The sequence below is a fragment of the Mesorhizobium sp. B2-8-9 genome, assembly GCF_006439475.1.
Lineage (GTDB): Bacteria > Pseudomonadota > Alphaproteobacteria > Rhizobiales > Rhizobiaceae > Mesorhizobium.
Window position 1 is genome coordinate 111,263 of the sequence record NZ_VFTQ01000007.1, and the last position, 54,341, is coordinate 165,603.

The following is a 54,341-nucleotide window of genomic DNA, read 5'->3' on the forward strand; positions in this document are numbered from 1 at the left end:
AGCTTGAAATACTGGTCCGCGACTGCCCAGATTAGGCGTTGCAGGATCATTCATGAACGACGCGCATCCAGGTACAAAGCTTGAGATCCCCTTTGTCGGGCGCTGGCACTATTCGCGCGCCGAAATGATCGCCGACGGCATCGTTCACGCGGTGGGCATCGTGCTGGCGATCGCCGCCGGCTCGACTCTCCTGGCCCTGGCCGCCTTCCGCTCCGGCCCGGGCGAATATGTCGCCGCGGTGTTCTACGTGGTGTCGCTGCTCACCGTGCTCTCGGTTTCGCTGGCCTATAATCTGTGGCCGGTTTCGTGGCCGGCGAAATGGATCCTGCGCCGCTTCGACCATGCCGCGATCTATCTGCTGATCGCCGCGACCTACACGCCCTTCCTCGCCCAGCTCGACAACTCGCCGTTGGCGCTACCCATGATCGTCATCGTGTGGAGCGCCGCAGCGGCCGGCATCGCCATCAAGATGTTCCTGCCCGGCCGCTACGACCGGCTGGCGATCGTCTTCTATCTCGCCATCGGCTGGAGCGGCGTCGTGCTGGCCGGACCGCTGGTCGAGACGCTGCCGACGACCTCGGTCGCGCTGCTTGTCGCCGGCGGCATCGTCTATTCCTGCGGCGTCGTCTTCTTCGCCTGGAAGGGCCTGCGCTTTCACAATGCCGTCTGGCACGGCTTCGTCGTCACCGGCGCCGGCCTCCATCTGGCCGCCATGGTAGACTGCCTGGTCGTCAACCGGTTCTAGGCCTGTAGCGCGGGCCTATCGGGCCATATTGCCAAGCACCATTCAATTTGGTCACAATTCCGTTTAGAGTCGCGGCAATTCTGCGGCGGTGGCATCGGAAACGGGGCACGGATGGCTTTTCTCAGATCCTTCGGCAGGCGATCGGACGTCCTGGTCTATGATCCGCATAAGCTGTCGAGCCCGCAGGTCTTCCTGCTCACCATGGTGATCTTCCTGATCATCGTCGCTTTCATCGCCGCTATCCTCACCCGCCAGATCTCGACCGCCTTCTCCAGCAATCCGGGCCTCAACGGACTGATCGTCGGCGTGCTCGCGGTCGGCATCCTGCTTGCCTTCGCCCAGGTCGGGCGGCTGTTTCGCGAGGTGCGCTGGGTCAATTCCTTCCGCGCCGGCTCCGAAACCACCGAGCCAGTACTTTTGGCGCCGATGAAGGCGATGATCGGCCGCTCGTCGACGATTGCGTTTTCGACCTCGTCGATGCGCACGATGCTGGATTCCATCGCCACCCGGCTCGACGAGAGCCGCGACACCTCGCGCTATCTGGTCGGCCTGCTTGTGTTCCTCGGCCTGCTCGGCACCTTCTGGGGCCTGCTCAACACCATAGCCTCGATCCGCGAGACGATCGAGGCGCTGGACCCGGGCACCGGCGATGCTGCCGCCGTGCTCGACGCGCTCAAGCAAGGCCTGTCGGCGCCGCTCGCCGGCATGGGCACCGCGTTCTCGTCCTCGCTGTTCGGCCTTTCCGGCTCGCTGGTGCTCGGCTTCCTCGACCTGCAGGCCGGCCGCGCCCAGACCCGCTTCTACACCGAGCTTGAGAACTGGCTGTCTTCGGTCACCGATCTGTCGTCGGACATAGTTGTGTCCGAGACGTCGAAAGCAGCCGAGTCCTCCGAGGACATCCGGCTCTTGTCGGAGCGGCTGCGCAGCCTGCAGGAGAATGGCGGCGGCTCCAATCCGCGCGTCGCCACCGCCATGGCCAATCTTGCCGACGGCATCTCGGGGCTGGTGAAGAACATGCGCTCCGAGCAGCAGATCATGCGCGACTGGGTCGAAGCCCAGTCCGACGAGCAGAAGGCCATGCGCAACACGCTGGAAAAGATCGCCGACGCGCTGAAGAAGCAAGGGGTCCACTGACGTGGCGCTGGCAAGACGGCGCGCCGACCGCCGCATCGACTATTGGCCGGGCTTTGTCGACGCACTGTCGACGCTGCTGCTGGCGATCATGTTCCTGCTTACCGTCTTCGTGCTGGCGCAGTTCCTGCTCAGCCGCGAGATCTCCGGCAAGGACGCGGTGCTGAACCGCCTCAACTCGCAGATCAACGAGCTGACCCAGCTGCTCGCTCTGGAACGCACGAACAGCCAGGACAAGGAGGATTCGCTCGCCAACCTGCAGGCGTCGCTGTCGGCGGCGCAAGCCGAAAAGAGCCGCCTCGAACAACTGCTGGCGCAGGGCGCCGGCGCCGGCGACGCGGCCAACAAACGAGCGGACCAGCTTTCGGGCGAGCTCAGCAACCAGCGCCAGATCAGCCAGCAGGCGTTGAGCCAGGTCGAGATCCTCAACCAGCAGATCGCGGCGCTGCGCAAGCAGATCGGCGCGCTGGAAGACGCGCTCAACGTGTCCGAGCAGCGCGACCGCGACTCCAACACCAAGATCGCCGATCTCGGCCGGCGCCTGAACGTCGCGCTGGCGCAGCGCGTGCAAGAGCTCAACCGCTACCGCTCCGACTTCTTCGGCCGGCTGCGCGAGATCCTCGCCGACCGCGAGAACATCCGTATCGTCGGCGACCGCTTCGTCTTCCAGTCGGAGGTGCTGTTCCCGACCGGCTCCGACGTGATCAACGACGCCGGCAAGGTCGAGATGAAGAAGCTCGCCGACGCCATCATCGAATTGCAGAAGGAAATCCCGCCCGAGATCAGCTGGGTGCTGCGCGTCGACGGCCATACCGACAACAAGCCGCTGTCCGGCACCGGCCGCTATCGCGACAATTGGGAGCTGTCGACCGCCCGCGCCACCTCGGTGGTGAAGTTCCTGATCGAGAACGGCGTGCCGGCCAACCGGCTGGTGGCCGCCGGCTTCGGCGAGTTCCAGCCGCTAGATCCCGCCGACACCGACGAGGCGCGCAGCAAGAACCGCCGCATTGAACTGAAGCTCACCGAACGGTGAGCTATTATCACGCCAAGTCACAGGAAGTTGTTCGTCGGCTGAATACTTAGATCGCCAAGTCGCCGCGACAAGCGCCGAAAACATTATCTTTTTTTAATTACACATCGCAAATCGACGCACCTAACTTGCCGCAGGGCCGGGGTCCGCCGGCGATGCCTCGCATCGCGACGCGACGGAACCGGACGGCCCGTAAGGTCGGAAGACGAAGCGGCGCGGCCGCTCTCTTCCTGGTAGGAGGATGCGCCGCCATGCGCGTTTCAACATCTCTCAAGACTGCAACCCTCGCTGCAGTTCTGATCGCGGCTCCGCTCGCCGGCGCCTATGCGGCCGAACATCACAGGGGCGGCGCCCTGGACACACCCGATCCGACCGTTATGACCGGACCACGCGTGACGAGCCTGATCGAGCAGATCCAGGGCGTGAACCAGGGCATCACCGACGCCCGCGAAGCGAACAGCATCTCGGCCTCGGAAGCGCAGCACCTGCATATGCGCGCCGCGCATATCAGCCAGGCCGCGGAACATGTCGCGGCTTCGGATCACGGCAGGATACCATCCGCGCAATACCATGAGCTGCTGCGCAGGCTCGACAATGTCGACCAGAGACTGATGAACGACACCGGCAGCGGCATCATGATGGGCGACGGTTCCGACGGCGGGAATTACCCGAACGGCTAGAGCATTTGCTCCGATCGCAGAGGAAGGGACGACCTGGCGCCCGCGGGACCTGGCCCCGAGGGCGCCCTTTTTCGATCGCGCCCTGCTTCGATTACAGACCGAGCCAAAGCGCGATGATGGCGAGCGCCGCCGGCGCTGTCTGGATGAACAGGATCTTGCGGCTGACGGTCGCCGCGCCGTAGAGGCCGGCGATGGCGACGCAGAACAGGAAGAACATCTTGATCTGGAGCCCGCCGGCGCCGAGATAGAGACCCCAGATCAGGCCCGCGGCGAGAAAGCCGTTATAGAGTCCCTGATTTGCGGCAAGCACCTTCGAGGCGCTGGCGAATTCCGGCGTCAGCTTGAACGCCTTGCGGCCGCGCGGCGTATCCCACAGCACCATCTCCAGATAGACGATATAGCAGTGGATCAGCGCCACCAGCCCGACCAGGATATCGCCGACCATTGTCCCCTCCGTCCTTCGGACAAGCATTGACCACACGTCGACGCCGCCGCGCAAGATAGGCTGACCCTGGATCGCCAACCAGGGTTGCCAAGCTTCGCGCCTTGGTATCTTTTCGCGCCAGCCCCTTTGCAGCCGGAACCCGCCATGTCATTCCAGAAACTCGACCAACTCGGCCACAAGCTCGAAGCGCTGGAGCATGCCTTGGCGATCCTCGGCGCCGACGAAGCAACGCATATGGCGGTCGGCGGTGGCGAGAAGCGCGCCGAGGCGATGTCCTCGCTTGCCGGCATGCTGCACCGCCAGGCCACCGCGCCCGAGATCGGCGACTGGATTTCAGCGGCCGAAGCCGAGCCGCTCGGCGAAGAGCAGCAGGCGGCGGTGCGGGAACTGCGCCGCCAATACACCAATCTCACCTGTCTGCCGGTCGAATTCGTCGAGCGCCAGACGGTGGCGCGCATGCGCTCCGAGCAGCTTTGGCGCGACCTGCGCGCCAAGAACGACTGGGCCGGCTTCCTGCCGGCGCTGGAAGGCGTCGTGACCTTGGTGCGCGAGGAAGCGGCGCTGCGCGCCGACGCCCTCGGCCTCGCCCCCTATGACGCGCTGATGGAACAGTACGATCCCGGCAACCGCGCCGCCGACATCACGCCGGTGTTTGCCGAGCTGAAGGCCTTCCTGCGCGACTTCCTGCCGCATGCGCTGGCCGTGCAGGATGCGCGGCTGGCAAAGCATCCGCGAAAGCCGCTCTCCGGCAGCTACGCCATTGACCGGCAGCGCGAGCTTGGCCTTGCCATGATGGCGGCCGTCGGCTTCGACCTCACCCACGGCTCGCTCTCGGTATCGCATCATCCCTTCTGCGGCGGCGTGCCGACCGACGTGCGCATCACCACCCGATACAAGACCTCCGACTTCCTGTCGGCGCTGATGGGCGTGCTGCACGAGACCGGCCACGCCCTCTACGAGCAGAACCTGCCGAAGGCCTGGTCGCACTGGCCGCTCGGCAAGGCGCGCGGCATGGCCGTGCATGAGAGCCAGAGCCTGTTTGTCGAAAAGCAGATCGGCCGCAACCCGGCCTTCTGGCGCTGGGCGCTGCCAGTGGTCGAGAAACATCTCGGCGAAGCCTGGTCGATCGACGACATCCTGCCGCATGTCCACCATGTCGAGCGCGGCCTGATCCGCGTCGACGCCGACGAAGTCACCTATCCGCTGCATGTCATCCTGCGCTATGAGCTGGAGCAGGAACTCGTGTCCGGCCAACTGGAGGTCGCCGACCTGCCCCAGGCCTGGGATGCCAAGATGCGCGATTATCTCGGGCTCTCGACCATCGATAATCCAGCTGACGGCCCGATGCAGGACGTGCATTGGCCGGGTGCCGCCTTCGGCTATTTCCCCTCCTATACGCTAGGCGCCATGATGGCCGCGCAGCAATGGGCGGCTCTGACAAGGGAGCATCCGTCCGCCGACCAGGATCTCGCCAAGGGCGATTTCACCGCCATCAACGAGTGGCGTCGCGCAAAGATCTGGTCGCAGGGCTCGCGCTGGTCGACGCCGGACCTGCTCGAGCGCGCCACCGGCGAGAAGCTCAACGCTGCTTACTTCACCGAGCACTTGAGCAGGCGCTACGGCAACTGACCCGCGGGTCGAAACCGGCTGGGTGCGGCGTGCCTACTCCGCCGCGCCCTTGAAGGCGCTGGCTCCGGTCTCGAACTGCAGCTTGGCGAGCCGCGTATAGATGCCGCCCTTGGCGACCAGGCTCTGATGCGTGCCTTCCTCAACGATGCGCCCGCCGTCCATGACGAGGATGCGGTCGGCCTTGAGCACCGTCGCCAGCCGGTGCGCGATGACGATGGTGGTGCGGCCGCGCATCAGCCGCTCCAGCGCTCTTTGCACCAGCGTCTCGCTCTCGGCGTCGAGCGCCGAGGTCGCTTCGTCGAGCAGAAGGATTGGCGCGTCGCGCAGGATGGCGCGGGCGATCGCGATGCGCTGGCGCTGCCCGCCGGACAGCGTCACGCCGCGCTCGCCGACCTGGCTGTCATAGCCCTTGTCGAGCCTGGCGATGAATTCGTCGGCAAGCGCTGCCTTGGCCGCGGCCTCGATCTCGGCACCGCTGGCGCCCTGCCTGCCGAAGCCGATATTGTCGCGGACGCTCGCCGCGAAGATGGTCACGTCCTGTGGCACGATCGCGGTGCGTTGGCGGATCGCGGCCGGATCGGCCTCGCGCACATTGACGCCGTCGATGACGACGCGGCCGCTCTCTGGATCGTAGAAGCGCAGGATCAGCGAAAAGACGGTACTTTTTCCCGCGCCCGAGGGCCCGACGATCGCCACTGTCTCGCCTGGCTTCACCTGGAAGCTCAATCCATGCACCGCAGCGCGGTCCGGCCGCGCCGGATAAGAGAAGGACACGTCGTCGAAGCTGATCGCGCCCTTGGCCGTTGCCGGCAAGGGAAGCGGATCGACCGGCGGCCGGATCGCCGGCGTCTCTGCCAGGATCTCCGTCAGCCGCTCGGCGGCACCCGCCGCCTGCGACAGCTCACTCCAGACCTCCGACAGCGCGCCGAGCGCGCCGGCGGCAAACACCGAATAGAGCAGGAACTGGCCGAGCGTGCCCGGCGACAGCGTGCCGGCAAGCACGTCGCGCGAGCCGAACCACAGCACCGCGACCACCGAGGAGAAGATCATGAAGATGGCGAAGAAGGTGAGGAATGAGCGCGCGAACACCGATGCGCGCGCCGCCTCGAAGGCGGCGTCGACTGCGTCCGCAAAACGGCCGGTGACGAGCTTTTCGTTGGTGAAGGCCTGCAGCGTGCGCACCGCGCCGATCTGCTCGCTGGCATAGGCGGTGGCCTCGGCGAGCGTGTCCTGCGCTTGCCGGGACTTGCGCCGCACCGAGCGGCCGAAGGCGACCAGCGGCAGCACGATCACCGGAATGGCTGCAATGACCAGGCCGGAAAGTTTCGGACTGGTGACCACCATCATCGCCACCGCGCCGAGGCCGAGGATGAGATTGCGCAACGCGACCGAGGCGGTTGCGCCGACCGCCGACTTCACCTGCGTGGTGTCGGCGGCAAGCCGCGACACGATCTCGCCCGAATGCGCGCGATCGAAAAACGCCGGCGACAGCGTGGTGACATGCGAAAAGACTTCGCGGCGAATGTCGGCCACGACCCGCTCGCCCAGCGTGATGACGAAATAGTAGCGGCTTGCCGAAGCGGCAGCCAGCAAAGCCGCCATCAGAACCAGCGCCGCGAAATATTCCGCGATGAAGGTGGAGCTAGCGGCCTGGAAACCATGGTCGATCATGCGCCGCACGGCCATCGGCAGGGCAAGCGTCGTCACTGCCGCCACGATCAGCGAGATGACGGCGCCTATTACCAGCTTCCGGTAGCGGGTAACGTACGGAAAGAGGCTGCGGAGCGGCCGGACCGAGCGTCTGCGCTCGCTTGCGCTGCCACCGATTTCCGCCATGAGCGTTTCCTCTGGCCGCTTGGCGGGACCGCGCTTCAATATGCGCCCGCCGCGGCCTTGTGATTCAATTCCGGCTGATGTATAGGCTCGCCGACCGTTTTAGAAGCCGTGGCTTTTCATTAGCTGCGGCTTCGAGTTTTAAAAAGGGGCGCATCGACGCAGGCCTTCAGGCCCGTTGCCAGCGCCGGCAGCCAGGAAACACGACAATGAAGGCCGATATCCATCCCGACTACCACACCATCAAGGTCGTCATGACCGATGGCACCGAATACCAGACCCGTTCGACCTGGGGCAAGGAAGGCGATACGATGAACCTCGACATCGACCCGACCACGCACCCGGCCTGGACCGGCGGCCAGCAGACCCTGCTCGACCGCGGCGGCCGCCTGTCGAAGTTCAAGAAGCGTTTCGAGGGTTTCGGCCTCTAAGCCGGATACATCGGCAGATTTCGAGAAACCCGCCTTCGAGGCGGGTTTTTTGTTGCCAGTTTCGTTCTTCTCCCCGTTCTACGGGGAGGTGCCCGAAGGGCGGATGAGGGGCAGCGCCGGCGCTTGAAAGTTCAAGGTTCCTCGCCCCACGAAGTGGGGAGAGGTGGCTCGGCGAAGCCGAGACGGAGAGGGGAGCGCCCTACGAAGGCCCCCGCTCCGTCCGCTTCGCGGACACCTCTCCCCCGCCCCCGGAGGGGGCGAGGAACCCAAGTCTTGCGACGCTGCGGAATCGTTCCTACTCGCCCACCAGCTCTCTCAGCGCCATGCGCTTGTAGGCCTCAACCAGCCTGTCGCCCTCGTCCCGCTCGACCGAGATAGCCAGCCGCACCGCGGCCTCGCCCATCTGCCAGACGAGAAACGCGGCCGTCTGTAATTCGATCGGATCGGCATCGGGGCGAATCCGCTTCAGCACCGCGAGCAGGAAATCGGCATTGGCGCGACTGTCGGCGAGCTCCAGTTCGCGCAGCGCCTTGTCGGCTTGCGTGCCCGACCAGATGTCGCGCATCACCGGCTCGGCCAGGAACAGCCGATAATAGATATCGACCAGTTCCGAAAACGACCTGCGCAGGCCTTCAGCATCGCTGACATCCTTCAGCGCCGCGGAAATGCAGGCCTGGCTCTCTGCCGTGTAGCGCTCGGCCAACGCCCAGACGATCGCCCGCTTGTCCGGGAAGAACTGGTAGAGCGAGCCGATAGACACCCCGGCCCGTTCCGCCACCTCGCCCATGCGCATGGCGCCGCTGCCCTGCTCGGCAATTAGCGCCGAGGCGGCGGAGAGCATGCGTTCGACCCGCTCGCGGCTGCGTTGCTGGCTCGGCGACCGGCGCGGCGAAGCAATATCCGCCTGGTTTGGCCTCGCGGCGGTTTTCTCATCCATGGCTCTCTCCTTGGGCGATTTCTCGGAAACCGGCTTGACTCACAAAATACGAGGGTTTATCACGTTTTGCAAATGTGAGGGTTACTCGCATTTTAGAATCGAGCAAAACCCGGCATCGGAGCAACTGAGATGATGAAACTTCTTCCTACCCTCACCTTTGTCGCCGCGATCGGCTCCGGCGTCGTCGGCGGCGTCTTCTTTGCCTTCTCGAATTTCGTCATGGCAGCACTTGCCCGGCTGCCCGTCCCAAGCGGCATCGCGGCGATGAATTCGATCAACGTCACGGTGATCACGCCGACCTTCATGACGGCGCTGTTCGGCACCGGCCTCATCTGCCTCGTGCTGATTGCCGGCGTTTTCTTCGGCTGGAGCCAGTCCGGCTCCTACTGGCTGCTTGCCGGTGCCGTGATCTATTTCGTCGGCAATCCGATCGTGACCATGGTCTTCAACGTGCCGCTCAATGACGCCTTAGCCGCCGTCGATCCTGCCAGCGCCAACGGCGCCGCCGTGTGGGCAAACCACCTGAGCGAGTGGGTGATGTGGAATCACGTCCGCACCGTCACCGCGATAGTCGCGATGGCTTGCTTCATCATGGCATTGATCTGAAAAACGGCAGCCCGCGAATGCAACCCCCGAAGGCTGCGTCCAACTTTCGGGGAGTTCGTCAGGCGGGGTCTTTTTTGCGATCCTTGCGATCGGCGTGGCCGAGGTCGCGGTCGGGATCGATGACATCGCGAACCAGCTGCTTGAGCCTTGCCGCGTCCGGAAAACCGCCGTCGCGCTTGCGCTCCCAGATAAGCACGTCGTTGCAGGAAATGGTGAAGATGCCGCCGGTGCCCGGCACCAGCGTCACTTCGCCGAGATCCGTGCCGAAGGTCGAGAGCAGCTCCTGCGCCATCCAGCCGGCCCGCAACAGCCACTGGCACTGCGTGCAATAGGTGATGCGGATGACGGGCAGCGGCTTCTCGCTCATATCGTATCGCGTGGCTGGTCAGGCCGCGCTGAGCTTGGCCATCGTCTCGTCGTCGACCTCGAAATTGGCGTAGACGCTCTGCACGTCGTCATCGTCCTCGAGGGTAGCAACCAGCTTCATCAGCGACTGCGCCCGCTCTTCGTCAACCGGGACGTTGTTCTGCGGCTGCCAGATCGGCTTGACCGATTCCGCCTCGCCGAGCGCCGCCTCGAGCGACTTCGAAACCTCGCCGAGATTCTCGAAGGCGCAATAGATGGTGTGGCCTTCCTCGTCCGATTCCACGTCGTCGGCGCCGGCCTCGATCGCTGCTTCCATCACCTTGTCGGCGCTGCCGGCCGAGGCCGGATAATAGATCTCGCCGACACGGTTCCACATGAACGACACCGAGCCGGTTTCGCCGAGCGCCCCGCCGGCCTTGGTGAAGGCGGCGCGCACATTGGAGGCCGAGCGGTTGCGGTTGTCGGTCAGCACTTCCACGATCAGCGCCACGCCGCCGGGGCCGTAGCCCTCATAGCGCACGGCCTCGTAATTTTCGGCGTCGCCTGCGGAAGCCTTGTTGATGGCGCGCTGGATGTTGTCCTTCGGCATCGACACCGCCTTGGCGTTCTGCACGGCAAGCCGCAGCCTCGGGTTCATCGCCGGGTCCGGCGTGCCGGTCTTGGCGGCGACGGTTATTTCGCGCGCCAGCTTGGAAAACATTTTCGACCGCACCGCGTCCTGGCGGCCCTTGCGGTGCATGATGTTCTTAAACTGCGAATGGCCAGCCATGGCACCCCTGTCGTGTTCGGCTAGAGCATTTCGAAGCGAGGTGTCGTCACCGCGTCTTCGGCAAAATGCTCGAATTCAATCTTTTAGAACGCTCCAAGCATGCCTGCGAAGGCACGTGGCGCTCTTTGTCGGAATGGCCGGCTTATAGATAAATCGGCTCAATTCGTCCAGACGCGCCATCACGCCAAGGCCGAAGAGAGCCGTTCACCCCTCCAGATCGGACTTCAGCCGATCGAGAATGCTGATGGCGTGGCCGGCATACTGGCTGATCCAGCGGTCGTGGATCTGCTGGATCGGCAGCGCATTGAGATGGTTCCAGCGTTCGCGCCCCTCACGCTTCGCCACCACCAGATCGGCCTCCTTCAGCACTTTCAGGTGCATCATCACCGTGCAGCGGTCCATGTCCGGGAACGCCTCGCACAGCGCGCCGGTGGTCTGCGGCTGATCCTTCAGGCGATCCAGCAATTCGCGCCGGCGCGCATGCGCCAAGGCCTTGAAAACATGGTCGTCGGAGGTTTGGCTTGACATGTTATATTTCTATAACATATCGTTTCAAGCAGCAAGGAAGGAGCTGTGGATATGTCCCTTGGTTTCAGGATTTCCGGACGCATCGGCAGACCGGTCGGCGAGGTCTTCGATGCCGTCGTGAACCCGACAAAGCTCAGCGGCTATTTCACCACCATCGGCGGCGCTTCGGCGCCGCTTGTGTCGGGCACCACCGTCACCTGGTGGAAGTCTGTACCGGTCGAAGTCGACGAGGTGACGAAGGACAAGCGCATCGTGCTGCGCTGGGACGCCACCGATGACGATGGAAAGCCCGCCTACAAGACCCGCATCGAGATGAATTTCGAGCCGCTTGAGGACGGCGGCACCTTCGTCACCATCGCTGAAGAAGGTTGGCACGAAGGCGAGGCCGGCCTGAAGAAATCCTACCTCAATTGCGAGGGCTGGTCGCAGATGCTGGCCTGCATGAAGGCCTATCTCGAATATGGCATCAATCTGCGCGACGGCTATTACCGCAGCGAGCTGCGCGGCGAGCCGGCCAACGAGACCAACATCTGAGCCCGACATTCAGGTCCCGATATTCGGCAGGAGGAGGTCGCCCGATGACGAAAGCAACGCCATTCCTGATGTTCGAGGGAAAGGCCGAGGAGGCAATGACCCTCTATTGCGAGACCATTCCGGAGAGCCGTGTGCTCGACATCACGCGCTATGGCTCGGGCGAGGACGGGACGGAAGGAACGCTCAAGCTGGCGCGCGCATTGATCGGCGGCGTCGAGGTCAGGATATACAACAGCCCCGTCCACCACGCCTTTACCTTCACGCCGTCCTTTTCCTTCTTTGTCGACTGCTCGTCCGAAGAGGAGCTCGAGCGGATCGTCGGCGTTCTTTCCAAGGACGGCGGCTTCCTGATGCCGACCGGCAATTATGGTTTCAGCCAGCGTTTCGCCTGGCTCAACGACCGCTTCGGCGTCTCCTGGCAGATCAACCTGCCGTAACGACATCCAACGCAACCGAGAGGATCGGCAATGGACACCGAGATCACAGGCGGCATCAACATCGCCATGAAGGTGCCGTCGCACCAATACGAGGCAACGATCGCCTTCTATCGCGATGTTGTGGGGTTGAAGCCGTTTACGGCGAAGGCGCCGGCGATCGGTTTCGAACTTGGTCCCAATCGCCTCTGGATCGACGAGGCGCCGATGATGAGCCAGGCTGAAATCTGGCTGGAGCTTTTCACACCGGACTTCAAGAGCGCGGCCTCCCATCTTGCAAAGGCCGGTGTCGTGCGCTGCGACGCAATAGAACCTCTGGGTGAAGGCTTTCGTGGCGGCTGGATCACCAGCCCGGCCAACATCATTCACCTCGTGCGGGAGCCAGACGCCTGGTGAATCCCGCCGGAAAGGAGAACCGTATGGAGCTCGGAGAATCTCCCATCGCCGAAACCGCCATGCTGATCCGTCGGCCGGTCGCCGAGGTGTTCGAAGCGATCATCGATCCGACGGTCACCACGAAATTCTGGTTTACGCATTCCAGCGGTCGCCTGAATGAGGGCAAGCTGGTCGAATGGGAATGGAGCATGTATGGCGTCTCGACCAAGGTCGAGGTGAGCGAGATCGTCCCCAACGAGAAGATCGTCATGCAGTGGAGCGATCCGCCGACCACCGTCGTCTGGACATTCACCGAGATGCCGGATGAAGCGACCTTCCTCGAAATCCGCAATTTCGGCTTCGCCGGTTCCGCCGATGAGCAGGTGAAGCAGGCTGTCGAATCCACCGGCGGCTTCGCGCTGGTGCTTGCCGGCGCCAAGGCCTGGCTGGAACAGGGCCTGACGCTCGGCTTGATCGGCGACCGTCACCCGAAGGGTGTTTCGGCCTAGCGGCTCACCGGCGCGGTGGCGAGCCTCAGTGCCCCTCCCCCGACCCCTGCCTCTTACGCCGTCGCGCCAGCATGTTGAGGCCTTCGACCAGCGCGGAAAAGCCCATGGCGGCGTAGATGTATCCCTTGGGCACATGATACCCCATGCCGTCGGCGATCAGCGTCATGCCGATCATCAAAAGGAAGCCGAGCGCCAGAATAACGATAGAGGGGTTCCTGGCGATGAAATTGGCAAGCGGCGTCGCCGCCAGCATCATCGCGCTCACCGCCACGATTACCGCGATATACATGATGGCGATCTCGTCGGTCATGCCGACGGCAGTGATGATGGAATCGATCGAGAACACGAGGTCGAGCAGGAGGATCTGGAAGATCGCTCCGGCAAGGCTCATCTGCAGCGTGCCGCCGACCATCGTGTCCTGATGATCCTGCGGGTCGACCGTGTGATGGATTTCCTTGGTCGCCTTCCAGACCAGGAACAGGCCGCCGGCGATCAGGATCAGGTCGCGCCAGGAAAAGCCGTGGCCGAGGGCGGTGAACACCGGCGTCGTCAATTGCACGATGATCGAGATCGTGGCGAGCAGGATCAGTCGCATGATCAGCGCCGCCGAAATGCCCAGCCGGCGGGCGCGGACGCGCTGCGCCTCCGGCAGCTTGTTGGTCAGGATCGAGATGAAGATCAGATTGTCGATGCCGAGCACAATCTCGAGCACCACCAGGGTCAAAAGCGCGACCCATGCGGTCGGATCGGAAACAAAATGAAAGTGCGGCGCCAGAAATTCGACAAGCTGCATGAAGGTCGTCCCCTCTACGATCTAGAGCAGTTTTCGCGGGTTTCGTCGCCAGTTAGGTATTGATCTCGCTTATATCAATGTCACGACCAGAAGGACGGAGCCGTCTCTTCCAGCCGCGGCCCGCGACGAAACGGCGCGATTTTTTCGGCAAGCCCGGTGCGGTCCGAAATATCGACGCCGACGCCGCAGAGCGTCGCGGGCCCTGAGGACGCCTCGAAACGGCCCTTCGGCACCTTGGAAAGGAACCGGTTCAGCGGCTCTTCCTTGTCCATGCCGAGCGAGGAATCATAATCGCCGCACATGCCGGCGTCTGAAATATAGGCGGTGCCGCCATTGAGGATCTGATGGTCGGCGGTCGGCTGATGCGTATGCGTGCCGACCACCAGGCTGGCGCGACCATCAACGAAATGCGCGAAGCACATCTTCTCCGAGGTCGCCTCGGCGTGGAAATCGATGATGGCCGCATCGGCCTGCTCGCCGAGCGGGCAGGCGGCAAGCTCACGCTCGCCGGCCTGGAAAGGGTCGTCGAGCTCGGGATGCATGAAGACGCGGCCCATGATGTTGGCGACCAGCACGCGCGCGCCATTGCGGGCGATGTAGACGCCCGAGCCGCGGCCCGGCGTGCCCCTCGGGAAATTGGAGGGACGCAGGAAGCGCTCCTCGCGCGGCGCAAAGATCAGCGCATCGCGCTGATCCCAGACGTGGTTGCCGGTGGTGACGACATCCGCGCCCGCCGCGAGCGTCTCGCGAAAGATCTCTTCGGTGATGCCGAAGCCGCCGGCCGCGTTCTCGCCATTGACGATAACGAAGTCCAGCTTGAAGTCGGAAATCAGTCCCGGCAGCTGTTCCCAGACTGCCGTGCGCCCTGTTTTGCCAACCATGTCGCCGAGGAAGAGAAGTCTCATGCGGCGCTGCGCGTACCGAGCGCCCGCGACACCGTATCCGGCTCCTTGGCGATGACCTGCAAATAGGCCTGTGCCGCCTGGTCCGGCTCTGTTCTGCCCTGCTCCCAGTCCCTGAGCGTGCCGAGCGGAATGCGATAGCGGACGGAAAATTCCTCCTGGGTAAGATGCAAGGCCCGGCGGATCACTTTGACACGGGCAACAGATGCCACTCCCGGCCGATCCGTGCTGAGCGGTGGATTGTCCTTATCCGCCAGGGCGCCAGCCTCCGCCTCCGCGTCGCTCATGCTGCGCAGACGTTCCCAATCGGATTCAGTCCCTGCGTGCTTGGTCATATGCTTTTTGCTCATGGCGCGTCGCCTTTCTGGCGGAGATCAGTCTTATTTGGTCGCCGCGTTCGGTGTAAACCACCGTCGGCACCAATCCATTGACGATTCCGATGCCAATGAAGCGCTCCTCTTCGTAATCCATGGAGCGATCCGAATAATGCAGAGCACCGATGTCGTCGAACAGGCGTTTGGCATCCGCAAATGCCACATCGTGCTTGGCAAGATTGCTCGTCGCCTTCTGGTCGTCCCATTCGAATTAAAGCATGCCAGCCTACTGGAATTCAGTAGTATTTGCCAGGTGGGCGCCCGCGTCAAGTCGTGAACCGGCGCAACCCGCTCTCGGTCAGTATTTCCGGAATGATGACGTCATGGTTCTCATCAGGCACCCGGTCGACTTGCTGGCAATCGAAGGCGATGCCGATCAGCCTCGGCGTGATGCCCTTGTCGGCCAGCCTGGCAATGGCGCGGTCGTAATAGCCGGCGCCGTAGCCGATACGGTGGCCGCGGCCGTCGAAGGCGGCGAGCGGCACCAGCATGAGCGTCGGGTCGAGCACTTCCGCCTCTTCATGCGGCCCGACCGTGCCGAATCCCATCTCGACCATCGGCGCGCCGCGCACCAGCTCGCGAAAGACGATCGTGGTCTTGTCGAGGATCGCCGGCAGGCAGAGCCTTGCGCCCTTCTCGCGCAGCGCGAACATCAGCGGCCGCACATCGACCTCGGAGCGCATCGGCCAGAAGCCGGAGACGACCCGACCGGGTTCAAAGTCGATTTTTTCCTTCGCGGTCTCGGCCATTTCGAGCGCGATCTCGACGCGCCAGAACTCGTCGAGCGCATCGCGGCGCGCCAGCGCCTCCTTGCGAAGCTGTTTTTTCAGGTCTTTGGAAGGTGACATGCGCCGACGCTAGAAAGGGTCAGATTTGGATGGAGATTTAGGAGCGACGCTTTCTAGCGCAATTCCAGCAAAGTGCGCCGCGGTTTTCCTGGAATGCGTCAAACAGAGAGAAGACGCTTGTCTCCCGAAAACAGGAGAGCGACGATCCACGCAACCGGTGGAGAGGTCGATCCCGGGTGCCTACAAAGTAGGTGGGCGCCGTGTGAGAAAACCCACGGGTCTTCCCAGGGACAGCTCCCTAAGGATCGATAAGGCCCCGGGGATAAGTTTCTCCTGCCGGGAAGCGCAGACCGCCGTCGACAAATATAGGCCGATGATTAGCCGTGCGCCAGAGAAACGGGTCACCATTTGCGCATAATTCGTCTTGCGGACCGTCCCGATGGGAAGCTGTCCGGCAACCGCCCTTGCGCGGCCCGTCCAGCCTCCTTACGGTCCGCCGCACGGACAGGAGAAAAGATGCGTTTCGAAGGCACTGCGGCCTATGTCGCCGACAAGGATCTGATGGTTGCGGTCAATGCCGCGATCGCGCTGGAGCGGCCCTTGCTGGTCAAGGGCGAGCCCGGCACCGGCAAGACCGAGCTTGCCCGCCAGGTGGCTTCGGCGCTCGGGCTGGAGTTCATCGAATGGAACGTCAAATCGACCACCAAGGCGCAACAGGGCCTCTACGAATATGACGCCGTCTCGCGGCTGCGCGACAGCCAACTCGGCGACGAGCGCTTCAACGACATCGCCAATTACATCAAGCGCGGCAAGCTGTGGGATGCCTTCGCTGCGCAGAAAAAAGTCGTGCTTTTGATCGACGAAATCGACAAGGCCGACATCGAATTCCCCAACGACCTCCTGCAGGAGCTCGATCGGATGGAGTTCTTCGTCTACGAGACCGGCGAGACGATCCGCGCCGAGTTCCGGCCCATCGTCATCATCACCTCGAACAATGAGAAGGAACTGCCGGACGCCTTCCTGCGCCGCTGCTTCTTCCACTATATCCGCTTCCCCGACATCGACACGCTGCACCGGATCGTCGAGGTGCATTACCCCGGCATCAAGCAGAATTTGGTGCGGGCGGCACTGAGCCAGTTCTACGAGATCCGCGATGTGCCGGGCCTGAAGAAGAAGCCGTCGACCTCCGAAGCGCTCGACTGGATCCGCCTGCTGGTCGCCGACGACATCGCGCCCGAGGACCTGCGCGCCGATCCCAAGAACATGCTGCCGAAGCTGCACGGCGCGCTGCTCAAGAACGAGCAGGACGTGCACCTGTTCGAGCGGCTGGCCTTCATGGCCAGACGGCAGCAATAGCGCTTTCCCCGTCCGTGGACCGTTGCCGGCAATCGGTCGCTGCCGCAGCTTCAGACCAAAGCACTGGAGGAGAAAAGATGTCCGAGATCGCCATTCGCCCGTTCGTGCAGTCCGACCACGCCGACTGGCGGCGCTTGTGGACTGCCTACCTCACCTTCTACGAGACCAAGCTGCCGGACGAGGTCTACGACGTCACCTGGAAGCGTTTGTTCACGGCAGGCGAATTCGAGCCGAAAGGTTTCATCGCCACGTTCGACGGCAAAGCGGTTGGGCTGACCCACTACCTCTACCATCGCTCCTGCTGGTCACTGGTCAACAACTGCTACCTGCAGGATCTGTTCGCCGATCCGGAGGTGCGCGGCAAAGGCGTGGGCGCGGCGCTGATCAAAGCGGTGCGGGACGAGGCCGGCAAGATCGGCGTCAAGAATGTCTACTGGATGACGCATGAGACCAACGCCACGGCGCGCCGGCTCTACGACCATGTGGCAAGGCGGACCGGATTCATCGAGTACGATTTGCTATAAGGGACTGATGTTCATCCCCTTCTTCCTAGAACTGAAGGCCGCGCGGGTTCCTGTTTCGCTCAGGGAATATCTGTCGCTGCTGGAGGGACTGGAAGCGGGGCTGGTCGACTATGACGTCGAGGCTTTCTACTACCTCGCGCGCTCGGCCCTGGTGAAGGATGAGCGTCATATCGATCGTTTCGACCAGGTCTTCGCGCATGTCTTCAAGGGTGTCGAGGCACTCGGCAGCCCCGATGCCGTCGATGTCGCCAACATCCCCGAGGAATGGCTGCGTCGTTTGGCGGAAAAGCATCTGACCGAGGAGGAAAAGAAGCTGGTCGAAGCGCTTGGCGGTTTCGAGAAGCTGATGGAGACCTTGAAGCAGCGCCTCCAGGAGCAAAAGGGGCGCCACCAGGGCGGCTCGAAATGGATCGGCACCGGCGGCACCTCGCCCTTCGGCGCCTATGGCTACAACCCCGAAGGGGTTCGCATCGGCCAGCATGAAAGCCGCCATCGCCGCGCGGTGAAGGTCTGGGACAAGCGCGAATTCCGGAACTTCGACGACACCGTCGAGCTCGGCACCCGCAACATCAAGGTGGCGCTGAAGCGGCTGCGCCGCTGGGTACGCGAGGGCGCCGAGGAAGAGTTCGACCTGCCCGGCACCATCCACGCCACCGCGGAGCACGGCTATCTCGACGTCAAGACGCGGCCCGAGCGGCGCAATGCCGTGAAGCTTCTGATGTTCTTCGACGTCGGCGGCTCGATGGATGACCATATACGCGGCGTCGAGGAACTGTTCTCGGCCGCGCGCGCCGAGTTCCGCCAGCTCGAGTATTTCTACTTCCACAATTGCCTTTACGAGCGCGTCTGGAAGGACAATCGCCGGCGCCTGGCCGAGACGATCCCGACCTTCGACCTCATTCACAAATACGGGCCGGACTATAAGGTGATCGTTGTCGGCGACGCCTCGATGAGCCCTTACGAGATCGCTCACCCCGGCGGCTCGGTCGAGCACTGGAATCCCGAGGCCGGAAGTGTGTGGCTGGCCCGCCTGCTGCAGCAATGGCCGAACGCGATATGGCTCAATCCCGAAGCTGAGAAGAACTGGCGCTACACGCACTCGATCCAGTTGATCGGCAACATCTTCGGTGGCCGCATGTTCCCGCTGACATTGGCAGGGCTTGAGGCAGCGACCAGGCAGTTGTCGCGCAAGCATTAGCTCGCTTTCGCTGGAAGCACCTGTAACAAGGGCCTATGTTTGGGCGAATATCCGTTGCAAGCAACAACGAGCCGCCAAGGCCGAGGAGATTTCATGGACACCCACGCCTATCCCGTCACCCGCACCGATGCCGAGTGGCGCGCCCGGCTGACGCCGGAGCAGTATTCCGTCATGCGCAACCATGGCACTGAGCGCCCCGGCAGCTGCGCCCTGCTCTACGAGAAGCGCGCCGGCACCTTCTATTGCGTCGGCTGCGACCAGCCGCTGTTCGAATCCAAGCTGAAGTTCGAGAGCGGCACCGGCTGGCCGAGCTTCAACGATCCGGTCCCGGGCTCGATCGAGACCACCGTCGACCGCAGCTACGGCATGGTCCGCACCGAATGCCATTGCGCCCGCTGCGGCAGCCATCTCGGCCATGTCTTCGAGGACGGCCCGCCGCCGACCGGCCTGCGCTACTGCATCAATGGCGTGGCGCTGCGCTTCGAGCCTGCGGTCTGATCTGGGCTTCCAGTCTTCGCAAAGGGCGGCCTCGGCCGCCCTTTTTCATGCTCCATCCGGCTCTACACAACGACCGTTGTGATCAGCCAGAGCGCGGAACCGAGCATCATCAGCTGCGCCTTGAACCCCCCGGCCTTCTCCGCGGTCCGCCAGACAGCGACCGTCAGGAAGATGGTGTAGGGAACGGGGAGGAAATGCACCACCAGCACCAGCCAGAGCGGCAGCTTCAACCCGAGCAGGACCAGCGCCAGCGCCGAGGAGGCGATGCTCAGAATGGTACCGACCAGCAGCATATCGCGCCAGAACAGCCGGTCGAGCGGAACCTGGCCTCTCCAGCGCGAACGGAAAAAATCCCTCATCGCCCGCGACCTATCGCTGCCCGAGAATTTCGGTCACGGCTTCTTCGAAGCGTGAGCATTCCCGCACCAGCCAGTCGCTCATGGCCGGCCAATTGTCCTCGGCGTAGCAGTTCACCCGCCACATCGAATTGATGCCGAGACCTTCGCAGCTCTGCTCGGGCCTGAGCTTCAGTCTGGCCTCGATCGCCGGCTGGAACGGCTTCAGCCGCGACCAGGACTCCGTGGCGCCGAACTTCTCATTGCGTCCGAAGAAGACGCCGACATGGTTCTGCGCCGGCGCGACATACATCGAAAGAACCAAAGCGAAATCCGGCAGCCCGCGCTGCCAGAACCATGGCCCGCGCCGAGCGAGCCTTTGCCTTTCTTGCGGGTGCCGTTCGGCGAACAGCGCCCAGAAGCCGCGATGGCGGAACTCCGAGGCGCGACGGCCGCCGAAGTCGAATTCGTTCATGGCCGGTCTCCGGCCATGAGGCTTACGCCATGCCGAGAGCGGCCTTGTAGAGATCGAGGATGGACTCCTCTTCCTGTCGCTCGGCCTGGTCCTTCTTGCGCAACCGCACGATGGTGCGGATCGCCTTGGTGTCAAAGCCGGTGCCCTTGGCTTCGGCATAGACATCCTTGATGTCGTCGGAGATCGTCTTCTTCTCTTCCTCGAGCCGCTCGATGCGCTCGATGATGGTGCGCAGCTGGCCGGCGGCTACAGTCTGGCTGGTCTCGGTGATTTCGTCGGCCATTTTTTCTCCGCGTCTTCTGGAGCAGTGGCGATTCCCGCCACGGCAAATTGGAGCGGGTTCACTGCCCGAGCGGGCGCGGCGGGTCAAGACACTTGTCGAGCACCTGTGGACGGCTGGGCACATCTAAAGGTGTGCCGAGATTCAGGTCAGGCCGAGTCGAAAACGATGGATTCCGAGAACCGGGGCCGAGCGTACTTAAGGACGTGAGCACCGGAAGCGCAGGAAGCCGGCGTTTGCAGGCCGGCCTCACCTGAATATCGGCACACCTTATTTGAATGCGATCAACAGATCCTTCGCGTCGATCTGATCGCCGGCCTTCACCAGCACCTCGGCGATCTCGCCGTCGCGTTCGGCGTGGAGCGCAGTTTCCATCTTCATCGCCTCGATCGAAAGCAGCACGTCGCCCGCCTTGACCGCCTGTCCGGGCGCGACGGCAAGCGCCGATACGACGCCGGGCATCGGCGCGCCGACATGTCCCTCATTGCCGGGCTCGGCCTTGCGGCGTGCCTTGGCCGCGGAAGCGCCATGCGCCCTGTCCGGCACCTTGACGCGGCGTGGCTGGCCGTTGAGCTCGAAGAACACGGTGACCATGCCCTTGTCGTCGACATCGCCGAACGCCTGGCAGCGCACCACCAGCGTCTTGCCCTTCTCGATGTCGAGGAAGATCTCGTCTTCCGGCTTCATGCCGTAGAAATAGGTCGGCGTCGGCAGCACGCTCACCGGCCCGTAGGTCTCCTGCGCGGCCGCGAAGTCGGTGAACACCTTCGGATACATCAGCCAGGAGGCGAATTCGTATTCGGACAGCTTTCGGTCGAGCTTGCCCTCAATGTCCTTGCGGCTCGCCTTGAGGTCGGCGGGCTTCAGCAGCGAGCCCGGCCGAACCGTGATCGGCTTCTCGCCCTTCAGCGCCTTCTTCTGCAGCGCAGCCGGCCAGCCGCCAGGCGACTGGCCGAGATCGCCGCGCAGCATCGACACGACCGAATCCGGGAAGGCGATGTCCTTGGCCGGGTTCTCGACATCGGCGACGGTGAGATCCTGGCTGACCATCATCAGCGCCATGTCGCCTACCACCTTGGACGAGGGCGTCACCTTGACGATGTCGCCGAACATCAGGTTGACGTCGTGATAGGCCTGCGCCACCTCATGCCAGCGCGTCTCGAGCCCGAGCGAGCGCGCCTGTTCCTTGAGGTTGGTGAACTGGCCGCCCGGCATCTCGTGCAGGTAGACCTCCGAGGCAGGTCCCTTGAGATCGCTCTCGAAGGCGGCGTACTGGTTGCGCACCGCTTCCCAGTAGAAGGAAATGCGGCGGATCCATTGCGGATCGAGACCGGGGTCGCGCTCGGTCCCCTTCAGCGCCTCGACGATCGAGCCGAGGCAGGGCTGCGAGGTGTTGCCGGAGAAGGAATCCATCGCCGCGTCGATAGCGTCGGCGCCGCTCTCCACCGCCGCCAGCACCGTCGCCGCCGACAGCCCTGACGTGTCGTGCGTGTGGAAATGGATCGGCAGGTCGGTCGCCTCGCGCAGCGCCTTGAACAGCACGCGCGCCGCGGCCGGCTTCAACAGGCCGGCCATGTCCTTGACGGCGATGATATGCGCGCCGGCCGCCTCCAGCTCCTTGGCCAGCCCGACATAGTATTTCAAATCGTACTTCGCCCGCGCCGGATCGAGGATGTCCCCGGTGTAGCACATCGCCGCCTCGACCAGCTTGCCCTCGGCGCCGACCGCGTCCATGGCGACGCGCATGTTCTCGACCCAGTTAAGGCAGTCGAAGACGCGGAACAGATCGACACCGCCGGCTGCCGCTTGGTGGACGAAATGCTGGACGACATTGTCGGGATAATTGGTGTAGCCGACGCCGTTGGCGCCGCGCAAAAGCATCTGCAGCAGAAGGTTGGGCGCCGCCTCGCGCACTTTGCTCAGCCGCTCCCACGGATCCTCGGTGAGGAAGCGCATGGCGACGTCGAACGTCGCGCCGCCCCAGCATTCCAGCGAGAGCAATTGCGGCAGCGCCCGCGCATAGGTGCCGGCGATGCCGGCGATGTCATAGGTGCGCATGCGCGTGGCGAGCAGCGACTGGTGGCCGTCGCGCATCGTCGTGTCGGTGACCAGCACCTGTCGCTCCCCGCGCATCCAGGCCGCGAATTTCTCGGGACCGAGCGCGTCGAGCCTCTGCTTGCTGCCGTCCGGAACATGCCCGTTGAGATAGGGAACGACGGGAGCGGCCGCATTCGCCTTCGGCGTCGGCCGTCCGCGCGTCTCGGGATGGCCGTTGACGCTGACATCGGCCAGGTAATTGAGCAGCTTGGTGGCGCGGTCCTGCCGCTTCACCTGCTCGAACAGTTCCGGCGTCGTGTCGATGAACCTGGTCGTGTAGGAATTGTCGGCAAAGCGCGGGTGGTTGATGATCGCTTCGAGGAAGGTGAGGTTGGTCGCGACGCCGCGGATGCGGAACTCGCGCAGCGCCCGGTTCATGCGCGAGATCGCCTCGCCGGGCGTCGGCGCCCAGGCCGTCACCTTTTCGAGCAGCGGATCGTAGAAGCGGGTGATGACCGCGCCCGAATAGGCGGTGCCGCCGTCGAGCCGGATGCCGAAGCCCGCCGCCTCGCGATAGGCGGTGATGCGGCCGTAGTCCGGGATGAAATTGTGCTCCGGATCCTCGGTGGTGATGCGGCACTGCAGCGCGTGGCCGTTCAGCCTGATGTCCTTCTGCGCCGGCACGCCCGATTGCTTCGTGCCGATGGCGAAGCCATCGAGGATGTGGATCTGCGCCTTGACGATGTCGATGCCGGTCACTTGCTCGGTGACGGTGTGCTCGACCTGGATGCGCGGATTGACCTCGATGAAATAGAACTTGCCGGTGTCGGCGTCCTGCAGAAACTCGACCGTGCCGGCGCCGATATAGCTGGTCTCGCGCGCGATCTTCAGCGCATAGCCGCAAAGCTCCTGGCGCAGTTCCTCGCTGAGATAGGGGGCCGGCGCACGCTCCACGACCTTCTGGTTGCGGCGCTGGATCGAGCAGTCGCGCTCGAACAGATGCACGGCATTGCCATGCGTGTCGCCCAGCACCTGCACCTCGACATGGCGGGCGCGCTCGATCAGCTTTTCGAGATAGACCTCGTCCTTGCCGAAGGCGGCTTTGGCCTCGCGCTTGCCTTCCATCACCTCGCGCGCGAGGTCGGCCTCGGCGCGGATGGCGCGCATGCCGCGGCCGCCGCCGCCCCACGAGGCCTTGAGCATCACCGGATAGCCTATTTGCGCGGCGAGCTTCTTGACCTCGTCCATGTCGTCCGGCAGCGGATCGGTTGCCGGAACGACCGGGACGCCGACTTCAATCGCCAGGTTGCGCGCGGCGACCTTGTTGCCGAGCCGGCGCATCGTTTCCGGCTTCGGGCCGATGAAGGTGACGCCGGCCTCGGCGCAGGCCTCGGCGAATTCCGGGCTTTCCGACAGCAGGCCGTAGCCGGGATGGATGGCGTCGGCGCCCGACAGCCTGGCGACCCGGATCACCTCCTCGATCGACAGATAGCTCTCGATCGGACCCATGTCCTTGGCCAGATGCGGTCCGCGGCCGACCTGATAGCTCTCGTCGGCTTTGAAGCGATGCAGCGAATATTTGTCCTCCTCTGCCCAGATCGCCACGGTTTTGAGGCCGAGCTCGTTGGCCGCGCGGAACACGCGGATGGCGATTTCGGACCGGTTGGCGACGAGGATCTTCGTGATGGCCAAGGAGTAAGCTCCAGCAGCGGAAGGGAGATGAACCGGCGCAATGATTAACGTGAAAATGCTGCAGCGCAAACAAATTTGCGCGACAGCTAAAACGATTTAAGTCGCCTGTTTGCGCCAAATCGTCATTGCTGTTCTTCGAACACGGTGGACGGGTATTGCCCGAGGCACGGCGCGGAGCTTCCGGTTGGCCTCGCCCGCAAACGAAAATGCCCGGCGCGAGCGCCGGGCATCCCCGAAAAGTCGGCTTGAGTTTGCCGGCTTATTTCTCGAAGTAGCTGTACTTGCCGTCGTCGCCCTTCTTCCATTCATAGATGACATAGTCAGGACGGGTGATGTCGCCCTTGCTGTCGTAGCCGATGTCACCGATGGCGGTCTTCCAGGTGTTGGCCCTGATCGTCTCCGCAACCTTCTGCGCGTCGTCGGCCGAGCCGGTCTTGGCGATCGCCTGGGCGATGATCTGCACCGCGGCATAGGAGTAGAGCGTGTAAGCTTCCGGCTCGAAGCCGTTGGCGCGGAACTTCTCGACCACTTCCTTGGCGGCCGGATTCTTGCGCGGATCCGGAGCGAAGGTATTGAGCGTGCCGGCAACGGCGTCGCCCGCGATCGAGGCCAGTTCGTTGGAGACGATGCCGTCGCCCGAGAACAGCGGCGCCTTCAGGCCCTGATCGGCCGACTGACGGATGATCAGGCCGGCTTCGGTGTGCAGGCCGCCCCAGTAGATGAGCGTGACGCCGTTTTCCTTCATCTTGGCGATGAGGGCCGAGAAGTCCTTGTCGCCGACATTCACGCCTTCGTACAACACTTCCGTGATGCCGTTGGCGTTGAGGTTCTTCTTGGTCTCGTCGGCGAGGCCCTGACCATAAGGCGTCTTGTCGTGGATGATGGCGATCTTGGCATCCTTGAAGTTCTTGGCGATGTAGTCGCCGGCCACCTTGCCCTGCTGGTCGTCACGACCGCAGGTGCGGAAGGTGTTCCACATGCCGCGCTCGGTGAACTTCGGGTTGGTCGCGGCCGGCGTGATCTCGAGCATGCCGTTTTCCTGGTAGACTTCCGAGGCTGGGATCGACACACCGGAGTTGAAGTGGCCGTCGACGAACTTGACGCCGTCGGCGACGAACTTGTTGGCGACCGAGATGCCCTGCTTGGGATCGGAGACGTCGTCACCGATCTCGAGCTTGAGCTGCTGGCCGAGGATGCCGCCCGCCGCGTTGATGTCGGCGACCGCCTGTTCCGCGCCCTTCTGCAACTGCGCGCCGAAGGCGGCGTTCGGGCCGGTGATCGGACCGGCGACGCCGATCAGGATGTCGGCCCACGCGCTGCCGCTGAACGCGACGAACGCGGTCAGCGCCACGGCGGACAAAAGTGATTTTTTCATTGAAACGCTCCCATTTACGGAGTGGGCGTGGATGATACTTTCATGCGATGCCCACCCTTATCGCAGAAAGCATAGAATGCCGATTTTCAGGCACTTGTCACGCCGATTCATCCCCGAAACGGCGTAATGGTGAACGTCAACCTTTCGGTTTCCAGCTTAACAAGGAAGCTCTTTCATAGAGCCAGTTATACTGCGTGACCATTTGGTTGGTGCGCGTGTATTGATAGCCGAGGAAGCCCAGTATCATCAGGACGATGGTGTCGACGATATAGTAATGCAGCGAGAACATCGTGCCGCCGAACAAGGCGTGATGGATGAACCTGACGCCGATACCGAGTCCGAGCAGGAAGAAAAACAGCCGCAGATACGTGCTCCAGGTCTGAGCCGCCGCTTTGCCTGTCATCCATGCCGCCCCGCCGCCAAGCAGGCCTGTGACGAATAGAAACTGCCAGATCGAGGCTTCTTCGTAGATAATGCCCTGCATGATTGATGTCCCCAGATCTTAGCATGATCCCGAAAAGTTGCAGACTTTTCGGAGAAGATTATGCTTCAAGAACAAAACTTTAGAGCGAGACGGCGATCCTGGGAAAGTCATCGCGCTCTAATGATGTCCGCCTTCGAGATAGGCGGCGCGCACTTCCGGATTGGCGAGCAATTCCTTGCCGGTGCCGCTCATCGTCACATTGCCGTTGACCATGACATAACCGCGCGTGGCGAGCTTGAGCGCGCCGAAGGCGTTCTGCTCGACCAGGAACACGGTCAGCCCCTGCGTCTTGTTGAGCTCGCGGATGGCGTCGAAGATCTGCTTGACGATCAGCGGAGCGAGGCCCAGCGAGGGCTCGTCCAGCAACAAAAGCTTCGGCCGCGCCATCAGCGCGCGCCCGATCGACAGCATCTGCTGCTCGCCGCCCGACAGCGTGCCGCCGCGCTGGGCGATGCGCTCTTTCAGCCGCGGGAACAGCGTGAACACCCTCTCGACGTCCTCGTCATAATGCTTGAGGTTGTCGAGGCTGGCGCCCATCTGCAGATTTTCCATCACCGTCATGCGCGGAAAGATGCGTCTGCCTTCCGGGGATTGCGCGATGCGCATGCGTGCGATCTCATGCGTCGGCATCTTGGTGATGTCGGTGCCGGCGAAGGTGATGGTGCCGGTGCGGGCGCGCGGCGCGCCGAAGATGGTCATCATCAGCGTCGACTTGCCGGCGCCGTTGGCACCGATCAGCGCCACGATCTCACCCTGGTTGACGCTGACATCGACGCCGTTCAGCGCCCGGATGTTGCCGTAGTAAGTCTCGACACCCTTGATGTCGAGCAGCGCTGTGCCGGCCATTATTTACGCCCTCCACGCGTCGCGGGCTTGGCCGCTGCTTCCTTCGCCAGCGTCTTCGCCTGGCCGATCCAGTCTTCGCGGGCAATGCGCCCGTCAAAGGCGAGATAGGCTTCCGCCGCCTCGATGTCGGCCTTCTTCCAGGCCGCTATCTGGTCGAAATGGAAGATGCCGTGCTCGTTGAGCTTGCGCTCGTTGACCGGGCCGATGCCTTTGATGCGGATCAGGCTGTCCGCCTTGCCGCCGCGCGGCGCGTCGAGGCGATTGGAGATGCCGCCGGCTTTCGCCGGCGCCTTGCCGGGCGCCTTCTTTGCAGGGGCTTTCGCCGTCGGCTTGCCTTTCGCGGCGGCCGACTTTGTCGCTGGCGGTGGAACCGGTTTGCTGGCTATCGATGCGGCGCGCGCGTCGACTTGCGCCGCCTTCGAGGCGCCCTTCGACACCGTGACCCGCTCGCCCTCGTTCCCATGTTCGACCGAATCGGAAACCGGCCCCGCCATCATCGAGGCGGAATTTCCCGGCCCATGCGCGGAATCGGGGCCGGTATCGAGCTGCTCGATCACGTCCTCATCGCCGACCTCGGTCAGCACCGTCTCGACCTCCTCGTCGTCGACGCCGAGATAGGCAGCGATGACGCGCGGATCGGTGCGGACGGACGCCGGATTGCCGTCGGAGATCTTGCGGCCGTATTCGAGCACGACGACATGGTCGGAGATCTGCATCACCACCGACATGTCGTGCTCGATGAGCAGGATCGACGTGCCGGTGCTCTTGATGCCCATCAACAACTCGTTGAGCGCCGCAGATTCCTTCGGATTGAGGCCGGCGGCCGGTTCGTCGAGGCACAGAAGCTCCGGCCCCGTGCACATGGCGCGCGCGATTTCCAGGCGCCGCTGCGCCCCATAAGGCAGGTCGCCGGCCGGATCGTCGGCGCGATCGACAAGATCGGCCTTCTCCAGCCAGTGCCTGGCGAGGTCGATCGACTCGGCCGAGGCCTGGCGATAGCTCGGAAAGCCGAACAGGCCGAGGAGAGTATAGCCCGAAGCCTTCATCAGCTTGTTGTGCTGCGCGACCAGTAGGTTCTCCAGCAGCGTCATGCCCGAGAACAGGCGGATGTTCTGGAAGGTGCGCGCCACCTTGGCTCGCGCCGGGATCTCGTGGTTGGGCAGGCGCTCGAGCAGATAGGTCGAGCCGTCCCCCCGGTTCAGCGTGATCATGCCTTCAGACGGCTTGTAGAAGCCGGTGATGCAGTTAAACACCGTGGTCTTGCCGGCGCCGTTCGGGCCGATCAGCGCGGTGATCTCGCCGCGCCTGGCCTGGAACGACAGGTCGCCGATGGCGACCAGGCCGCCGAACTTCATCGACAAATGCTCGACCTGCAGGATGAAGTCGTTCGAGGAAGGGGTCGCGTTCATCAGCCGTGCCCCTCCTTGGTGAAGGAGCTTGAAACCGCTCTTCGCTCCTTCAGGAAGGCCGTCGGCTCGCGGCTGCCGACGAAGCCGCGCGGCTTCCACAGCATGACGATGACCATGGCCATGCCGAAAAGCAGCATGCGGTAGAGTTCAGGCGTGAAATCGGGACCGAAGACCCGCTTCAGGAAGTCGAGCTCCCGCAACGCTTCCGTGCCGCCGATCATCACCAGCGCCGCTACGGCGATGCCGACCAGCGAACCCATCCCGCCGAGCACGACGATGGCGAGGACAATCGCCGATTCCAGGAAGACGAAGGATTCGGGGCTGACGAAACCTTGCCGTGCGGCGAAGAATGAGCCGGCGAAGCCGCCGAACATGGCGCCGGTGGCGAACGCCGTCAGTTTGGTGGTGGTGGTGTTGATGCCGAGCGAGCGACAGGCGATCTCGTCCTCGCGCAGCGCTTCCCACGCCCTGCCGACCGGCAACCGCCGCAGCCTGATGGTAACGAAGGCGGTCAAAAGACAGAGTCCGAGGATCAGATAGTAAAGGAAGATCTTGTAATAGGCGCTCGATGTGGCGATGTGCAGCACCTTGGCGATGTAGTTCGGGTCCGAGACGTTGAACGACATCAGGCCGAAGAAGGAGACCTTTGGGATGCCGGAAATGCCGGCCGAACCGTTTGTCACCTCGCGCCAGTTGATCAGGACGAGGCGAATGATCTCGCCAAAGGCAAGGGTGACGATCGCCAGATAGTCGCCGCGCAGCCGCAGCACCGGGAAGCCGAGCATGACGCCCCAGAAGGCGGCCATGCAGCCGGCGGCCGGCAGCAGGATCCAGAAGGACAGGCCGAAATGCGTGCCGAGCAACGCGTAGGCATACGCGCCGACGGCATAGAAGGCGACGTAGCCGAGATCGAGCAGGCCGGCGAGGCCGATGACGATGTTCAGCCCCCAGGCCAGCATCACATAGATCAGGATCTGGATGCCGAAATTGTCGACCCACTTCAAAGAGCCCTGAAACCCTCCCGCTATCGATCCTGTTACCAGCGCAAGCACCAGCACGACGATGATCGGATAGAGCGCCAGCGCGCTGATGCCCAACGCCGAGAAGTGGGCGTGGATGAAGGCCCGGAAATAATACATTACCCAGGCGACGGCATAAATGATCGCCAACGCCCGCACAAAGCGTGCGTAGCCGGCAAGGTCGGGTCCGAGCAGCCCGTCAAGCGAGCCGGCCAGCACGAACAGCAGGGCTGCGACAACGACCGCGGCTACGAAATAAGGCATCCTGAAGAAGCGTGCCGCCATGGTGTCGGGCAGCAGGCCTGTGTCGATGTCGGCGATCTTCAGGCTGGCCACGAAGGGCTGGCCATAGGCGACATACAGGAAGCGGCCCCCGGCGGTGGCGATGACCACCAGGGCGAGCAGGCCCCAGCGCTGCACCAGAATCAGTTCGTTGGAGATATTCTGGTCGGTCCTGAGACCGATAAACAGCACGAACAGGCCGAGCGCGATGGCGCCTGCATAGAGCGCTTCGCGAAAAGCGCGCTGGACTGGAGTGGCGACGGTGTCGCGCTCCGAAGACACGGTAACGGCCATGAGGATCAGACCTTTTCGACTTCAGGCCGGCCGAGGATGCCGGAGGGCAGGAAGATGAGCACGATCGCCAGGATCGAGAAAGCGGCGACGTCCTTGTAGTCGATCGAGAAATAAGCCGACCACATGCTCTCGATGAAGCCGATGAGCAATCCTCCGAGCACCGCGCCAGGCAGCGAGCCGATGCCGCCAAGCACGGCCGCCGTGAAGGCTTTCACGCCCGGCACGAAGCCGTCCGAGAACACCACGACGCCGTAATACATCAGGAACAGCGTGCCGGCGACCGCGGCAAGGGCCGCGCCCATGATGAAGGTGATGGAGATGGTGCGGTCGACGTCGATGCCCAGCAGCGCGGCCATCTTGCGGTCCTGTTCGCAGGCGCGCTGCGCCCGCCCGAGCGCCGTTCTGTTGACGAGATACCAGAAGATCGCCAGCAGTATGACGGTGACGATCACGATGAGGATCTGCTTCAGTGAAACGCTCACGCCATCAACAGTGTAGACTTGGCTGACCAGCGGCGGAATCGGCTTGTTGCGCGGCCCTTGCGTGACCTGGACGAAGTTGGACAGCGCGATCGACATGCCGATGGCGGTGATCAGCGGCGCCAGGCGGAACGAGCCGCGCAGCGGCCGGTAGGCTACCTTCTCGATCGTCCAGTTGTAGAGGCTGGTGAGAAGCATCGCCACGATCATCATGATCAGGAGCGCCACCACGACCGGCACCGAATAGAACAGCGCGCCAAGGATCAGGAAGACGATGAGCGCCGTGAAGGCGCCGACCATGAAGATGTCGCCATGGGCGAAATTGATCATGCCGATAATGCCGTAGACCATCGTGTAGCCGATCGCGATCAGCCCATAGATCGATCCCAGCGTCAGCCCATTGATAAGCTGCTGGACGAAATACTGCATATTTATGCGGCTCCCCTGGAATGTCGCCTTTCAGGACGCATTCCTTTTCGTATTGCCCCTAGTCGTAAAGTTTCGAGCCCGGATTGCAACGTGATTTTTCAATCGCTCCGCGTGGTTTGGAAGCACGCCGTCCGATTGCCCGTTTTTCGCGCCCGACCCCTGGACTATCGCGGACCCTATCATTGGCATAACGCAATGTCTTTGACGATTCGACCTTATGACGAGCTTCGTGTCGAAGAAATTGGCGTCAAAACAAGTTGATGAGAAGAATCCTTGCAACGATCGGGCTGGGTCGTTTCGGATCGCCACACATTCCGCAAGGTCAGGATTCCGTCGCGTGTGACGGCCATGTGACGGCGAGGCGACACCGTTTGACATCCGCGCCGGGCTCAGTTCCAGATCGTCGACCACAGGAAGGGCGGCACATCATCGAGCGCCGGGAAAACCGCGTTCGGGGTGTAGTCGGGCAGCGGTTTGCGGCCGGTTCCCCTGTCGATCCAGATGCAGCGGAAGCCGAGGTCGCGAGCGGCGGCGAGATCGAGATGCGGACTGGCACAAATATGCACGACATCGCCCCGACCGACGCCAAGCGCATTGTGCGCAAAATCGAAGATCTGCCGCGCGGGCTTGTAGGCGCCGGCCTGCTGCGCGGTGACGACGCGGTCTATATGCCCGCCGAGTTGGGCGACATTGCCGGCGATGATGTCATCGTCGGTGTTTGAAATGATGCAAAGCTTGAAACCCTGGGCCTTCAGCGCGCCGAGCGCGGGGACGACCTCGGGGAATGGCGGCATTCGGGAGATGCTCCCGGTCAGCACCTCGATGTCGTCCGGCGAACGGGCGAGCTTCAACTCCTCCATCGCCAGCCCAAGCCCCTCGCCGGCCACGCTGCGGAAGGATTTGTGAGGCCGCGCGGTCTCGAGCGCGTGCTCGTGCTTGTCGTAGACGCGGATCAGCGTCTGGGGTTCGATATTGGAGGCTGGGTGATTGGCGAGGATCGTGTTGACGGCGGCAAGCAGACCTTCATCCCACTGGATGAGGGTGCCGTAGCAATCGAAGGTCAGCCATTCGGGTTTTGGGCCGGAAAGCATCGATTATCCTTTCTTGACGATCTGATGGAAGGGACCGCTGAACGGGTCGCCTCGCATTGTTTCAGAACCCTGGCATGACCACTCTCGGACGTCAGGCCGATTGGCTGTTGCCGACAATTTGGGCGAGCCCGATACCGGCTTCGACCGGCTGAGGCCGCGAGGCTTATGTGACGATGAATCCATGCGCGAACGGATCGCGGTCGTCGATGAAGATGGTGTTCAGGCCCGTCATCCGTGCCCAACCGCCGATCGAGGGGATGATCGCCGGCTTGCCCGCCACGCTGACCTCTTTTTCGACCTTGCCCTTGAACAGCGAGCCGATGATCGATTCATGCACGAAACTGTCGCCGGCCTTGAGCTTACCTTTGGCATGGAGCTGCGCCATGCGGGCCGAGGTGCCCGTGCCGCAAGGCGAGCGGTCGATCGCCTTGTCGCCGTAGAAGACCGCGTTGCGCGCATCGGCCTCGGCATGTTTCGGCTTGCCCGTCCACAGCATATGCGACAGCCGGTTGATGCCGGGGTTCTCCGGATGCACGAAGGAGTATTTCTCGTTGAGGCGCTGGCGCATAACCGGACTCCAGGCGATGAGGTCGCCCGCCGAGTAATCGGCCATGTCCCGGTAATTCTTCTGCGGCTCGACGATGGCGTAGAAATTGCCGCCATAGGCGATGTCGACGCTGATCTCCCCGAGCACCGGGCATTCGACGGTCAAGCCTTCGGCATAGAGGAAGGACGGCACGTTGGTGATGCGCACCTCCTCGACATATTCGCCGACCTGTTTGTATTCGGCGATGACAAGGCCGGCCGGCGTGTCGAGCCTCAAGACGCCCGGCGTCTTCGGCTTCACCAACCCGTGCTCGATCGCCATGGTGACGGTGCCGATCGTGCCATGCCCGCACATCGGCAGGCAGCCCGAGGTCTCGATGAACAGGATGGCGATATCGCAGTCCTCGCGCGTCGGCGGATAGAGGATCGAGCCCGACATCACGTCATGGCCGCGCGGCTCGAACATCAGTCCGGTGCGGATCCAGTCATATTCGGCGAGGAAATGCGCCCGCCGCTCCATCATCGTCGCACCCTCGAGCAACGGCCCGCCGCCGGCGACCAGGCGCACCGGATTGCCGCAGGTGTGGCCGTCGATGCAGAAGAAGGATTTTTTGGCCATGATGGACTCTTTTCAGAAACGCTGCGGACCGAAGGGCGTTAGATCGAGCGGCGGAGTCTGCCCGAGAATGAGATCGCGGATCAAGCGGCCGGTCGCCGCCGACTGAGTGAGGCCGAGATGACCGTGGCCGAAGGCATAATAGACGTTCGGCGCGCGCGCCGTGCCGATGACCGGCAATGAATCCGGCAGCGACGGACGATAGCCCATCCACTCGCGGCCGCCGGACGGGTCGAGCCCGGGCAGGAAGCGCTTCGCCTTCTCCAGCATCGCCTTCGAGCGAGCGAAATTCGGCGGCCGCTCGATGCCGCCGAGCTCGACGGCGCCGCCGACGCGCAAGCCGGTCTCGAGCGGCGTGATGACGAAGCCATGGCCGGAAAAGATCAGCTGCCGTTTCACGTCGAAGGCGGACACCGGCAGCGTCGTGTTGTAGCCGCGCTCGGTTTCAAGCGGGATGCGGTCGCCGATATCCCTTGCCAGGAGATGAGACCAGGCGCCCGCGGCGATCAGAAGCGTCTTTGCCGCGCGCCTGCTGCCGTCTGCCAGAACGATCGTGGGGCCCTTTGCATCCTCTTCTATGCGCGCGACCCGCGCATGCTCGAAACGGGCGCCGCGTTTTTCCGCATAGGCCCAGACCGCCTTGCCGAGCAGCTTCGGGTCGGCGACCGTCTTCCAGCCCGGCACGAAGGTGCCCTTGACGAAGCGCGGCGAAAGACCTGGCTGCAGCGCCGCCATCTCTTCGCCCTCGACATGGCGAAAGCCGATGCCGAAACGCTCGCGTTCGGCCCAGCCGGGCAGCGAGGCGCGGAACTCCGCCTCGCTCTCATAGAATTCCAGCGACCCATCCTCGCGCAGCATCGGCCGCGTGCCGGAGCGGTCGAGCAGCCCCATCCATTCGGCTTCGGCGAGCTTCATCATGCCCGCCTGCGTGGCGAGGCTCGTCTCGTAGTGCTTCGCCGCGCCCGCCCGCCAGAAGCGGATCAGCCAGGGCAGAAGTTTCGGCAGATAAGCCGGTGGGATAGTCAAAGGTCCGATCGGATCGGCGAGCCATTTCGGCAATTGCCGGATCATGCCTTTATGCGCCAGCGGCAGCACGTCGGAGAAGGCGAAGGCGGCGGCATTGCCGGAGCTCGTCTCCTCGCAGATGCCGGTGCGGTCGAAGACGGTGACGCTGCGCCCCGCTTCGGAGAGCAGGGTCGCAGCGCAGATGCCGATGATGCCGCCGCCAATGATGGCGATGTCGTCCGCTTCTCCCCGTGCACCGGCAGAAGATGCCCCAGTGGCTGAGCGCCGCTCCTGTTCCCAGGATTTGGAATTTCCTTGCACGTCAGGGCTGTCCCTTATTCGGCCGCCGCCAAGCTGTCCATCGATCGAGGAGACGTCTGCAGCGGCGGCAGCTTCGGCCGCACCGCCAGCGCATCCCGGACGATCTTTTCGACCGCCTTGCGGCGTTCACCCGACAGCGGCTGGCGCGGCATGCGCACGCGATCATTGGTACCGATCGCCAGCACTTCGGCAAGCTTGATGTTTTGGACCAGATAGGTCGAGACATCGAGGTCGAGCAAGGGCCGGAACCAGCGGTAGATCGCCAACGCCTCGTCGCGTCGGCCCTGTTGCATCAACTGGTAGATCGCGACCGTCTCGCGCGGGAAGGCGGTGACGAGGCCGGCGACCCAGCCGATGGCGCCGACCGACAGCGCCTCGAAGGCAAGGTTGTCGACGCCGGTGAAGAGGTCGTAGCGGTCGCCGAACCGATTGATGATCTCGGTCGATCGGCGGATGTCGTCGGAGGATTCCTTGATGGCGACGAAACGCTTGTCCGACGCCAGCTCCTCCATCAGGTCGACGGTGACGTCGACGCGATAGGCGAGCCTGTTGGAATAGATCATCACCGGCAGGTCGCCTGCTTCGGCGACGGCGCGAAGGGCGGCGACCGTCTCTTGCGGGTCGGTGTGATAGATCGGGCTCGGCACCACCATCAGGCCGTCGGCGCCTTCCTTGGCGGCGCGTTTGGCGATAGCAGCCGCCTCACGCGTGCCGGGCTCGTTGACGGTCAAGAGCACCGGCTTCTTGCCGGCAACCTTCTGCGCCGTCTTCAGCACCTCGATCTTCTCGTCAGGCGACAGCATGGGTCCCTCGCCGAGCGAGCCGCACACGATGATGCCGTCGCAGCCGGCCTCCATCTGCAGCCCGTAGCAGCGCTCCATCTCGGCATGGTCGAGACGGTCGTCGGCGGTGAATTTGGTCGTGACGGCGGGGAAAACTCCGGCCCACATGGCTACTTCTCCTCTGATATATCACTCGTATATCTATTAAGAATTAGCCTGTCAACGCTGAATCACTTATGATATATGAAAAATATATCAGGAGCCCGCCATTGATCTCCCCGCTGATATCCGTCGAGGCGAACGCGACCTTCGAGCCGGCGGCGACCAAGGCCTATCGCGCGCTTGAGCATATGATCGTCACGCTCGAGCTGGCGCCGTCGGGCTTCGTCACCGAAGGCGCGCTGATCGAGCGGCTGGGTCTCGGACGCACCCCCGTGCGCGAGGCTATCCAGCGGCTCGCCTGGGAAGGGCTTCTCGACATCAGACCCCGCGCCGGCATCGCGGTCGCGCCGCTTCACGCCGGCGACTGGCTGCGGGTGCTGGATGCGCGGCGCGGCATCGAGGTGGTGCTCGCCCGCTCGGCCGCCCGCTTCGTCACCCGCGAGGCCGCCGACCTGTTCCATGAAGCGGCCCTGGCCATGCAGAAGGCGGTGATCTCGAGCAATGTGCTTGCCTTCATCCAGGCCGACAAGGCGCTCGACGAAGCGCTGGCCATCGCCGCCGACAACCCCTTCGCGGCGCGTGTGGCAGGCCCCTTGCAGACCCACAGCCGCCGCTTCTGGTATCGCTACAAGGCCGATACCGGTCTCGCCGAATCGGCCGAGCACCACGTGGCGCTGATCCGTTCCATCCTCGACGGCGACGAGGAAGCCGCCGCCAAGGACGCCAAGAAGCTGATAGCGCTGCTGCGCGGTCATGCCGAGGTGGCCGCCACGCGCTGAGCAGGACCAGCGCCTGCTCGAGGCGCTTCAGCCACCCGGCTGCCCGACCGCGGTGGCCAGTGTGTCTTCCCACCCCTCGCCGGCGGCCAGAATGCAGCTCTGGCCTTTGACGTCGGTCATCAGGATGGTCCAGGTTCCGCCGGCCGAGACAAACACCTCGAAGATGGCGACCTGTCCGGCCACGCCATAGCCCAGCCGCTTCTCCTCGAATGCCTCCGCCAGCCTCGCGACCAGATAGTCATGGCCGCCGCAGATGACTTGCGCCCGCGCCGGAACTGCCGGCAGCGCCATCATGGCGCCAACGGCCGCAAGCTTGACCCATTGAAACGAAAATTCGCGTGCCATGGGGCACCTCCTTTGCCGTCGCATTCCGGCAAAGGGAGGCACATTCGGCCGCCTCGGTGTGCCGGAAGGCTCCAGGCCGGATTGGACGTCTTCATCGCGTCACTCCTTCTGGCTTCCGGTCTGTCGTCGGGAGATCATGACTCCCTGGATTCGATATGGTGAAGCTCCGCTCCGTAGACAAGCGGCGCCGCGGAGAGCGCCTTGCTTGGCGCCACTTGACGCCCGACCGTGGGAGCCGTTGTGGCGCGCACCCCGGCTCCCTGCCGGTTTCAGGCGCCCGGCATCGCCGCGGTGATCGTCGGGCTGTCCCAGCCCTCGCCGACGGAAAGCACGCAGCTCTGGCCTTTGGTATCGGAGGCGAGCACCGTCCAGCTTCCCTGGTCGGAAACGAATATCTCGAGCACGACGTTCGGATTGATCAGGCCGCGCCCAGCCTCGGTTTCGTGGAACTTGTCGCCCAGCGCCTTGATGATGTCGGCGCGCGCCGCGCATTGCGCCGCCGCGCTCGCCGGCGCGGCTCCAACGGTCATCGCCGTCGCCGCCAATATTGCCGCCACAACAAATCGTGTCATCTGACACCTCCTCGCGCCAGACGAGAACCCCGGCTTGAACCGGCGCTGCTTGGTTGCCTGCACGCATGGCAGGAATAAAGCCTAAGGCAGATGGTGGTCTGTTGGTTCCATCACACGGCGATGGAATTATTAGAATATGCGGACGCACGCATGACGCGATGCGCCGGAATTCATGCGCCTGAAGTTGTGCTTCGCCTTCGTCCATAAAAAGAAAGCGCGGCTTGCGCCGCGCCTTCTCAATGTTGGTTGGACGACCGTTCGGGCTAGTTCATCGTCGGGATGACAAACTCGGCGCCGTCCTTAATGCCCGACGGCCAGCGCGAGGTGACCGTCTTGGTCTTGGTGTAGAAGCGGAACGCGTCCGGGCCGTGCTGGTTGAGATCGCCGAAGGATGACGCCTTCCAGCCGCCGAACGTGTAATAGGCGATCGGAACCGGGATCGGCACGTTGACGCCGACCATGCCGACCTGAACGCGGCTGGCGAAGTCACGCGCGGCGTCGCCGTCGCGGGTGAAGATGGCGACGCCGTTGCCCATCTCGTGGTCATTGGCGAGCTTGATGGCGTCCTCGTAGCGCGGCGCGCGCACCACCGAGAGCACCGGCCCGAAGATCTCTTCCTTGTAGATGCGCATGTCGGCGGTCACGTTGTCGAACAGGCAGCCGCCCATATAGTAGCCGTTCTCATAGCCCTGCATCTTAAAGCCGCGGCCGTCGACGACGAGCTTGGCGCCTTCCTTGACGCCGATATCGACGTAACCCTTGACGCGCTCCAGCGCCTGCGCGGTCACCAGCGGACCGAAATCGGCGGAAGAGTCGGTCGAGGGGCCGACCTTGAGGCTCTCGACGCGAGGCACCAGCTTTTCCATCAGACGGTTGGCGGTGTCGTTGCCGACCGGGACAGCCACCGAGATCGCCATGCAGCGTTCGCCGGCCGAGCCGTAGCCGGCGCCGATCAGCGCATCGACAGTCTGGTCCATGTCGGCATCGGGCATGATGATCATGTGGTTCTTGGCGCCGCCGAAGCACTGCACGCGCTTGCCCGATGCCGTGCCGCGCGAATAGATATAGTGCGCGATCGGCGTCGAGCCGACGAAGCCGATGGCCTTGATGTCCGGATCGTCGAGGATGGCGTCGACAACTTCCTTGTCGCCATTGACGACGTTGAGGATGCCGGCCGGCAGGCCGGCCTCGATGAACAGTTCGGCAATGCGCAACGGCACGCCCGGATCGCGCTCGGACGGCTTCAGGATGAAGGCGTTGCCGCAGGCGATGGCCGGGGCGATCTTCCACAACGGGATCATTGCGGGGAAGTTGAACGGGGTGATGCCGGCGACGACGCCGAGCGGCTGGCGCATCGAATAGACGTCGATGCCGGGGCCGGCGCCGTCGGTGAACTCGCCCTTCATCATGTGCGGCGCGCCGATGCAGACCTCGACCACTTCGAGGCCGCGCTGGATGTCCCCGCGCGCATCGGCAATGGTCTTGCCGTGCTCGCGCGCCAGGATGTCGGCCAGCTCGTCGTAGTCACGGGCGACCAGCTCGAGGAATTTCATCAGCACGCGCACGCGACGCTGCGGGTTGGTGGCCGCCCATTTCGGCTGCGCCGCCTTGGCGTTCTCGACCGCGGCGCGCAGTTCCGCCTGCGAGGCCAGCGCCACCGTGCCGCGCACGGAGCCGTCCATCGGCTGCATCACATCCTGCTTGCGCCCGCTGGTGCCGGCGACACGCTTGCCCCGGATGAAATGACCGTATTCGATCATGCTTTTCTCTCCCTGTTCTGATGATGACCCATTGTCTGCCTTTGCGGCGGCGATGGCAACGCGAGCCAAAACGCAACCGTTGTGCGGAAAATAGACAACGATCCCGAGGTGTGCATTAATTGCCGCAAATGACGGATTGCCTGCCGTGAAGGATTTCATAGGTTGAGTTTTGTCGCGCCCCCCTCTGTCCTGCCGGACATCTCCCCCTCTTGGGGGGAGATTGGAAGCTTCACCGACAGCGCTTTCGGCGGTTGGCGAAATCCGCCGCAACATCTGATCTCCCCCCTAGAGGGGGAGATGGCCGGCAGGCCAGAGGGGGGCGCGAAGGAACGCAGCGTTGGCAATCACAGAGCGGACCACTCCCATGAACTGGGATGACGTCCGCATCTTCCTTGCAGTCGCCCGCGCCGGCCAGATTCTCGGTGCGGCCAAGCGCCTGGAGCTCAACCACGCCACCGTCTCGCGCCGCATCGCCGCGCTCGAGGAGGCGCTCCGCACAAAGCTCTTCCGCCGCCTGACCACCGGCAGCGAGCTGACGCCGGCCGGCGAGCGCTTCCTCGACATAGCCGAGCGCATGGAGAGCGACATGATCGCCGCGCGCTCGACCATTGCCGGCGAGGGCGACGATGTTTCGGGCACGGTGCGCATCGGCGCGCCGGACGGATTTGGCGTCGCCTTCCTGGCAAAGCGGCTGGGCGAGCTGACTGCGCTGCACCGCGAGCTCACTATACAGCTGGTGCCGGTGCCGCGCTCCTTCTCGCTGTCCAGGCGCGAGGCCGATATTGCGATCACCGTCGAGCGGCCGAGCGAAGGGCGGCTGGTGGCAGGCAAGCTGGTCGACTATACGCTCGGCCTCTTCGCCTCCCGCACCTATGCCGAAGCCAACGGCCTGCCGAAAGCGCCGGCCGAGCTCGGCCTGCACACGCTGATCGGCTATGTGCCGGACCTCATCGTCAGCCCCTCGCTGGACTATGCCGCCGAGTTCAGCCCCGAATGGCGCACCAGCTTCGCCATCTCCTCGGCGCTCGGCCAGGCCGAAGCGGTGCGCTCCGGCGCGGGCATCGGCATCCTGCACACGTTCGTCGCCCGTTCGATGCCGGAGCTGGTGCCGGTCGACATCGTCGCGCCCATCCGCCGCGCCTACTGGCTGGTCTATCATGAATCGGTGCGGCCGCTGCGCCGCGTGCAGCTGGTCGCCAACTTCATCACCAAGGCCGTGGAACGCGAGCGCGGCCTTTTTGTCTAGAACACGATCTAGGACCGCTTGACCAGAACGTTCCCGGGACAGAAATCTGACCGGTGTTCGCGTTGACAGATGGTATGCCTTGGAGATTGGCCGAAACGGTCCGGCCTCGTCATCCACGGGCGGAGCAAGGAGCGAAGCGACGCGCGCAGACCCGAGGATCCATTCCGTGTCGCATGAGCGCTGCCGCGGTGCAGAATTCTGCTCAGCTGCACTCTTTGATCAGAATCACGGAATGGATTCCAGGGTCTCCGCGACGCCGCTCCGCGGCTGCTCCGCCCTGGAATGACGAGGTTGAGAGGCTTCAGCCAATTCCCAACGTCTGCGCTGATTCACCGAAATGGACGGTGAAAATCTTGCCGCTGACAAGCCCGCAACCCTTCAAATGCCTGCAGTGAGGAATTAATCCGCGTCGAGCACGAACGAGCTCACGATCTTCTCGGCCTCGTCCGCAAGCGGCGCCCATTTGCGCTCTACCTCTTCGGAGTTGTCGCCCGCGACCCCGCAATCGACGAAGCCGTAATGCGAGCTGCGCAGTGTCGGTGCGATGCGGGAATGGCCGTAGAAGCTGACATTCTCGTCGGCATAGTGGAAATCCATCTCGGCCATGCGCACCGGATAGCCGTCCGGAAAATGCGCCAACCTGTCCTTTCGGAAGGCGGCCGACTGATAGGCGACGCCGACCATGGTCTGCCAGTTGCTCACCTTCCAGTCTTCCTCCATGAACGCCCTGACATCGGGCGGATTGTCGGGAGCGGTCGGATCATAGGCATTTTCCGACACGCGGCAGGTGAGCCCTCCTTCGCCGGATTTGATCTTGAGCCGAATGGTGTTGTCAAAGGCGGTTTCGCTCGCCCATTGCTCGGGATAGGTCAGCGAAAAGCCGTGCTCCTTGTCGTGAACGGTTTTGTCCGCTGCCAGCGCCGCCGGGGCGCAGGTCAGATAGGCGGCCGCCGCAAAAAGAAAAAGACGCATCCAAAGTCCCCTCGCTGCGGCCGATCCTATCACAGGCAGTTGGTCGCCGCCGCCTTGCAGCGCCCGGCTCTACCAGCAGCTGTTCGGCGACAGCTGGGTCGGGGAAGCGTTCCGAGGCAAGCCCGCCGAAGCAGATGCAAAGCCCCTCAGATAGGTTTGAGATACCGCTCCGGGCTGAGGTCGCGCGCGTTGATCTCCGGCACCCGGTTGGACATGATGTCGGCGAGCACCTTGGCCGAGCCGCAGGCCATGGTCCAGCCGAGCGTGCCATGGCCGGTGTTGAGATAGAGGTTGGCAACCTCGCTTTGCCCGATCAAGGGCGGTCCATCCGGCGTCATCGGCCGCAAGCCGCACCAGAAGCTCGCCGCCTTGAGATCGCCGCCGCCGGGGAAGAGATCGCCGACCGAGTGTTCGAGCGTGCGGCGGCGCGATTCCTGCAGGCGAAGGTCATAGCCCGAAATCTCCGCCGTGCCGCCGACCCGGATGCGGTCGCCGAGCCTGGTGATCGCCACCTTGTAGGTCTCGTCCATGACGGTCGACACAGGCGCGGCCTCGACATTGTCGATCGGCACGGTGATCGAATAGCCCTTGACCGGATAGACCGGTATGGGCCGCCCCAGCGAGCGCATGAACTGCGCCGAATAGCTGCCCATCGCCATCACGAAGGCGTCCGCGGATTTCCATCCGCCCTCCGTGAGGACGTTGGTGAGGCGATTGCGGTTCCTGACGATGCGCCGGATGGTCGAGCCATATTCGAAGGTCACGCCGCGCGCCACGCAAAGTTCCGCGAGCTTGTCGGTGAACATCTTGCAGTCGCCGGTCTCGTCGCCCGGAAGCCTGAGGCCGCCGACGAATTTCTCGCGCACCGCCGCAAGGGCCGGCTCGGCGGCGATACAGCCGTCGCGGTCGAGGATCTCGTAAGGCACACCGTATTTCTTCAGCACCTCGACGTCGCCGCCGGTGCCGTCGAGTTGCTTTTGCTTGCGGAACAGCTGCAGCGTGCCTTCGGTCCGTTCGTCGTAGGTGATGCCGGTCGCCTCGCGCAGCGCCTTCAGCGTGTCGCGGCTGTATTCGGCAAGCGGCACCATGCGCGACTTGTTGAGCGCGTAGCGCTCGGCCGTGCAGTTGCGCAGCATCTTGAGGAGCCAGGTCCACATGTTCGGGTCGAAGGCGGGCCGCACGACCAGAGGGCCGTACTTCATCAACAGCCATTTGACGGCTTTGACCGGGATACCGGGCCCGGCCCAAGGCGAGGCATAGCCCGGCGATACTTCGCCGGCATTGGCGAAGCTGGTTTCGAGCGCCGGCCCCGGCTGGCGATCGTAGACGGTCACTTCATGACCGGCCTCGGCGAGGAAGTAGGCGGTGGTGACCCCGATCACGCCGCCGCCCAGCACGATGACTTTCATTCAAGGCTCCCTCAAAGGCCGATCATGCCGCGCGAGGCATGGCCATTCCCTGTCTGCCGGATTTTGCGGCACCCGCCAAGTGCTGCGTTATCCGCCGATGTAACGGCGGTGAAAGCGCGCGCCCAGGCTGGTCAATATCTCGTAGCCGATGGTGCCGGCGTGGCCGGCCGCGTCGTCGACGCTTTGTGACGCACCGATGAGCTCGACGAGGTCGCCTTCGCCGAGCCTACCTGCCGGAAGCGCCGAAATGTCGAGGATAATCGAGTCCATCGACACGCGCCCGACGAAGGGCAGTCGCACGCCCTCGAACCAGCCAGCCGAAGCGGCGCGACGGTGCCAGCCGTCGCCATAGCCCAGCGAAATGGTCGCGAGATCGAGCGGTCCATCCGCCTGGTGGGTATGGCCATAGCCGATGCCGGCGCCGGCGCCGACCTGTCGCGTCTGCGCCACCTTGGCTTGCAGTCGTATGACCGGCAGCATCGGATTGGGCGCGGCGGGCGTCGGGTTGACGCCGTAAAGCGCGGCTCCCGGGCGGGCCAGATCATAGTGATAGGCCGGCCCGAGAAAGATGCCAGACGAGTTGGCCAAGGAGACGGGCGCCGCGGGCAGCATCCTGCGCAGCCTTTCGAATTCGTGCCGCTGCCTCTCGTTCGCCGCCTCTTGCGGCTCGTCGGCGCGGGCGAGATGGCTCATGACGAAACGAATGTCCACGCCATCGAAGGCGCTGGTCTCCCCCGCGACCGCCTCGACTTCCGCCGGCGCCATGCCGAGCCTTGCCATCCCACTGTCGACCTGGATGGCGGCGGCAAGGCTTTGGCCCATGCCTCGCGCGGTCTCGCGCCAGGCCTTAAGCTGCATGGCGCTGTTGATGACCGGGTAAAGCCCGGCCGCCGCGGCTTCCGGTTCAGAACCCGGAGGCAGCCCGTTCAGCACGAAGATGTCCGGCCCCGGGCCGATCGCCTTGCGCAGCGCGATACCTTCGCCAAGCAGTGCGACGAAGAAGATGTCGCAGCCCTCTTTCGCCAGCGCCGAGGCCACTTGCGCGGCGCCAAGCCCATAGCCGTCGGCCTTGAGCACCCCGGCGCAGCGGACGGCGCTCAGCCGCGCCTTCAGCCGGCGGTAGTTTTCCCGGATGGCGCCGAGGTCGATCGTCAGGATCGCGCCGGCAGCCGCCTCGCTCACCGTCGAGCCACTCCTTGCATCATGTGCCGGAAACCCGCGTCCCGTGTCGTCGCTCATGGCGACCCCCGCTCATTGCATCGGCAATCAATACGGCCATGGGGCGGCCGCGACAACCGGGACAGATGGCGGCCACTCAGGGGACGAGATGCTGGAACGCCGCGACCACCTGCTCGTAGACCTTGCGCTTGAACGGCACGATCAGGTCGGGCAGCTCCCGCATCGGCCGCCAGGCCCATTCATCGAACTCGGCCTTATGGCCACCGGGAGGCGGATTGATCTCGATCTCGCCTTCATCGCCCTCGAAGCGGTAGGCGAACCATTTCTGCGTCTGGCCGCGATAGCGGCCCTTGAAGGCGACGCCGACCAGATGCTCCGGCAGGTCGTAGTTGATCCAGCGCGGCGCCTCGGCCAGCAGCGACACGCTGCGCATGCCGGTTTCCTCGTAAAGCTCGCGCCCGGCGGCCTCGATCGGCTCCTCGCCCTTGTCGATGCCGCCCTGCGGCATCTGCCAAAGCTGCGTCGTGCCGGCAAACTCGCTGTCCGGTTCGGCGATGCGGTGCCCAACCCAGACCAGACCTGCTTTGTTGAGGATCATCAGCCCGACGCACGGACGGTAAGGCAGCGTTTCGGGATCGATCGTCTTAGCCATGGGGGCAGCGTTCCGTGTGAGTAGTGAGTAGTGAGTAGTGAGTAGTGAATGGTGAATGGCGAATGGTGACGGCATCAAAAACCGCGGCGCGGCACTGAAAATCTTCTACTACTTACTACTACTTACTATTCACTATTCACTATTCACTATTCACTATTGACCATTCACCCAGCTAGCCTTTTTGCGGATCGATCGCCACAGCCGAGATCGGCACGATCTCGATGCCGCGCTTCTTCGCTTCGGCAATCCACGACGTCACCGTGTCGACGGTGATATCGAAGGCCGAACCGATGCCGACGGCGCTGCCCTTGGCCCGCGCCGTGGCTTCGAGGCTGTCCAGCTTCTTGAGGATTTCGCCGCGATCCTGCACGGCATCGATCGCCATGTCGCCGGCGACGAATGGCACGCCGTCCTTCAACGCCAGGTCAGGCGCCACACTGCGCGATGACGAGCCGTCATCGATGTAGGCAAGCCCCCGCTTGCCGAGCTCGGCCATGAACGGTTCCATCGCCGCGGCGTCGGCCGAGAAGCGGGCGCCCATATAGTTCATGACCCCGGTATAGTTGGTCGTGCGCGACAGGGCCCAGTGCAGGCTCCTCAGGTTCTCGTCCGGGCTGGCCGCGACAGTCAGCGTGTTGCGCCCGGGATTGACGTTGGGATAATCGAACGGCTCGAGCGGCACCTGCATGACGATCTCATGCCCGCTTTGCCTTGCCGTCTGCATCCAGCGGCCGATGCTGTTGCCTTGCGGCGCAAAGGCCAACGTCACTTCAGCCGGCAGCTTGGCGATCGCTGCTTGCGTGCCGGTCTGCGAGACGGCGAGCCCGCCGATGACGATCGCCACCCGGGCCCCGCGCGCCCCCGACCAAGGCCGGGCATAGACGTCGAAGGGCCGCCGGCCGTCGGCGCTGCGGATCGGCAGCGGTCCGGTGTCGGTGGCCTCGATCAGCGCCCTGTCCGGGATATGGGCGACCTTGAGGTTCTGGCCGAGCGTCGACGGATCGCGAATCACGATAGCGGCCTTCGGCGGGCCGTCGCCTTCTTCGGTCTGGACGTGGATGATCTGCGGGCCGCCGCTCTTCATCGGCGTGCTGGCCTGTGGCGCCGCCGCCATCGGAGCCGGGGCGGGCGCCGCTGTCGCCGCAGGAGCAGCCTCGGCGGTGATCTTCGGCGTCGAAACGGCGACTTCTTCCGGCTTGCGGAACGGCCTTTCACGCAGCGCAATAGCGCCGGAAACACCGATCACGCCAAGCACGGCCAGCACAGCGATGAGCGAGCCGGAGCCGATGCCGCGCGAGGCCTTGCGCTGAGGTCGGATCGTCTGTCCGAGCGGGCGTTCGATGTCCTTGCCGATCTCAGCCAAGTCGTGTTTCCCCGGAAGCACGCCAGGGTCACGTTTTTCGTGACATCTCGCGTGAACTTCGCAATCGCCGGCGCGATACCCAGAAGCGTGGCGCCCCGACCGCGGTCCCCGAATCAAACTGCCGGAACCTCGCGGCCCCGGCAGCATTGCATTGCTTCTCGCAGCCGGCCAGAGCCGGACCGCATTACTGGTTCAGCACGGCCTTGTCCGGGTTCGGCGGGAACGACGGATCGGTCTTTTCGCCGCGCAGAAGCTGCTCGGCATAGATCAGCTGCAGGTCGTTCTTCGGATCCGGCGGCACATAGGCGGCCGAGCCCGAGCCGGTGGAGCTCTCGTCAGCGCCCTTGATGTGGCCCTTGAGGTCGGATTCGCCGCGGGTCAGGTCGCGGCCCTGCAGATCCGGGGGCAACGGCTGGTCGACCTTGATGTCGGGCGTGATGCCCTTGCCCTGGATCGACTTGCCCGACGGCGTGTAATAGAGCGCCGTAGTCAGCCTGAGCGCGCCGTTCTCGCCGAGCGGGATGATGGTCTGCACCGAGCCCTTGCCGAAGGACTGCGTGCCAACCACCGTGACGCGGCGCAGATCCTGCAGCGCGCCGGCGACGATTTCCGAGGCGCTCGCCGAGCCGCCATTGACCAGCACGATCATCGGCTTGCCGTTGATGTCGTCGACCTGCTTCGGCTTGGCGTCGAAGCGGGTGACGTCCTTCGGATCGCGGCCGCGCGTCGAGACGATCTCGCCGCGCTTGAGGAAGGCGTCCGACACGCTGACCGCCTGGTCGAGCAGGCCGCCCGGATTGAGGCGCAGGTCGAGCACATAGCCCTTCAGCTTGTCGTTCGGCACCTGCTTCTTGATGTTCTCGATGGCGTTCTCGAGATCGTCATAGGTCTTCTCGGTGAAGGAGGTGATCTTCATGTAGCCGATGTCGTTCTCGACCCGGTACTTCACCGCCTTGACCTTGATGATGTCGCGCACCACCGTCAGCTCGATCGGCTTGTCGGCGCCCTGGCGCAGGATGGTGAGCTTGATCGGCGTGTTGACCGGCCCGCGCATCTTCTCGACCGCGTCGTTGAGGGTAAGGCCGCGAACCTCCTCGCCGTCGATCTTGGCGATGTAATCGCCGGAAAGCACTCCCGCCTTGGCGGCCGGCGTGTCGTCGATCGGCGTGATCACCTTGACGAGGTCGTTTTCCATGGTGACCTCGATGCCGAGGCCGCCGAACTCGCCCTTTGTCTGCACGCGCATGTCCTGCGCCTGCTCGGCATTCATGTAGGAGGAGTGCGGGTCGAGCGAGGACAGCATGCCGTTGATGGCGTTCTCGACCAGCGATTTATCGTCCGGCGGCGTCACATAATTGGCGCGCACGCGTTCGAAGATGTCGCCGAAGATCGCCAGCTGCTTGTAGGTTTCCGAACCCGCAGCATTCGCCGCCGAACCCGGTGCGCCGTAGACCAGGCTCATTGCCGATGCGCCCATCAGCGCGCCGGCAAACAGAAGCGACAGTTTCCGCATCATTTCACGTCCTTCCAGAAAATCGGTCCGCCCACCATGGGGCCGGATCGACGGGTTTTCCATCCTTGCGGAACTCAACATAGAGTTCCAGCGCCGCATTTCCATTTCGCGAGGCCGAGGTGCTTGCCACCCGGGCCTCTCCCATCGCGCCGATCGGCTCTCCTGCGAGCACCGACTGTCCGGTCGCGACGCTGATTCTGCTCATCCCCGCCAGAACGACATGATACCCGTCGCCTGCGTTGAGGATCAAGAGTTGACCATAGGAGCGAAACGGCCCCGCATAAAGCACGTTTCCATCCGCCGGCGCGGTGACGATGGCTCCCGATTGTGTCGCAACCATGTCGCCTTGCATCGCCGCGCCATTGCCGTCGTCGGCGCCGAAACGCAGTTTGATCTTGCCGATGACAGGCAACGCGATCTGGCCTTGCAATGCCGAAAACGGCACCGATCCCGTGAGACGGTTCGCTTCAGGCACCGGCAGCGCGGCGAGCTCGGTGGTCGAGGCTGTGGTGTCGTTGTCCGTCGACTTGCGCTCGCTCGCCTTGGCCTGGTCCTGCGCCTTGCGCGCCTTGTCGGCTTCGAGCGAGGCGATCAGGTCCTTGAGGCTGCTCGCCTTCGCCGCCAGCTGCTGCGAGTGCTGCTGCTCTGCCGCCATCGCGGCCTGGGTATCGGCCTGCAGTTTTTTCTTGGCCTCGAGCAGCATGGTGAGCCGCTTCTTCTCCGCCGTCTGGTCCGTGACGGCGGCGGTCAACCTGGCCCGCTCGGCCTCGATCGAGGCCGTCACCCGCGTCTGCTCCTTGAGATCGGCCATCAGCCGATCGGTCTGCTGGCGCAGTTCAGGCACCACGGCGCCGAGCAAGATGGCGCTGCGCACCGACGACAGCGCATCCTCGGGCTTGACCAGGATCGCCGGCGGCGGATTGAGGCCCATGCGCTGCAATGCGCCGAGCACTTCGGCCAGCACGTCGCGCCGCGCCATGAGCGAGGCGCGCAGCTTATTTTGCTCGGCCTTCAGCCCTTCGAGCTTGGCGCCGATGTCCTCGATGTCCTGCCCGAGCTTCTGCTCCGTCATCGCCGACTGGATGAGCGCCGCGGTGATCGAAGCATAGTCCTTGCGCACCGAAGCGATGTCGGCGGCGAGCTTGCCCAGCCGCTCCGACGAGAGCGTGATCTCCTTGGAAACCTGCTCGTATTCGGCCCGACTCTGATCCGGGTCGGGCGCAAGGTCGAGCGAATTTTCGGCCGCCTGGGCCGGACCGAGCGCGACCAGGGCGGCGACAAGGGTCAAGCCGCAGCGGATGCGCCAGGCGCGGGTAATCGGAGTCCAGCCTTCAGACATCAGGCCTCTAACCTATCCGCCGCTTCGTTAACGAACCATCAACCATGTTGGAAGCGCCGCTCAGAGCAATTCCAGGAAAAGTGCGTAACGGTTTTCCGTCCGGGATTGCGTAAAACAGAATACCCCGTTGCCGCGCGATTGAGGCAGAAATCCTGGCGTGGGCCGGCAATCCCCAGCTTCTTGGCCGTCGAGCCGTATCACGATCGATGATACGGATGACCCGCCAGGATCGTCGCAATCCGGTAAAGCTGCTCGCCCAGCATGACGCGCACCAGCTGGTGCGGCCAGGTCAGCGCGCCGAAGGACAGCACAAGGTCGGCCTGCTCGCGCAGGGATCTGTCATGGCCGTCGGCACCGCCGATCGCGACGACCAGGGCCTTGCGGCCGCCGTCGCGCAACTGGCCGATGCGGGCGGCCAGGTCTTCCGAAGAAAGAGACTTGCCGCGTTCGTCGAGCAGGACGAGAACGGTGCCGGACTGCAATTGCGCTTGCAGCTTCTGTGCTTCCTCGCGGCGGCGCTCGTCGGCGCTCTGTCCGCGGCTCTCGGGGATTTCGACAATGCCGGCAAACTCCAGCCCGACCGCGGGCCCGCTCTTGGCGAAGCGCTCGAAATAGCGGTCGGCGAGTTCTCTCTCGGGGCCGGTCTTCATCCGGCCCACGGCATGAACGGTGATCTTCATCCTCGCCCCGGCGAGCTTGTCCTAACGCGCACCGTGACGGTTCACGGCACGCGGATCAAGGCTCAGTGCAAGGTCTCTTCCTCGAGATCCGGCGCCTGCCACATCTTTTCGAGATTGTAGAATTCGCGGACTTCGGGGCGGAAGACGTGGACGATGATGTCGCCCGAATCGATCAGGACCCAGTCGGCGCTGGCCAGCCCCTCGACGCGCGCATTGCCGAGGCCGGCATCCTTCAGCGCCTTGAGGAGATGATCGGCGACAGCCGAGACATGACGGTGCGATCGGCCCGAGGCGATGACCATATAGTCGCCGAGGCTCGATTTTCCCTGGATGTCGATTGAGACGATGTTTTCGGCCTTGGAGTCTTCCAGACTGGCAAGGACTGTGTCGATGGCGAGGGACGCGGCGTCGTTTCCGCTGATCCCTGCCGGCGAAGGCATGATGTCAGCCTTCTTCCGCAGTGCTGTTCTCAGTGTGTTTCCTTTCCCAACAAGAACAACCAAATCACCAGGCAAATCAGGTGACACCACTTAGATAGGCAGAGTTCCGTTGCAGTTTCAAGACGGGCGCCTTCGAAGCGTGATTCCGCGCGATGTTGAGGAGGCGCTCCGCCAAGCCGCAAAAGGCGGGAACCGATGCCAGACGCACGGGTTATCGGCGCATTGACCAACGGGATACCCGCCATGCCCACCGACCCGCAAAGCGCCCTCATTACCATCCAGGCCGGGCTTGCGCAGCTGAGCACGCTGATCGTCTCCTATTCCTTCTCGGCCGTCGGCGCCGTCATCCTCCTGGTTGTCGGATATCTCGTGGCCGGGCTTGCCGAGCGCTCGATCTATGCCGGCCTCGGCCACATCCACGGCTTCGATGAGACCTTGCGGCATTTCTTCTCGCAGGTCGTGCGTTACGCCATCCTGATCCTTGTGGTCATCATGGTGCTCGGCCAATTCGGCGTGCAGACCGCCTCCATCATTGCGGCAATAGGCGCTGCCGGCCTGGCCATCGGGCTGGCGCTGCAAGGCACGCTGCAGAACATCGCCGCCGGCATCATGCTTCTGGCGCTCAGGCCCTTCCGCATCGGCGAATATGTTGAGGTCGGCGCGATTGCCGGCACCATCGAGGAGATCGGTCTCTTCGCCACCAAGCTGCGCTCCGTCGACGGTGTCTATGTGATGGCGCCCAACTCGACGCTGTGGAACCAGCCGGTGCGCAATTTCACCCGCAACGGCGTGCGGCGCACCGACGTCACCTTGAGCATCGGCTCGTGGAATGACATCGACCGCGCGCAAAAAACGCTGCTTGCCATCGCCGCCGCCGAAAAGCGCATCCGGCGCGAACCAGCGCCGATCGCCTTCGTGGCCAGCCTCGGCGACACCACCGTTTCGCTCACCTTGCGCTACTGGACGTCGGCCGCCGACTATTTCTCGACCCAGATCGACATGACCAAGCGCGCCAAGCAGGCCTTCGATACCGAGGGCATCTCGATCCCGCTGCCGCCTCCGGAAATGCCGGCGCCGGAGGCGCGCAAGCAATAGTCTCACCGGTTCTTCAGTGCCGGTTCTTCACTTGGAAGTGACCGCCTCATCCTGCGCGAAGGCTAGCTCCACCGGCAGGGGCGTCTGCGCCGACATTGGCGCGAAACTGCCGGTTGTGGCCGCGGGTGTCGGCCGGCCGGCCATCACGCGCCACAGCACGAACAGGCAGAAGGCCGATGCGATGACGATGCCGACATAGATGAAGGTCGCGGTGCCGAAGACGGCGGAAAGCGCCGTCACGATGCCGGGCACGATGAAGCCGGCCAGCGACCAGGCGAACAGCATCGAGCTCGACAGCGCCAGAAGCTCGTCCTTGCCGGCGCGGTCGGCGGCATGCGCGCTGGAGAGCGCGTAGATCGATTCCGACGCTCCGTCCCAGATGAGATAGATCACCACCAACGCCATCAGCGCGCCGCCGTCGAAGACGATGGCAAGCACGCTGGCGATCGCCGCGAGCGCCGCCGCGCCCGCCAGCACGTAGCGCCGGTCGGTGCGGTCGGATATCCAGCCGAGCGGAATCTGCAGGATCAGCGTGCCGACCGGCATCGCCGACAACAGCAGCGCGACGTCGGCCTGACTGTAGCCCTTGGCGGTGGCATGGATCGGCGCGAAGCCGGAGACGATCATCGACAGGCCGCCGACGGCGAGCATGCCGGCGACACCGACCGGCGAGATGCGCCAGGCGCGGCGCAACGCCACCGATGCGGCCTGCGGCGCCGGCGGCTGCGCCAGCCGCGTCATGCCGACCGGCAGGATGGAAAGCGCCGTGAAGGTGATGCCGATCAGCGCCGCCGCGGCCGTGTGGATGTCGATCGCGGCGAGCGTCGCATAACCCACGCCTAGCCCGCCTATATAGGCGACATAGAACACCGCCATCACCCGGCCGCGAATCGAATTCGGCAAGGCATCGTTCAGCCAGCTCTGCGCGACGATGAACAGCCCGCAGATGGCGAAGCCGTAAAGCGCCCGCGCGGCGATCCATAGGAGCGGTATCGGCCCGGCGCCGATCGCCGCATTGGAAAGAGCGATCAGCGCCGAAAGCACCATGAAGGCGCGGGCGTGACCCACTCGCTTGACGAGCGGCCCGGTCAGGATGCAGCCGGCCAGCCCGCCGGCCGAAAGCCCGGTGACGATCAGCCCGGCCCAGGTCGGGTCGAACCCGTCGGCGCCGAGGCGCACCGGGATATAAGCGAACATCAGTCCATTGCCGATCGCGATCAGCGCCATCGACACGATGACGCTGGCAATGGCGATCAGCGGCGCCGATTGCGCGGCGCGGGCGGGTTCGGTTGTGGTGGGGTTCTGCTTCAGCATGCTTGTGCAGCTTGGTCTACGGACAGGAAAAAAGCCGCCGTAAAAGCGACATGGCCGGACTTCCCTTCCCCTCTTGTGGGGGAAGGTGGATTGCCGCGAAGCGGCAAGACGGATGAGGGGTGTTCCAGCGGAGTGAGACGTCGGCGACCTCGTCGCTAGACAAAACGGTGTCGCCAAGCTGGAACACCCCTCATCCGTCTCGGCGCTATCGCGCCGATCCACCTTCTCCCCCTGGGGGAGAAGGTAAAAGCTCTATCCCTTCGCCGCCTTACGGAGCGCGGTGGAGGAGAGCGAGGAGCGCGGACCGTGGATGAAGGTCCAGGCAGGCGCCGGCATGCGGGCAAGCAGCGGCGCGTCGCCCTCGTCGATACGGGCATAGTCGAAGGTCTTGGCGACGACCGACGACAGGAAGGAGAGCGTGGCGCCCGGACGGTCGATGACCGCGATCGGGAAGGTCAGCACGATCTCGCGCCAGCGCTGCCAGCGGTGGAAGTCGCGCAATGAGTCCGCGCCCATGATCCAGACGAAATCCACACCCGGGTTGCGCGCCTTGACCAGGGCAAGCGTGTCGGCGGTGTAGCGCGCATGCTGCGCCGCCTCGAAGGCGGTGACCTTGATCTTCGGGTTCCTGGCGATCTTTTCGGACAGCTCGACACGTTCGGCGAGCGGCGCCAGTTCGCGCGCGCTTTTCAGCGGGTTGCCGGGCGTCACCATCCACCAAAGCTGGTCGAGCACGAGCCTTCTCAACGCGATCTCGGCGACCAGCGCATGGCCGGCATGTGGCGGATTGAACGAGCCGCCGAACAAACCGACCGTCAGCCCCCTGGCGGCATGGGGCATGCGGAGGTAGCGGGCGGGAACGATGGGCTGAGGGGACGAAAGCATGGTGCTAGGCCCCCCTCTCTGGCCTGCCGGCCATCTCCCCCTCAAGGGGGGAGATCAGATGTCGCCGCGACTTTCGCCAATCACCGGCGTTGCAAGCCGAGCGCCGGCGCCGAAGCTGCCAATCTCCCCCCTTGAGGGGGAGATGGCCGGCAGGCCAGAGGGGGCGGCCTGGGCGCAAAGCCTCACACTCTAGCGGCAAGCGTCAAGGCCTCACCTGTCCAGACCCGCGCACGCGGTATTTGAACGAGGTGAGCTGCTCGACACCGACCGGTCCGCGTGCATGCATCTTGCCGGTGGCGATGCCGATCTCGGCGCCCATGCCGAACTCACCGCCATCGGCGAACTGCGTCGAGGCATTGTGCAGCAGGATCGCCGAGTCGATCTCGTTGAAAAAGCGCTCAACCGCAGCCGTATCCTCGGCGACGATCGCCTCGGTGTGGTGCGAGGAAAACGTCTCGATATGCTCGATCGCGCCGGCGATGCCGTCGACCAGCTTCACCGCGATGACGGCGTCGAGATATTCCGTCACCCAGTCGGCATCGGTCGCCGGGCTGGCGTCGGCGAAAGCCTTCATCACCTCGGCGTCGGCGTGGATCTCGCAGCCGGCAGCGCGCAGCGCTTCCAGGATCGGCACCAGATGCGTGGAGGCCGCCGCGCGGTCGACCAGCAAGGTCTCGGCCGCGCCGCACACGCCTGTGCGCCGCATCTTGGCGTTGACGGCGATATTGACCGCCATGTCGAGATCGGCCGAGCGGTCGACATAAAGATGGCAGATGCCTTCCAGATGCGCGAAGACCGGCACACGCGCCTCGGTCTGCACGCGTCCGACCAGGCTTTTGCCGCCGCGCGGGATGATGACGTCGAGATTGCCGCCGAGACCTTTCAGCATCTCGCCGACGGCGGCGCGGTCGGTGGTCGGCACCAACTGGATGGCGTCCTGGGGGAGGCCGGCGGCCTTCAGCCCTTCGACCATGCAGGCATGGATCGCGGCCGAAGAATTGATCGAATCCGAACCGCCGCGCAGGATCACCGGATTGCCGGCCTTTAGGCAGAGCGCGCCGGCGTCCGCCGTCACATTCGGGCGGCTTTCATAGATGACGCCGATGACGCCGAGCGGCGTGCGCACGCGCTCGATGCGGAGCCCATTCGGCCGGTCCCAGGCAGCAATCACATCGCCGACCGGATCCTTGAGCGCGGCGATCTCGCGAATGCCGTCGGCCATCGCCTTGATGCGCGCGGGATTGAGCTTCAGCCGGTCCATGAACGAACCCGACAAGCCGGCCTTCTCGCCATTCGACGTATCGATGGCGTTGGCGTCGAGAATGGCCTGCTCGTTGCGCAGGATGGCGTCTGCCATGGCAACCAGCGCATCGTTCTTTGCCCTGGTGGAAGCGACGGCCAACGGTCGGGCGGCGGCGCGAGCG

The 54,341-nt window shown here is 63.9% G+C and carries 59 protein-coding genes and 1 other RNA gene (1 of these 60 cut by a window edge); 19 read left to right on the forward strand and 41 right to left on the reverse strand.

The annotated features are described in order from the left end of the window. Positions 1-52 precede the first annotated feature (52 nt). The 4 genes from FJ423_RS11265 to FJ423_RS11280 all read left to right on the forward strand — a co-directional run bounded on the left by FJ423_RS11265 (position 53) and on the right by FJ423_RS11280 (position 3,586). Positions 53-745: a hemolysin III family protein gene (locus FJ423_RS11265; protein ID WP_140841702.1), complete on the forward strand. Its 693-nt coding sequence runs from the start codon at positions 53-55 to the stop codon at positions 743-745. 111 nt (positions 746-856) lie between these two features. Then, positions 857-1,879: a MotA/TolQ/ExbB proton channel family protein gene (locus FJ423_RS11270; RefSeq protein ID WP_095767261.1), complete on the forward strand. Its 1,023-nt coding sequence runs from the start codon at positions 857-859 to the stop codon at positions 1,877-1,879. Position 1,880: 1 nt separating this feature from the next. After that, positions 1,881-2,909 (forward strand): peptidoglycan -binding protein, encoded by a 1,029-nt coding sequence (locus tag FJ423_RS11275; RefSeq protein ID WP_140841706.1) that lies wholly within the window; start codon positions 1,881-1,883, stop codon positions 2,907-2,909. 248 nt (positions 2,910-3,157) lie between these two features. After that, on the forward strand, positions 3,158-3,586 hold the full coding sequence (locus FJ423_RS11280) for a hypothetical protein (protein WP_140841708.1): 429 nt from the start codon (positions 3,158-3,160) through the stop codon (positions 3,584-3,586). Between the two features lie 91 nt (positions 3,587-3,677). On the opposite strand, the gene FJ423_RS11285 is transcribed toward FJ423_RS11280, so the two are convergent. After that, complete coding sequence (locus FJ423_RS11285; RefSeq protein WP_140841710.1) at positions 3,678-4,031, reverse strand: DUF1304 domain-containing protein; 354 nt, start codon at positions 4,029-4,031, stop codon at positions 3,678-3,680. Between the two features lie 144 nt (positions 4,032-4,175). Between FJ423_RS11285 and FJ423_RS11290 the strand changes: the two genes are divergently transcribed. After that, positions 4,176-5,660: a carboxypeptidase M32 gene (locus FJ423_RS11290; protein ID WP_140841712.1), complete on the forward strand. Its 1,485-nt coding sequence runs from the start codon at positions 4,176-4,178 to the stop codon at positions 5,658-5,660. Positions 5,661-5,693: 33 nt separating this feature from the next. Here FJ423_RS11290 and FJ423_RS11295 read toward each other — a convergent pair whose 3' ends face one another. Then, positions 5,694-7,496, reverse strand: a complete 1,803-nt coding sequence (locus tag FJ423_RS11295) for an ABC transporter transmembrane domain-containing protein (protein ID WP_140841714.1) — start codon at positions 7,494-7,496, stop codon at positions 5,694-5,696. Between the two features lie 206 nt (positions 7,497-7,702). Between FJ423_RS11295 and rpmE the strand changes: the two genes are divergently transcribed. Next, a complete protein-coding gene (rpmE, locus tag FJ423_RS11300) occupies positions 7,703-7,924 on the forward strand; it encodes a 50S ribosomal protein L31 (protein ID WP_027166741.1) in 222 nt (73 codons plus the stop codon). A 295-nt stretch (positions 7,925-8,219) separates the two neighbouring features. Here the strand turns inward: rpmE and FJ423_RS11305 are convergent, their stop codons facing one another. After that, positions 8,220-8,861, reverse strand: coding sequence for a TetR/AcrR family transcriptional regulator (locus FJ423_RS11305; protein WP_140841716.1), 642 nt, complete (start codon positions 8,859-8,861; stop codon positions 8,220-8,222). A 129-nt stretch (positions 8,862-8,990) separates the two neighbouring features. Here FJ423_RS11305 and FJ423_RS11310 point away from each other — a divergent pair, with 129 nt between their 5' ends. Further along, entirely contained in the window at positions 8,991-9,467 is a 477-nt protein-coding gene (locus tag FJ423_RS11310; protein WP_140841718.1) for a DUF1772 domain-containing protein, read from the forward strand. A gap of 58 nt (positions 9,468-9,525) precedes the next feature. Here FJ423_RS11310 and FJ423_RS11315 read toward each other — a convergent pair whose 3' ends face one another. The 3 genes from FJ423_RS11315 to FJ423_RS11325 form a co-directional block, all read right to left on the reverse strand. Then, positions 9,526-9,834: a SelT/SelW/SelH family protein gene (locus FJ423_RS11315; protein WP_140841720.1), complete on the reverse strand. Its 309-nt coding sequence runs from the start codon at positions 9,832-9,834 to the stop codon at positions 9,526-9,528. Between the two features lie 18 nt (positions 9,835-9,852). Continuing rightward, a complete protein-coding gene (locus tag FJ423_RS11320) occupies positions 9,853-10,602 on the reverse strand; it encodes a YebC/PmpR family DNA-binding transcriptional regulator (protein WP_140841722.1) in 750 nt (249 codons plus the stop codon). A 204-nt stretch (positions 10,603-10,806) separates the two neighbouring features. Further along, positions 10,807-11,130, reverse strand: coding sequence for a helix-turn-helix domain-containing protein (locus FJ423_RS11325; protein ID WP_140841724.1), 324 nt, complete (start codon positions 11,128-11,130; stop codon positions 10,807-10,809). A 51-nt stretch (positions 11,131-11,181) separates the two neighbouring features. Between FJ423_RS11325 and FJ423_RS11330 the strand changes: the two genes are divergently transcribed. The 4 genes from FJ423_RS11330 to FJ423_RS11345 are packed head-to-tail and all read left to right on the forward strand — an operon-like array spanning position 11,182 to position 12,982. Next, the gene (locus tag FJ423_RS11330; protein ID WP_140841726.1) at positions 11,182-11,664 is read left to right on the forward strand and encodes an SRPBCC domain-containing protein; all 483 of its coding nucleotides are present in this window, start codon (positions 11,182-11,184) and stop codon (positions 11,662-11,664) included. Positions 11,665-11,708: 44 nt separating this feature from the next. Continuing rightward, a complete protein-coding gene (locus FJ423_RS11335; RefSeq protein ID WP_140841728.1) occupies positions 11,709-12,101 on the forward strand; it encodes a VOC family protein in 393 nt (130 codons plus the stop codon). A 30-nt stretch (positions 12,102-12,131) separates the two neighbouring features. Continuing rightward, positions 12,132-12,494 carry a hypothetical protein gene (locus FJ423_RS11340; protein ID WP_140841730.1) on the forward strand — a complete coding sequence of 121 codons (363 nt, stop codon included), beginning with the start codon at positions 12,132-12,134 and terminating at the stop codon, positions 12,492-12,494. A 23-nt stretch (positions 12,495-12,517) separates the two neighbouring features. Then, positions 12,518-12,982, forward strand: a complete 465-nt coding sequence (locus FJ423_RS11345) for an SRPBCC family protein (RefSeq protein WP_140841732.1) — start codon at positions 12,518-12,520, stop codon at positions 12,980-12,982. Positions 12,983-13,007: 25 nt separating this feature from the next. Here FJ423_RS11345 and FJ423_RS11350 read toward each other — a convergent pair whose 3' ends face one another. The 4 genes from FJ423_RS11350 to FJ423_RS11365 form a co-directional block, all read right to left on the reverse strand. Next, on the reverse strand, positions 13,008-13,775 hold the full coding sequence (locus FJ423_RS11350) for a TerC family protein (RefSeq protein WP_140841734.1): 768 nt from the start codon (positions 13,773-13,775) through the stop codon (positions 13,008-13,010). An 80-nt stretch (positions 13,776-13,855) separates the two neighbouring features. Continuing rightward, positions 13,856-14,680, reverse strand: coding sequence for a YmdB family metallophosphoesterase (locus FJ423_RS11355; RefSeq protein ID WP_095767248.1), 825 nt, complete (start codon positions 14,678-14,680; stop codon positions 13,856-13,858). Continuing rightward, complete coding sequence (locus tag FJ423_RS11360; protein ID WP_095767247.1) at positions 14,677-14,964, reverse strand: helix-turn-helix domain-containing protein; 288 nt, start codon at positions 14,962-14,964, stop codon at positions 14,677-14,679. The genes FJ423_RS11355 and FJ423_RS11360 overlap by 4 nt, the downstream gene beginning before the upstream one ends. 25 nt (positions 14,965-14,989) lie before the next feature. Beyond that, positions 14,990-15,214 carry a BrnT family toxin gene (locus tag FJ423_RS11365; RefSeq protein WP_246680141.1) on the reverse strand — a complete coding sequence of 75 codons (225 nt, stop codon included), beginning with the start codon at positions 15,212-15,214 and terminating at the stop codon, positions 14,990-14,992. On the opposite strand from FJ423_RS11365, the gene FJ423_RS34130 reads away from it, so the two are divergent. Next, positions 15,164-15,328, forward strand: a complete 165-nt coding sequence (locus FJ423_RS34130; protein WP_246680149.1) for a hypothetical protein — start codon at positions 15,164-15,166, stop codon at positions 15,326-15,328. The two genes, FJ423_RS11365 and FJ423_RS34130, sit on opposite strands and share 51 nt — an antisense overlap. Here FJ423_RS34130 and FJ423_RS11370 read toward each other — a convergent pair. Both FJ423_RS11370 and ssrS read right to left on the reverse strand, forming a co-directional pair. Further along, entirely contained in the window at positions 15,318-15,899 is a 582-nt protein-coding gene (locus FJ423_RS11370; RefSeq protein ID WP_140841736.1) for a 5-formyltetrahydrofolate cyclo-ligase, read from the reverse strand. The two genes, FJ423_RS34130 and FJ423_RS11370, sit on opposite strands and share 11 nt — an antisense overlap. A 139-nt stretch (positions 15,900-16,038) precedes the next feature. After that, positions 16,039-16,194, reverse strand: a non-coding RNA gene (ssrS, locus tag FJ423_RS11375) — 6S RNA. Positions 16,195-16,355: 161 nt separating this feature from the next. On the opposite strand from ssrS, the gene FJ423_RS11380 reads away from it, so the two are divergent. The 4 genes from FJ423_RS11380 to msrB all read left to right on the forward strand — a co-directional run bounded on the left by FJ423_RS11380 (position 16,356) and on the right by msrB (position 19,415). Further along, complete coding sequence (locus FJ423_RS11380) at positions 16,356-17,195, forward strand: MoxR family ATPase (RefSeq protein ID WP_095767244.1); 840 nt, start codon at positions 16,356-16,358, stop codon at positions 17,193-17,195. A 77-nt stretch (positions 17,196-17,272) separates the two neighbouring features. Next, positions 17,273-17,719, forward strand: coding sequence for a GNAT family N-acetyltransferase (locus FJ423_RS11385; RefSeq protein ID WP_140841738.1), 447 nt, complete (start codon positions 17,273-17,275; stop codon positions 17,717-17,719). Between the two features lie 7 nt (positions 17,720-17,726). Further along, positions 17,727-18,917, forward strand: a complete 1,191-nt coding sequence (locus tag FJ423_RS11390; protein ID WP_140841740.1) for a VWA domain-containing protein — start codon at positions 17,727-17,729, stop codon at positions 18,915-18,917. Between the two features lie 93 nt (positions 18,918-19,010). Further along, positions 19,011-19,415: a peptide-methionine (R)-S-oxide reductase MsrB gene (gene msrB, locus FJ423_RS11395; RefSeq protein ID WP_140841742.1), complete on the forward strand. Its 405-nt coding sequence runs from the start codon at positions 19,011-19,013 to the stop codon at positions 19,413-19,415. 62 nt (positions 19,416-19,477) lie between these two features. Here msrB and FJ423_RS11400 read toward each other — a convergent pair whose 3' ends face one another. From FJ423_RS11400 to FJ423_RS11465, 14 genes are all read right to left on the reverse strand, one after another. Next, complete coding sequence (locus tag FJ423_RS11400) at positions 19,478-19,774, reverse strand: hypothetical protein (protein WP_140841744.1); 297 nt, start codon at positions 19,772-19,774, stop codon at positions 19,478-19,480. Positions 19,775-19,784: 10 nt separating this feature from the next. Further along, the gene (locus tag FJ423_RS11405) at positions 19,785-20,225 is read right to left on the reverse strand and encodes a hypothetical protein (protein WP_140841746.1); all 441 of its coding nucleotides are present in this window, start codon (positions 20,223-20,225) and stop codon (positions 19,785-19,787) included. A 22-nt stretch (positions 20,226-20,247) separates the two neighbouring features. Beyond that, entirely contained in the window at positions 20,248-20,508 is a 261-nt protein-coding gene (locus tag FJ423_RS11410; protein WP_095767239.1) for a DUF2312 domain-containing protein, read from the reverse strand. 267 nt (positions 20,509-20,775) lie between these two features. Further along, entirely contained in the window at positions 20,776-24,234 is a 3,459-nt protein-coding gene (gene pyc / locus FJ423_RS11415) for a pyruvate carboxylase (RefSeq protein WP_140841748.1), read from the reverse strand. A 259-nt stretch (positions 24,235-24,493) separates the two neighbouring features. Beyond that, positions 24,494-25,609, reverse strand: coding sequence for a branched-chain amino acid ABC transporter substrate-binding protein (locus tag FJ423_RS11420; protein ID WP_095767237.1), 1,116 nt, complete (start codon positions 25,607-25,609; stop codon positions 24,494-24,496). A 136-nt stretch (positions 25,610-25,745) separates the two neighbouring features. After that, positions 25,746-26,093 (reverse strand): DUF6867 family protein, encoded by a 348-nt coding sequence (locus FJ423_RS11425; RefSeq protein WP_095767236.1) that lies wholly within the window; start codon positions 26,091-26,093, stop codon positions 25,746-25,748. Between the two features lie 117 nt (positions 26,094-26,210). Continuing rightward, a complete protein-coding gene (locus FJ423_RS11430; protein ID WP_140841750.1) occupies positions 26,211-26,939 on the reverse strand; it encodes an ABC transporter ATP-binding protein in 729 nt (242 codons plus the stop codon). Continuing rightward, the gene (locus FJ423_RS11435) at positions 26,939-28,348 is read right to left on the reverse strand and encodes an ATP-binding cassette domain-containing protein (RefSeq protein WP_140841752.1); all 1,410 of its coding nucleotides are present in this window, start codon (positions 28,346-28,348) and stop codon (positions 26,939-26,941) included. Before FJ423_RS11435 ends, FJ423_RS11430 begins: the two co-directional genes overlap by 1 nt. Further along, the gene (gene livM / locus FJ423_RS11440) at positions 28,348-29,943 is read right to left on the reverse strand and encodes a high-affinity branched-chain amino acid ABC transporter permease LivM (RefSeq protein ID WP_140841754.1); all 1,596 of its coding nucleotides are present in this window, start codon (positions 29,941-29,943) and stop codon (positions 28,348-28,350) included. The genes FJ423_RS11435 and livM overlap by 1 nt, the downstream gene beginning before the upstream one ends. A gap of 5 nt (positions 29,944-29,948) precedes the next feature. Then, positions 29,949-30,851 carry a branched-chain amino acid ABC transporter permease LivH gene (locus tag FJ423_RS11445; protein ID WP_140841756.1) on the reverse strand — a complete coding sequence of 301 codons (903 nt, stop codon included), beginning with the start codon at positions 30,849-30,851 and terminating at the stop codon, positions 29,949-29,951. A gap of 389 nt (positions 30,852-31,240) precedes the next feature. Further along, on the reverse strand, positions 31,241-31,942 hold the full coding sequence (locus FJ423_RS11450; RefSeq protein WP_140841758.1) for a haloacid dehalogenase type II: 702 nt from the start codon (positions 31,940-31,942) through the stop codon (positions 31,241-31,243). Between the two features lie 163 nt (positions 31,943-32,105). Next, entirely contained in the window at positions 32,106-33,107 is a 1,002-nt protein-coding gene (locus FJ423_RS11455) for a 4-hydroxyproline epimerase (RefSeq protein ID WP_140841760.1), read from the reverse strand. Positions 33,108-33,119: 12 nt separating this feature from the next. Continuing rightward, a complete protein-coding gene (locus FJ423_RS11460; RefSeq protein ID WP_140841762.1) occupies positions 33,120-34,430 on the reverse strand; it encodes an FAD-binding oxidoreductase in 1,311 nt (436 codons plus the stop codon). A 14-nt stretch (positions 34,431-34,444) separates the two neighbouring features. Further along, on the reverse strand, positions 34,445-35,380 hold the full coding sequence (locus tag FJ423_RS11465; RefSeq protein WP_140841764.1) for a dihydrodipicolinate synthase family protein: 936 nt from the start codon (positions 35,378-35,380) through the stop codon (positions 34,445-34,447). Between the two features lie 68 nt (positions 35,381-35,448). Here FJ423_RS11465 and FJ423_RS11470 point away from each other — a divergent pair, with 68 nt between their 5' ends. Beyond that, positions 35,449-36,153, forward strand: coding sequence for a GntR family transcriptional regulator (locus FJ423_RS11470; RefSeq protein WP_224712378.1), 705 nt, complete (start codon positions 35,449-35,451; stop codon positions 36,151-36,153). A 27-nt stretch (positions 36,154-36,180) separates the two neighbouring features. Here FJ423_RS11470 and FJ423_RS11475 read toward each other — a convergent pair whose 3' ends face one another. The 3 genes from FJ423_RS11475 to FJ423_RS11485 all read right to left on the reverse strand — a co-directional run bounded on the left by FJ423_RS11475 (position 36,181) and on the right by FJ423_RS11485 (position 38,830). Continuing rightward, entirely contained in the window at positions 36,181-36,498 is a 318-nt protein-coding gene (locus tag FJ423_RS11475) for a hypothetical protein (RefSeq protein ID WP_140841766.1), read from the reverse strand. Between the two features lie 269 nt (positions 36,499-36,767). Next, a complete protein-coding gene (locus FJ423_RS11480; RefSeq protein ID WP_140841768.1) occupies positions 36,768-37,070 on the reverse strand; it encodes a hypothetical protein in 303 nt (100 codons plus the stop codon). 263 nt (positions 37,071-37,333) lie between these two features. Beyond that, a complete protein-coding gene (locus FJ423_RS11485; RefSeq protein WP_140841770.1) occupies positions 37,334-38,830 on the reverse strand; it encodes a CoA-acylating methylmalonate-semialdehyde dehydrogenase in 1,497 nt (498 codons plus the stop codon). A 364-nt stretch (positions 38,831-39,194) separates the two neighbouring features. Between FJ423_RS11485 and FJ423_RS11495 the strand changes: the two genes are divergently transcribed. Then, positions 39,195-40,076 (forward strand): LysR family transcriptional regulator, encoded by an 882-nt coding sequence (locus FJ423_RS11495; protein ID WP_140841772.1) that lies wholly within the window; start codon positions 39,195-39,197, stop codon positions 40,074-40,076. Between the two features lie 399 nt (positions 40,077-40,475). Here FJ423_RS11495 and FJ423_RS11500 read toward each other — a convergent pair whose 3' ends face one another. The 9 genes from FJ423_RS11500 to rsfS form a co-directional block, all read right to left on the reverse strand. After that, positions 40,476-41,048 carry a hypothetical protein gene (locus FJ423_RS11500; RefSeq protein ID WP_140841774.1) on the reverse strand — a complete coding sequence of 191 codons (573 nt, stop codon included), beginning with the start codon at positions 41,046-41,048 and terminating at the stop codon, positions 40,476-40,478. A gap of 146 nt (positions 41,049-41,194) precedes the next feature. Next, entirely contained in the window at positions 41,195-42,457 is a 1,263-nt protein-coding gene (locus tag FJ423_RS11505; RefSeq protein WP_140841776.1) for a D-amino acid dehydrogenase, read from the reverse strand. A gap of 87 nt (positions 42,458-42,544) precedes the next feature. Beyond that, positions 42,545-43,696, reverse strand: a complete 1,152-nt coding sequence (gene alr / locus FJ423_RS11510; protein WP_140841778.1) for an alanine racemase — start codon at positions 43,694-43,696, stop codon at positions 42,545-42,547. A 76-nt stretch (positions 43,697-43,772) separates the two neighbouring features. Next, positions 43,773-44,288: an RNA pyrophosphohydrolase gene (locus FJ423_RS11515; protein WP_140723373.1), complete on the reverse strand. Its 516-nt coding sequence runs from the start codon at positions 44,286-44,288 to the stop codon at positions 43,773-43,775. A 172-nt stretch (positions 44,289-44,460) separates the two neighbouring features. Further along, entirely contained in the window at positions 44,461-45,651 is a 1,191-nt protein-coding gene (locus tag FJ423_RS11520; protein WP_140841780.1) for a divergent polysaccharide deacetylase family protein, read from the reverse strand. Between the two features lie 184 nt (positions 45,652-45,835). Further along, positions 45,836-47,167: a S41 family peptidase gene (locus FJ423_RS11525; protein ID WP_176477009.1), complete on the reverse strand. Its 1,332-nt coding sequence runs from the start codon at positions 47,165-47,167 to the stop codon at positions 45,836-45,838. A gap of 1 nt (position 47,168) precedes the next feature. Then, positions 47,169-48,503, reverse strand: a complete 1,335-nt coding sequence (locus tag FJ423_RS11530; RefSeq protein WP_140841782.1) for a murein hydrolase activator EnvC — start codon at positions 48,501-48,503, stop codon at positions 47,169-47,171. Positions 48,504-48,700: 197 nt separating this feature from the next. Next, the gene (gene rlmH, locus FJ423_RS11535) at positions 48,701-49,183 is read right to left on the reverse strand and encodes a 23S rRNA (pseudouridine(1915)-N(3))-methyltransferase RlmH (RefSeq protein WP_140546819.1); all 483 of its coding nucleotides are present in this window, start codon (positions 49,181-49,183) and stop codon (positions 48,701-48,703) included. A gap of 62 nt (positions 49,184-49,245) precedes the next feature. Continuing rightward, complete coding sequence (rsfS, locus tag FJ423_RS11540) at positions 49,246-49,623, reverse strand: ribosome silencing factor (protein WP_095767215.1); 378 nt, start codon at positions 49,621-49,623, stop codon at positions 49,246-49,248. Positions 49,624-49,866: 243 nt separating this feature from the next. Here rsfS and FJ423_RS11545 point away from each other — a divergent pair, with 243 nt between their 5' ends. Further along, positions 49,867-50,718 (forward strand): mechanosensitive ion channel domain-containing protein, encoded by an 852-nt coding sequence (locus tag FJ423_RS11545; RefSeq protein WP_095767214.1) that lies wholly within the window; start codon positions 49,867-49,869, stop codon positions 50,716-50,718. A gap of 27 nt (positions 50,719-50,745) precedes the next feature. Here FJ423_RS11545 and FJ423_RS11550 read toward each other — a convergent pair whose 3' ends face one another. From FJ423_RS11550 to FJ423_RS11565, 3 genes are all read right to left on the reverse strand, one after another. After that, entirely contained in the window at positions 50,746-52,032 is a 1,287-nt protein-coding gene (locus tag FJ423_RS11550) for an MFS transporter (RefSeq protein WP_140841784.1), read from the reverse strand. A gap of 252 nt (positions 52,033-52,284) precedes the next feature. Further along, positions 52,285-52,872: a nicotinate-nucleotide adenylyltransferase gene (locus tag FJ423_RS11555; RefSeq protein WP_140841933.1), complete on the reverse strand. Its 588-nt coding sequence runs from the start codon at positions 52,870-52,872 to the stop codon at positions 52,285-52,287. A gap of 247 nt (positions 52,873-53,119) precedes the next feature. Beyond that, positions 53,120-54,341 carry the 3' portion of a glutamate-5-semialdehyde dehydrogenase gene (locus FJ423_RS11565; RefSeq protein ID WP_140841788.1) on the reverse strand. It continues 65 nt past the right edge of the window, so 1,222 of the gene's 1,287 nt are visible here — the last part of the coding sequence; its start codon lies off the right edge, out of view; the stop codon is at positions 53,120-53,122.

What these genes read in the sequence shown, in the direction of transcription:
- FJ423_RS11265 (WP_140841702.1), top strand. Translation starts at nt 53, where the DNA reads ATGAACGACGCGCATCCAGGTACAAAGCTTGAGATCCCCTTTGTCGGG.
- FJ423_RS11270 (WP_095767261.1), top strand. Translation starts at nt 857, where the DNA reads ATGGCTTTTCTCAGATCCTTCGGCAGGCGATCGGACGTCCTGGTCTAT.
- FJ423_RS11280 (WP_140841708.1), top strand. Translation starts at nt 3,158, where the DNA reads ATGCGCGTTTCAACATCTCTCAAGACTGCAACCCTCGCTGCAGTTCTG.
- FJ423_RS11285 (WP_140841710.1), bottom strand. Translation starts at nt 4,031, where the DNA reads ATGGTCGGCGATATCCTGGTCGGGCTGGTGGCGCTGATCCACTGCTAT.
- FJ423_RS11290 (WP_140841712.1), top strand. Translation starts at nt 4,176, where the DNA reads ATGTCATTCCAGAAACTCGACCAACTCGGCCACAAGCTCGAAGCGCTG.
- FJ423_RS11295 (WP_140841714.1), bottom strand. Translation starts at nt 7,496, where the DNA reads ATGGCGGAAATCGGTGGCAGCGCAAGCGAGCGCAGACGCTCGGTCCGG.
- rpmE (WP_027166741.1), top strand. Translation starts at nt 7,703, where the DNA reads ATGAAGGCCGATATCCATCCCGACTACCACACCATCAAGGTCGTCATG.
- FJ423_RS11305 (WP_140841716.1), bottom strand. Translation starts at nt 8,861, where the DNA reads ATGGATGAGAAAACCGCCGCGAGGCCAAACCAGGCGGATATTGCTTCG.
- FJ423_RS11310 (WP_140841718.1), top strand. Translation starts at nt 8,991, where the DNA reads ATGATGAAACTTCTTCCTACCCTCACCTTTGTCGCCGCGATCGGCTCC.
- FJ423_RS11315 (WP_140841720.1), bottom strand. Translation starts at nt 9,834, where the DNA reads ATGAGCGAGAAGCCGCTGCCCGTCATCCGCATCACCTATTGCACGCAG.
- FJ423_RS11320 (WP_140841722.1), bottom strand. Translation starts at nt 10,602, where the DNA reads ATGGCTGGCCATTCGCAGTTTAAGAACATCATGCACCGCAAGGGCCGC.
- FJ423_RS11325 (WP_140841724.1), bottom strand. Translation starts at nt 11,130, where the DNA reads ATGTCAAGCCAAACCTCCGACGACCATGTTTTCAAGGCCTTGGCGCAT.
- FJ423_RS11330 (WP_140841726.1), top strand. Translation starts at nt 11,182, where the DNA reads ATGTCCCTTGGTTTCAGGATTTCCGGACGCATCGGCAGACCGGTCGGC.
- FJ423_RS11335 (WP_140841728.1), top strand. Translation starts at nt 11,709, where the DNA reads ATGACGAAAGCAACGCCATTCCTGATGTTCGAGGGAAAGGCCGAGGAG.
- FJ423_RS11340 (WP_140841730.1), top strand. Translation starts at nt 12,132, where the DNA reads ATGGACACCGAGATCACAGGCGGCATCAACATCGCCATGAAGGTGCCG.
- FJ423_RS11345 (WP_140841732.1), top strand. Translation starts at nt 12,518, where the DNA reads ATGGAGCTCGGAGAATCTCCCATCGCCGAAACCGCCATGCTGATCCGT.
- FJ423_RS11350 (WP_140841734.1), bottom strand. Translation starts at nt 13,775, where the DNA reads ATGCAGCTTGTCGAATTTCTGGCGCCGCACTTTCATTTTGTTTCCGAT.
- FJ423_RS11355 (WP_095767248.1), bottom strand. Translation starts at nt 14,680, where the DNA reads ATGAGACTTCTCTTCCTCGGCGACATGGTTGGCAAAACAGGGCGCACG.
- FJ423_RS11360 (WP_095767247.1), bottom strand. Translation starts at nt 14,964, where the DNA reads ATGAGCGACGCGGAGGCGGAGGCTGGCGCCCTGGCGGATAAGGACAAT.
- FJ423_RS34130 (WP_246680149.1), top strand. Translation starts at nt 15,164, where the DNA reads ATGCAGAGCACCGATGTCGTCGAACAGGCGTTTGGCATCCGCAAATGC.
- FJ423_RS11370 (WP_140841736.1), bottom strand. Translation starts at nt 15,899, where the DNA reads ATGTCACCTTCCAAAGACCTGAAAAAACAGCTTCGCAAGGAGGCGCTG.
- FJ423_RS11380 (WP_095767244.1), top strand. Translation starts at nt 16,356, where the DNA reads ATGCGTTTCGAAGGCACTGCGGCCTATGTCGCCGACAAGGATCTGATG.
- FJ423_RS11385 (WP_140841738.1), top strand. Translation starts at nt 17,273, where the DNA reads ATGTCCGAGATCGCCATTCGCCCGTTCGTGCAGTCCGACCACGCCGAC.
- FJ423_RS11390 (WP_140841740.1), top strand. Translation starts at nt 17,727, where the DNA reads ATGTTCATCCCCTTCTTCCTAGAACTGAAGGCCGCGCGGGTTCCTGTT.
- msrB (WP_140841742.1), top strand. Translation starts at nt 19,011, where the DNA reads ATGGACACCCACGCCTATCCCGTCACCCGCACCGATGCCGAGTGGCGC.
- FJ423_RS11400 (WP_140841744.1), bottom strand. Translation starts at nt 19,774, where the DNA reads ATGAGGGATTTTTTCCGTTCGCGCTGGAGAGGCCAGGTTCCGCTCGAC.
- FJ423_RS11405 (WP_140841746.1), bottom strand. Translation starts at nt 20,225, where the DNA reads ATGAACGAATTCGACTTCGGCGGCCGTCGCGCCTCGGAGTTCCGCCAT.
- FJ423_RS11410 (WP_095767239.1), bottom strand. Translation starts at nt 20,508, where the DNA reads ATGGCCGACGAAATCACCGAGACCAGCCAGACTGTAGCCGCCGGCCAG.
- FJ423_RS11420 (WP_095767237.1), bottom strand. Translation starts at nt 25,609, where the DNA reads ATGAAAAAATCACTTTTGTCCGCCGTGGCGCTGACCGCGTTCGTCGCG.
- FJ423_RS11425 (WP_095767236.1), bottom strand. Translation starts at nt 26,093, where the DNA reads ATGCAGGGCATTATCTACGAAGAAGCCTCGATCTGGCAGTTTCTATTC.
- FJ423_RS11430 (WP_140841750.1), bottom strand. Translation starts at nt 26,939, where the DNA reads ATGGCCGGCACAGCGCTGCTCGACATCAAGGGTGTCGAGACTTACTAC.
- FJ423_RS11435 (WP_140841752.1), bottom strand. Translation starts at nt 28,348, where the DNA reads ATGAACGCGACCCCTTCCTCGAACGACTTCATCCTGCAGGTCGAGCAT.
- livM (WP_140841754.1), bottom strand. Translation starts at nt 29,943, where the DNA reads ATGGCCGTTACCGTGTCTTCGGAGCGCGACACCGTCGCCACTCCAGTC.
- FJ423_RS11445 (WP_140841756.1), bottom strand. Translation starts at nt 30,851, where the DNA reads ATGCAGTATTTCGTCCAGCAGCTTATCAATGGGCTGACGCTGGGATCG.
- FJ423_RS11450 (WP_140841758.1), bottom strand. Translation starts at nt 31,942, where the DNA reads ATGCTTTCCGGCCCAAAACCCGAATGGCTGACCTTCGATTGCTACGGC.
- FJ423_RS11455 (WP_140841760.1), bottom strand. Translation starts at nt 33,107, where the DNA reads ATGGCCAAAAAATCCTTCTTCTGCATCGACGGCCACACCTGCGGCAAT.
- FJ423_RS11465 (WP_140841764.1), bottom strand. Translation starts at nt 35,380, where the DNA reads ATGTGGGCCGGAGTTTTCCCCGCCGTCACGACCAAATTCACCGCCGAC.
- FJ423_RS11470 (WP_224712378.1), top strand. Translation starts at nt 35,449, where the DNA reads ATGATATATGAAAAATATATCAGGAGCCCGCCATTGATCTCCCCGCTG.
- FJ423_RS11475 (WP_140841766.1), bottom strand. Translation starts at nt 36,498, where the DNA reads ATGGCACGCGAATTTTCGTTTCAATGGGTCAAGCTTGCGGCCGTTGGC.
- FJ423_RS11480 (WP_140841768.1), bottom strand. Translation starts at nt 37,070, where the DNA reads ATGACACGATTTGTTGTGGCGGCAATATTGGCGGCGACGGCGATGACC.
- FJ423_RS11485 (WP_140841770.1), bottom strand. Translation starts at nt 38,830, where the DNA reads ATGATCGAATACGGTCATTTCATCCGGGGCAAGCGTGTCGCCGGCACC.
- FJ423_RS11495 (WP_140841772.1), top strand. Translation starts at nt 39,195, where the DNA reads ATGAACTGGGATGACGTCCGCATCTTCCTTGCAGTCGCCCGCGCCGGC.
- FJ423_RS11500 (WP_140841774.1), bottom strand. Translation starts at nt 41,048, where the DNA reads ATGCGTCTTTTTCTTTTTGCGGCGGCCGCCTATCTGACCTGCGCCCCG.
- FJ423_RS11505 (WP_140841776.1), bottom strand. Translation starts at nt 42,457, where the DNA reads ATGAAAGTCATCGTGCTGGGCGGCGGCGTGATCGGGGTCACCACCGCC.
- alr (WP_140841778.1), bottom strand. Translation starts at nt 43,696, where the DNA reads ATGAGCGACGACACGGGACGCGGGTTTCCGGCACATGATGCAAGGAGT.
- FJ423_RS11515 (WP_140723373.1), bottom strand. Translation starts at nt 44,288, where the DNA reads ATGGCTAAGACGATCGATCCCGAAACGCTGCCTTACCGTCCGTGCGTC.
- FJ423_RS11525 (WP_176477009.1), bottom strand. Translation starts at nt 47,167, where the DNA reads ATGATGCGGAAACTGTCGCTTCTGTTTGCCGGCGCGCTGATGGGCGCA.
- FJ423_RS11530 (WP_140841782.1), bottom strand. Translation starts at nt 48,503, where the DNA reads ATGTCTGAAGGCTGGACTCCGATTACCCGCGCCTGGCGCATCCGCTGC.
- rlmH (WP_140546819.1), bottom strand. Translation starts at nt 49,183, where the DNA reads ATGAAGATCACCGTTCATGCCGTGGGCCGGATGAAGACCGGCCCCGAG.
- rsfS (WP_095767215.1), bottom strand. Translation starts at nt 49,623, where the DNA reads ATGCCTTCGCCGGCAGGGATCAGCGGAAACGACGCCGCGTCCCTCGCC.
- FJ423_RS11545 (WP_095767214.1), top strand. Translation starts at nt 49,867, where the DNA reads ATGCCCACCGACCCGCAAAGCGCCCTCATTACCATCCAGGCCGGGCTT.
- FJ423_RS11550 (WP_140841784.1), bottom strand. Translation starts at nt 52,032, where the DNA reads ATGCTGAAGCAGAACCCCACCACAACCGAACCCGCCCGCGCCGCGCAA.
- FJ423_RS11555 (WP_140841933.1), bottom strand. Translation starts at nt 52,872, where the DNA reads ATGCCCCATGCCGCCAGGGGGCTGACGGTCGGTTTGTTCGGCGGCTCG.